The 55766-nt window shown below is 73.2% G+C and carries 51 protein-coding genes (1 of these 51 running past the window's edge); 28 read left to right on the top strand and 23 right to left on the bottom strand.

The window, feature by feature from the left end; genetic code table 11:
- Positions 1-190: 190 nt before the first annotated feature.
- Positions 191-952 carry an SDR family oxidoreductase gene (locus AC07A6_RS29185; protein ID WP_362467956.1) on the bottom strand — a complete coding sequence of 254 codons (762 nt, stop codon included), beginning with the start codon at positions 950-952 and terminating at the stop codon, positions 191-193.
- A gap of 86 nt (positions 953-1038) precedes the next feature.
- Between AC07A6_RS29185 and AC07A6_RS29190 the strand changes: the two genes are divergently transcribed.
- Together AC07A6_RS29190 and AC07A6_RS29195 are read left to right on the top strand one after the other, a co-directional pair.
- Entirely contained in the window at positions 1039-1632 is a 594-nt protein-coding gene (locus AC07A6_RS29190; RefSeq protein ID WP_362467958.1) for a TetR/AcrR family transcriptional regulator, read from the top strand.
- Positions 1633-2068: 436 nt separating this feature from the next.
- Positions 2069-3538: a sensor histidine kinase gene (locus tag AC07A6_RS29195; RefSeq protein ID WP_362467960.1), complete on the top strand. Its 1470-nt coding sequence runs from the start codon at positions 2069-2071 to the stop codon at positions 3536-3538.
- A gap of 161 nt (positions 3539-3699) precedes the next feature.
- On the opposite strand, the gene AC07A6_RS29200 is transcribed toward AC07A6_RS29195, so the two are convergent.
- Together AC07A6_RS29200 and AC07A6_RS29205 are read right to left on the bottom strand one after the other, a co-directional pair.
- Positions 3700-3957, bottom strand: a complete 258-nt coding sequence (locus tag AC07A6_RS29200) for a WhiB family transcriptional regulator (RefSeq protein WP_004937597.1) — start codon at positions 3955-3957, stop codon at positions 3700-3702.
- Positions 3958-4277: 320 nt separating this feature from the next.
- Entirely contained in the window at positions 4278-5243 is a 966-nt protein-coding gene (locus AC07A6_RS29205) for a diacylglycerol/lipid kinase family protein (protein WP_362467963.1), read from the bottom strand.
- A gap of 84 nt (positions 5244-5327) precedes the next feature.
- On the opposite strand from AC07A6_RS29205, the gene AC07A6_RS29210 reads away from it, so the two are divergent.
- On the top strand, positions 5328-5771 hold the full coding sequence (locus AC07A6_RS29210) for a hypothetical protein (protein WP_362467965.1): 444 nt from the start codon (positions 5328-5330) through the stop codon (positions 5769-5771).
- 54 nt (positions 5772-5825) lie between these two features.
- Here AC07A6_RS29210 and AC07A6_RS29215 read toward each other — a convergent pair whose 3' ends face one another.
- The 3 genes from AC07A6_RS29215 to AC07A6_RS29225 all read right to left on the bottom strand — a co-directional run bounded on the left by AC07A6_RS29215 (position 5826) and on the right by AC07A6_RS29225 (position 7751).
- A complete protein-coding gene (locus AC07A6_RS29215) occupies positions 5826-6803 on the bottom strand; it encodes an RNA polymerase sigma factor SigF (protein WP_386274246.1) in 978 nt (325 codons plus the stop codon).
- 17 nt (positions 6804-6820) lie between these two features.
- A complete protein-coding gene (locus AC07A6_RS29220) occupies positions 6821-7234 on the bottom strand; it encodes an ATP-binding protein (protein ID WP_007266463.1) in 414 nt (137 codons plus the stop codon).
- A gap of 256 nt (positions 7235-7490) precedes the next feature.
- The gene (locus AC07A6_RS29225) at positions 7491-7751 is read right to left on the bottom strand and encodes a UBP-type zinc finger domain-containing protein (protein ID WP_478779137.1); all 261 of its coding nucleotides are present in this window, start codon (positions 7749-7751) and stop codon (positions 7491-7493) included.
- A gap of 65 nt (positions 7752-7816) precedes the next feature.
- On the opposite strand from AC07A6_RS29225, the gene AC07A6_RS29230 reads away from it, so the two are divergent.
- On the top strand, positions 7817-9400 hold the full coding sequence (locus tag AC07A6_RS29230; RefSeq protein WP_362467970.1) for a Na+/H+ antiporter: 1584 nt from the start codon (positions 7817-7819) through the stop codon (positions 9398-9400).
- 159 nt (positions 9401-9559) lie between these two features.
- Here the strand turns inward: AC07A6_RS29230 and AC07A6_RS29235 are convergent, their stop codons facing one another.
- The 4 genes from AC07A6_RS29235 to AC07A6_RS29250 form a co-directional block, all read right to left on the bottom strand.
- Positions 9560-10453, bottom strand: a complete 894-nt coding sequence (locus AC07A6_RS29235) for a 1-aminocyclopropane-1-carboxylate deaminase/D-cysteine desulfhydrase (RefSeq protein WP_478779138.1) — start codon at positions 10451-10453, stop codon at positions 9560-9562.
- A 70-nt stretch (positions 10454-10523) separates the two neighbouring features.
- Positions 10524-11114 (bottom strand): N-acetylmuramoyl-L-alanine amidase, encoded by a 591-nt coding sequence (locus AC07A6_RS29240; protein WP_362467974.1) that lies wholly within the window; start codon positions 11112-11114, stop codon positions 10524-10526.
- Between the two features lie 110 nt (positions 11115-11224).
- The gene (locus tag AC07A6_RS29245; protein WP_478779139.1) at positions 11225-12424 is read right to left on the bottom strand and encodes a globin domain-containing protein; all 1200 of its coding nucleotides are present in this window, start codon (positions 12422-12424) and stop codon (positions 11225-11227) included.
- 100 nt (positions 12425-12524) lie between these two features.
- The gene (locus AC07A6_RS29250) at positions 12525-12974 is read right to left on the bottom strand and encodes an RrF2 family transcriptional regulator (RefSeq protein ID WP_362467978.1); all 450 of its coding nucleotides are present in this window, start codon (positions 12972-12974) and stop codon (positions 12525-12527) included.
- Between the two features lie 225 nt (positions 12975-13199).
- Here AC07A6_RS29250 and AC07A6_RS29255 point away from each other — a divergent pair, with 225 nt between their 5' ends.
- The 5 genes from AC07A6_RS29255 (at position 13200) to AC07A6_RS29275 (ending at position 17332) form a co-directional block, all read left to right on the top strand.
- The gene (locus AC07A6_RS29255) at positions 13200-14609 is read left to right on the top strand and encodes a family 2B encapsulin nanocompartment shell protein (protein ID WP_478779140.1); all 1410 of its coding nucleotides are present in this window, start codon (positions 13200-13202) and stop codon (positions 14607-14609) included.
- Positions 14597-15661, top strand: coding sequence for a family 2 encapsulin nanocompartment cargo protein polyprenyl transferase (locus AC07A6_RS29260; RefSeq protein WP_478779162.1), 1065 nt, complete (start codon positions 14597-14599; stop codon positions 15659-15661). The genes AC07A6_RS29255 and AC07A6_RS29260 overlap by 13 nt, the downstream gene beginning before the upstream one ends.
- 152 nt (positions 15662-15813) lie before the next feature.
- The gene (locus tag AC07A6_RS29265; RefSeq protein ID WP_478779141.1) at positions 15814-16407 is read left to right on the top strand and encodes a GNAT family N-acetyltransferase; all 594 of its coding nucleotides are present in this window, start codon (positions 15814-15816) and stop codon (positions 16405-16407) included.
- Between the two features lie 100 nt (positions 16408-16507).
- Positions 16508-17092, top strand: a complete 585-nt coding sequence (locus AC07A6_RS29270; RefSeq protein ID WP_478779142.1) for a dihydrofolate reductase family protein — start codon at positions 16508-16510, stop codon at positions 17090-17092.
- A gap of 42 nt (positions 17093-17134) precedes the next feature.
- Positions 17135-17332: a hypothetical protein gene (locus AC07A6_RS29275; RefSeq protein ID WP_362467986.1), complete on the top strand. Its 198-nt coding sequence runs from the start codon at positions 17135-17137 to the stop codon at positions 17330-17332.
- 3 nt (positions 17333-17335) lie between these two features.
- Here AC07A6_RS29275 and snpA read toward each other — a convergent pair whose 3' ends face one another.
- Positions 17336-18001, bottom strand: coding sequence for a snapalysin (gene snpA / locus AC07A6_RS29280; RefSeq protein ID WP_362467988.1), 666 nt, complete (start codon positions 17999-18001; stop codon positions 17336-17338).
- A gap of 224 nt (positions 18002-18225) precedes the next feature.
- On the opposite strand from snpA, the gene AC07A6_RS29285 reads away from it, so the two are divergent.
- From AC07A6_RS29285 to AC07A6_RS29295, 3 genes are all read left to right on the top strand, one after another.
- On the top strand, positions 18226-19158 hold the full coding sequence (locus AC07A6_RS29285) for a LysR family transcriptional regulator (RefSeq protein ID WP_362467990.1): 933 nt from the start codon (positions 18226-18228) through the stop codon (positions 19156-19158).
- 656 nt (positions 19159-19814) lie between these two features.
- Entirely contained in the window at positions 19815-20732 is a 918-nt protein-coding gene (locus AC07A6_RS29290; protein ID WP_362467992.1) for a DUF4097 family beta strand repeat-containing protein, read from the top strand.
- Position 20733: 1 nt separating this feature from the next.
- Entirely contained in the window at positions 20734-21618 is an 885-nt protein-coding gene (locus AC07A6_RS29295; protein WP_362467994.1) for a PadR family transcriptional regulator, read from the top strand.
- Here the strand turns inward: AC07A6_RS29295 and AC07A6_RS29300 are convergent.
- The 4 genes from AC07A6_RS29300 to AC07A6_RS29315 form a co-directional block, all read right to left on the bottom strand.
- On the bottom strand, positions 21615-22175 hold the full coding sequence (locus tag AC07A6_RS29300) for a Clp protease N-terminal domain-containing protein (protein ID WP_478779143.1): 561 nt from the start codon (positions 22173-22175) through the stop codon (positions 21615-21617). The two genes, AC07A6_RS29295 and AC07A6_RS29300, sit on opposite strands and share 4 nt — an antisense overlap.
- Positions 22175-22384 carry an RNA polymerase sigma factor sigma-70 region 4 domain-containing protein gene (locus AC07A6_RS29305; protein WP_362467998.1) on the bottom strand — a complete coding sequence of 70 codons (210 nt, stop codon included), beginning with the start codon at positions 22382-22384 and terminating at the stop codon, positions 22175-22177. The genes AC07A6_RS29300 and AC07A6_RS29305 overlap by 1 nt, the downstream gene beginning before the upstream one ends.
- A gap of 52 nt (positions 22385-22436) precedes the next feature.
- Positions 22437-23399, bottom strand: a complete 963-nt coding sequence (locus tag AC07A6_RS29310; protein ID WP_478779144.1) for a zinc-binding dehydrogenase — start codon at positions 23397-23399, stop codon at positions 22437-22439.
- Positions 23400-23789: 390 nt separating this feature from the next.
- On the bottom strand, positions 23790-24992 hold the full coding sequence (locus AC07A6_RS29315) for an NAD(P)-dependent malic enzyme (protein ID WP_386273776.1): 1203 nt from the start codon (positions 24990-24992) through the stop codon (positions 23790-23792).
- A gap of 525 nt (positions 24993-25517) precedes the next feature.
- Here AC07A6_RS29315 and AC07A6_RS29320 point away from each other — a divergent pair.
- Genes AC07A6_RS29320 through AC07A6_RS29330 form a run of 3 tightly spaced genes read left to right on the top strand, consistent with a single transcriptional unit; the run spans position 25518 to position 28209 of the window.
- Complete coding sequence (locus AC07A6_RS29320) at positions 25518-26468, top strand: ABC transporter substrate-binding protein (RefSeq protein WP_362468002.1); 951 nt, start codon at positions 25518-25520, stop codon at positions 26466-26468.
- 29 nt (positions 26469-26497) lie between these two features.
- Complete coding sequence (locus AC07A6_RS29325) at positions 26498-27445, top strand: amino acid ABC transporter permease (RefSeq protein ID WP_386273774.1); 948 nt, start codon at positions 26498-26500, stop codon at positions 27443-27445.
- 11 nt (positions 27446-27456) lie between these two features.
- A complete protein-coding gene (locus tag AC07A6_RS29330) occupies positions 27457-28209 on the top strand; it encodes an amino acid ABC transporter ATP-binding protein (RefSeq protein ID WP_362468031.1) in 753 nt (250 codons plus the stop codon).
- Between the two features lie 65 nt (positions 28210-28274).
- On the opposite strand, the gene AC07A6_RS29335 is transcribed toward AC07A6_RS29330, so the two are convergent.
- Entirely contained in the window at positions 28275-29048 is a 774-nt protein-coding gene (locus tag AC07A6_RS29335) for a methyltransferase domain-containing protein (protein WP_478779145.1), read from the bottom strand.
- A gap of 90 nt (positions 29049-29138) precedes the next feature.
- Here AC07A6_RS29335 and AC07A6_RS29340 point away from each other — a divergent pair, with 90 nt between their 5' ends.
- Positions 29139-29768 carry a CGNR zinc finger domain-containing protein gene (locus tag AC07A6_RS29340; protein ID WP_478779146.1) on the top strand — a complete coding sequence of 210 codons (630 nt, stop codon included), beginning with the start codon at positions 29139-29141 and terminating at the stop codon, positions 29766-29768.
- Here the strand turns inward: AC07A6_RS29340 and sodX are convergent.
- Positions 29672-30091: a nickel-type superoxide dismutase maturation protease gene (gene sodX / locus AC07A6_RS29345; RefSeq protein ID WP_362468010.1), complete on the bottom strand. Its 420-nt coding sequence runs from the start codon at positions 30089-30091 to the stop codon at positions 29672-29674. The genes AC07A6_RS29340 and sodX overlap by 97 nt on opposite strands.
- 174 nt (positions 30092-30265) lie before the next feature.
- Here sodX and sodN point away from each other — a divergent pair, with 174 nt between their 5' ends.
- The gene (sodN, locus tag AC07A6_RS29350; protein WP_007266490.1) at positions 30266-30661 is read left to right on the top strand and encodes a superoxide dismutase, Ni; all 396 of its coding nucleotides are present in this window, start codon (positions 30266-30268) and stop codon (positions 30659-30661) included.
- Between the two features lie 84 nt (positions 30662-30745).
- On the opposite strand, the gene AC07A6_RS29355 is transcribed toward sodN, so the two are convergent.
- A complete protein-coding gene (locus AC07A6_RS29355) occupies positions 30746-30931 on the bottom strand; it encodes a DUF6104 family protein (RefSeq protein WP_007266501.1) in 186 nt (61 codons plus the stop codon).
- A 142-nt stretch (positions 30932-31073) separates the two neighbouring features.
- On the opposite strand from AC07A6_RS29355, the gene AC07A6_RS29360 reads away from it, so the two are divergent.
- From AC07A6_RS29360 to fxsT, 7 genes are all read left to right on the top strand, one after another.
- Positions 31074-33149, top strand: coding sequence for a VMAP-C domain-containing protein (locus AC07A6_RS29360; protein WP_478779147.1), 2076 nt, complete (start codon positions 31074-31076; stop codon positions 33147-33149).
- Between the two features lie 251 nt (positions 33150-33400).
- The gene (locus tag AC07A6_RS29365; protein WP_362468015.1) at positions 33401-34420 is read left to right on the top strand and encodes an AAA family ATPase; all 1020 of its coding nucleotides are present in this window, start codon (positions 33401-33403) and stop codon (positions 34418-34420) included.
- A 6-nt stretch (positions 34421-34426) separates the two neighbouring features.
- The gene (locus AC07A6_RS29370; RefSeq protein WP_478779148.1) at positions 34427-37744 is read left to right on the top strand and encodes an SAV_2336 N-terminal domain-related protein; all 3318 of its coding nucleotides are present in this window, start codon (positions 34427-34429) and stop codon (positions 37742-37744) included.
- 66 nt (positions 37745-37810) lie between these two features.
- Positions 37811-38020, top strand: coding sequence for an FxSxx-COOH cyclophane-containing RiPP peptide (gene fxsA / locus AC07A6_RS29375; RefSeq protein WP_478779149.1), 210 nt, complete (start codon positions 37811-37813; stop codon positions 38018-38020).
- A 102-nt stretch (positions 38021-38122) separates the two neighbouring features.
- Positions 38123-39391: an FxsB family cyclophane-forming radical SAM/SPASM peptide maturase gene (locus AC07A6_RS29380; RefSeq protein ID WP_386273767.1), complete on the top strand. Its 1269-nt coding sequence runs from the start codon at positions 38123-38125 to the stop codon at positions 39389-39391.
- Positions 39388-40707 carry an HEXXH motif domain-containing protein gene (locus AC07A6_RS29385; protein WP_478779150.1) on the top strand — a complete coding sequence of 440 codons (1320 nt, stop codon included), beginning with the start codon at positions 39388-39390 and terminating at the stop codon, positions 40705-40707. Before AC07A6_RS29380 ends, AC07A6_RS29385 begins: the two co-directional genes overlap by 4 nt.
- An 88-nt stretch (positions 40708-40795) precedes the next feature.
- On the top strand, positions 40796-43801 hold the full coding sequence (gene fxsT, locus AC07A6_RS29390) for an FxSxx-COOH system tetratricopeptide repeat protein (RefSeq protein WP_478779151.1): 3006 nt from the start codon (positions 40796-40798) through the stop codon (positions 43799-43801).
- 152 nt (positions 43802-43953) lie between these two features.
- On the opposite strand, the gene AC07A6_RS29395 is transcribed toward fxsT, so the two are convergent.
- From AC07A6_RS29395 to AC07A6_RS29410, 4 genes are all read right to left on the bottom strand, one after another.
- Positions 43954-47832: a multifunctional oxoglutarate decarboxylase/oxoglutarate dehydrogenase thiamine pyrophosphate-binding subunit/dihydrolipoyllysine-residue succinyltransferase subunit gene (locus AC07A6_RS29395; RefSeq protein ID WP_478779152.1), complete on the bottom strand. Its 3879-nt coding sequence runs from the start codon at positions 47830-47832 to the stop codon at positions 43954-43956.
- A gap of 258 nt (positions 47833-48090) precedes the next feature.
- Positions 48091-49182, bottom strand: coding sequence for a HAMP domain-containing sensor histidine kinase (locus AC07A6_RS29400; RefSeq protein WP_362471624.1), 1092 nt, complete (start codon positions 49180-49182; stop codon positions 48091-48093).
- Positions 49179-49919, bottom strand: coding sequence for a response regulator transcription factor (locus AC07A6_RS29405; protein ID WP_125816401.1), 741 nt, complete (start codon positions 49917-49919; stop codon positions 49179-49181). The genes AC07A6_RS29400 and AC07A6_RS29405 overlap by 4 nt, the downstream gene beginning before the upstream one ends.
- 106 nt (positions 49920-50025) lie before the next feature.
- Entirely contained in the window at positions 50026-50349 is a 324-nt protein-coding gene (locus tag AC07A6_RS29410; RefSeq protein WP_478779153.1) for a hypothetical protein, read from the bottom strand.
- A 291-nt stretch (positions 50350-50640) separates the two neighbouring features.
- On the opposite strand from AC07A6_RS29410, the gene AC07A6_RS29415 reads away from it, so the two are divergent.
- The 3 genes from AC07A6_RS29415 (at position 50641) to AC07A6_RS29425 (ending at position 53978) form a co-directional block, all read left to right on the top strand.
- The gene (locus tag AC07A6_RS29415; RefSeq protein WP_478779154.1) at positions 50641-52038 is read left to right on the top strand and encodes a glycosyltransferase family 39 protein; all 1398 of its coding nucleotides are present in this window, start codon (positions 50641-50643) and stop codon (positions 52036-52038) included.
- Positions 52039-52308: 270 nt separating this feature from the next.
- Complete coding sequence (locus AC07A6_RS29420; protein WP_478779155.1) at positions 52309-53145, top strand: sulfurtransferase; 837 nt, start codon at positions 52309-52311, stop codon at positions 53143-53145.
- 83 nt (positions 53146-53228) lie between these two features.
- Positions 53229-53978: a DUF4097 family beta strand repeat-containing protein gene (locus tag AC07A6_RS29425; RefSeq protein WP_478779156.1), complete on the top strand. Its 750-nt coding sequence runs from the start codon at positions 53229-53231 to the stop codon at positions 53976-53978.
- On the opposite strand, the gene AC07A6_RS29430 is transcribed toward AC07A6_RS29425, so the two are convergent.
- Positions 53975-54376 (bottom strand): RidA family protein, encoded by a 402-nt coding sequence (locus tag AC07A6_RS29430; protein ID WP_362471608.1) that lies wholly within the window; start codon positions 54374-54376, stop codon positions 53975-53977. The two genes, AC07A6_RS29425 and AC07A6_RS29430, sit on opposite strands and share 4 nt — an antisense overlap.
- Before the next feature lie 125 nt (positions 54377-54501).
- Between AC07A6_RS29430 and lon the strand changes: the two genes are divergently transcribed.
- A protein-coding gene (gene lon, locus AC07A6_RS29435) for an endopeptidase La (RefSeq protein WP_478779157.1) crosses the window boundary here: on the top strand, positions 54502-55766 show its 5' portion. Its footprint extends 1132 nt past the window's final position; only the first 1265 of its 2397 coding nucleotides appear in the window; its start codon is at positions 54502-54504; its stop codon lies beyond the right edge, outside the window.

Here is a 55766-nt window from a genome sequence, read left to right on the forward strand (position 1 = left end):
GCCGCGCGGGCTGGATTTCGCGCAGCGAAATTCCAGCCCCGCCGGCGTTTGAGGCGCGGGGGTCTGGGGGCGGAGCCCCCAGGGGGTCCGGGGCGGAGCCCCGGGTGGGGGCACCTCCCAGCGGTAGCTGGGGGAGGGCGAAGGGTGGGGCGGGGTGTGGCCCGCGCAGCGGCACCCCCCGCCCGGAGGGTTACAGCAGGGCCAGCTGCAGGCCGCCCGTGGCGGAGAGGTGCTGGCCGGTGAGCCAGCGGGAGTCCGGGGAGGCCAGGAAGGCCACCACGTCCGCGACCTCCTCCGGCGTGCCCACCCGGTTGAACACCGACCGGGACGCGGCATGCGCCCGGGCCGCCGGATCGGCCAGCCAGGCCGCGTTCAGGTCGGTCTCGGTGATGCCGGGGCCCACCGAGTTCACCGTGATCCCGCGCGGCGCGAGCGCGGCGGCCAGGGACACCGTCAGCGCGTTCACCGCGCCCTTGGTCATGATCGTGGCCAGGATCGCCGGGAGGGCGATGTCCGGGGTGCCGGTCACGTTCACGATCCGGCCCCCGTCCGCCAGCCGCTCCAGCCCGTGCTTGATCACGAAGAACGGAGCCCGGGCGCCGAGCGCCTGGACCCGCTCGTAGGTCTCCTCGTCCGTCTCCCCGATGCCCGCGAAGGCCGCCGCCCCGGCGTTGTTCACCAGGACGTCCACCTGCCCGGTGTGCGCGGGGTGGGCCTCGTACGCGGCCCAGAGCGCCTGTGCGTCGCCCGGCACCCCGAGCTCCGCCCCGATGGCGAAGGCCCGGCCCCCGGCCGCCTCGATCGCCGCGACGGTCTCCTTCGCGGCCGCCTCGTTGTGCCCGTAGTGCACCGCGACCAGCGCCCCGTCCCGCGCGAGCCGTTCGGCGACGGCCCTCCCGATGCCCCGGCTGCCGCCCGTGACCAGTGCCGTCTTCCCCTTGAGCACGCCCATGACGCGCCCCCCTCCATGATTCGCTAGCGGTCGCTACAGAAAGGGACCGTACCAGATTCCGTAGCGTCCGCTATAGAATGGAGCCCATGGTGACAGGACAGCGCGGCCGGCCCCGCTCCTTCGACCGGGCCGCCGCCCTCGACAAGGCGATGCTCACCTTCTGGGAGCAGGGGTACGAGACCACGTCCATCGCGGACCTGACCCGCAACCTGGGCATCGGCGCGCCCAGCCTCTACGCCGCCTTCGGCGACAAGCGCAAGCTCTTCGACGAGGTCGTGGTGGTCTACGGCAGCCGGTACGGGGACTTCGCGAGCGTGGCGCTCGCCGAGGAGCCCACCGCCGCCGCGGCCATCGGCCGCATCCTGCGGGAGGCCGCCGAGATCTACACCGACCCCGCCCACCCGCCGGGCTGCATGGTGATCAGCGCGGCCGCCAACACCACCTCGGAGGAGGTGGCCGAGGCCCTGCGCGAGCGCCGCAACGCCAACCTGGAGCTGTTCGAGAGCCGCATCAAGGCCGACATCGCGAGCGGCGAGCTGCCGGCCGGCACGGACGCGCGGGCGCTGGCCCGCTTCGCCGGGGCGGTGCTCCAGGGAATGTCGCAGCAGTCGCGCGACGGGGCGAGCCGGGAGGAGCTGGAGGCCGTCGCGGAGCGGGCGCTGCTGGCCTGGCCGCGATAGGCGAAGCGGAATCCGCGCGGGGAAAGCCGCCGCGGGGAAGCCGGGGGAAGTCGGCGGAGAAGCCGGTGGGAATCCGCACCAGAGGTGATTTCCTCTGGGCCACGGTGCAGGGCGGGACCCTCAACCCACCCGGCACCGTAGCCCGGAGTACTCACGGCCGTAGGGTGTGCGGTGCCCGGCGGCCGTTTGGGAGGTGAACCCGCGCGGTCAGGGCAGAACGCGCGGCCACCTCGATCCGTCCTCCTGTGCGGGGAGGGCGGAAGCATGAAACCCAATTGTGGACTAGACCAATCTGTCCTGTCCATCCAAGTGCGGGGACTACTGACCCGTCACTTCCTCCAACAGTACGCGGAGTCTGCCCTTCCTGGATACTCCTGAGTATTCGTGGTGGGGAAAGTCATCCTCGTACCCGGGGTACGCTCGCAAGGTGCCCTCCATGAACGACCTCGTACGCCAGCACACCGCTCTCGGTGAAACCGACCTGGAGTGGTTGCACCTGCTGGTCTCGGAGTGGCAGCTGCTCTCCGACCTCTCCTTCGCCGACCTCGTGCTCTGGGTCCCCACCCTCGACGGCACCCGCTACGTCTCCGTGGCGCAGATGCGGCCGAACACCGGCCCCACCTCCTACCAGGACGACATGGTCGGCCACCTGGTCCCGCGCGGCCGCCGCCCGCTGCTCGACGCCGCCCTCGACGAGGGCCGCATCGTGCGCGAGGGCGACCCGGAGTGGCGGGAGGAGGTGCCGGTCCGCGTCGAGTCGATCCCCGTCCGCCGCGAGGGGCGCGTCCTCGGCGTGATCGCCCGGAACACCAACCTGCTCACTGTGCGTACACCCAGCCGGCTGGAGCTGACCTACCTCCAGTCCGCCTCCGACCTCGCCCAGATGATCGCCGCGGGCGCCTTCCCCTTCCCGGGGCAGCAGGTCGACATGGACGCCTCCCCGCGCGTCGGCGACGGCCTGATCCGCCTCGACGCCGACGGCGTGGTGACGTACGCGTCCCCGAACGCGCTCTCCGCCTACCACCGCCTCGGCCTCGCCGCCGATCTGGTCGGCCAGCACCTCGGCACCACCACCGCCGAACTCGCCCCCTCCCGGGGCCCGGTGGACGAGGCCCTCGTCAAGCTCGCCAGCGGCTGGGCGCCGCGCGAGACCGAGGTCGAGGGCAACGGCGGCGTCATCCAGCTGCGCGCCATCCCGCTCAAGCCCAAGGGGACCCGCATCGGCTCCCTCGTCCTGTGCCGCGACGTCACCGAACTGCGCCGTCGCGAACGTGAACTGATCACCAAGGACGCCACCATCCGGGAGATCCACCACCGGGTGAAGAACAACCTCCAGACCGTGGCCGCCCTCTTGCGGCTGCAGGGCCGCCGAATGGATTCGCCCCAGGCGCGCGAGGCGCTCAACGAGGCGGTGCGCCGCGTCGGTTCGATCGCGATCGTGCACGAGACCCTGTCCCAGAACCTCGACGAGCGGGTCGAGTTCGACGAGATCGCCGACCGGGTGATCGCGATGGTCGCCGAGATCTCGCCGGGCCGGGTGGAGTGCCGGCGCCTCGGCCGGTTCGGGATCCTGGACGCGGAGGTCGCCACTCCGCTGTCGATGGTGCTGACCGAGATCCTCCAGAACGCCCTGGAGCACGCCTTCACGCACGGGGAGGGCGGCACCGTGGAGGTGTCGGCCAGCCGCTCCGGCAGCGGCCGCAACGACTCCCGGCTGCTGATCACCGTCGTCGACGACGGCTGCGGCCTGCCCGAGGGCTTCGACCCCCAGCGGGCCGGCAACCTCGGGCTGCAGATCGTACGGACCCTCGTGGAGGGCGAGCTCGGCGGCACCTTCGACATGGTCCGGGCGGAGCCGCGCGGCACCCGGGTCGTCCTCGACGTACCCGCCAGCCCGCAGAAGTAGGACGAACGGCCCGTCACCGAGAGTGACGGGTCGTTCGGTCGTACCGCGCCGGCAAAGCACTGAGCCCCGGACCGGGGGTTCCCGGTCCGGGGCTCAAGAGCACGTTGCTGAGCGCTTGTATGGGGTGCTACGCGCTGCGGCTCGAGGCTCGAAAGTCGATGTCAGGCGGTGGCGTTACGCGCCCGATTGCGAGCGGCGCGGCGCTTCATGGCGCGGCGCTCGTCCTCGCTGAGACCGCCCCAGACGCCGGAGTCCTGGCCGGACTCGAGCGCCCACTGCAGGCACTGCTCCATGACGGGGCAACGGCGGCAGACGGCCTTGGCTTCCTCGATCTGCAGCAGCGCAGGACCGGTGTTGCCGATGGGGAAGAAGAGTTCCGGGTCTTCCTCGCGGCAAACGGCGTTGTGACGCCAGTCCATGGCTGCTCCATCTCCTTGTATTGCGGGCAGGTTGCTTGTGAATGTGAACGCTTTCACGAATCCCCCCGTGAGGGAAGGGCCGACGCCCAGTTGCCTGGTGCGGTCCGAAGATTCGTGGTGGGGTTCTGGCGGTCTGTGTGGGTGCCGGGTTCTGCGGGCTGTCCCGATCGCCATGTAGAGATTCGCAAACCTCGGACGGGGATACAACCCCTTCCGGAAAGTTTTTTTGGATTCGTCGGTGTCTACTAGGTCACAGCCCTAGTTCCTGGGGGTGGACTGGCGTGTAAACGTTCGACTGAAAGGACTTTGGGCCCTTCCACTCACACAATCACACGCAGTGCACGGCGTACGCCTGTGAACCGAACGCTGGTGCGCAGTCCGAGGTGATCTCCGTCCATCTGGAATGGGAGCGGAACCTTCGAATGCAAGGTGAAGTCGGTCAGATCGTGCAGAGACACCGCATGCTTGCCGTGCGGGCCGCGCTCAGGAGTCGAGGTCAGGAGCTGTGTCGCGTACCTGGCCACGGCCGGAGTTGACAAACGGTCGAGCGCCAATACGTCAAGTGCGGTATCGAACGACGCCTCCGGAGACGCGTAAAGGGGCTTGTTCCCCAGATACGTCCAGGGCGAGGTGTTGCAGACTATCGACAGCACCAGGTCCGTCACCGGATCCGCGCCGGGCTGCTCCAGCGTGATCGTGCCGTGCCGCCGGTTGGGCTCTTCCCAGAACTGGCGCATCAGCTGCCGCACGTACAGCGCGTGGGTCGAACGCTTGCCGCGCTCGCGCTGCTGCTCGACCCGTCCCACCACGCCCGCGTCGAAACCGAAGCCGGCGCAGAACGTGAACCAGCGCTCCGGCACCGATTCGTCCTCGGTCCCCGGGACGCCGGACGCCAGCCCCAGCCCGACCGTCCGCCGGCGCTTCTCCCGCAGCGCGTCCAGCAGGGCGCCCGTCGCCTCGACCGAGTCGTTCGGCAGCCCGAGCGCGCGGGCGAACACGTTCGTGGAACCGCCCGGGACCACGGCCAGCCCCGGCAGCCGCTCCGGATCGGGGCCCTCGTGCAGCAGTCCGTTGACCACCTCGTTGACGGTGCCGTCGCCGCCGAGCGCCACCACCAGGTCGACGCCCTCCCGCGCGGCCCGGCGCCCGAGGTCGCGCGCGTGCCCCCGGTACTCGGTGGTCACCGCCTCCAGCTTCATCTCGCTGGCCAGGGCGTGGGTCAGGACGTCGCGCGTGCGCGCACTGGTGGTCGTCGCTGCAGGGTTGGCCACGAGAAGAGCACGCATGGTCGCCAGAGTACCCACCCCTCCATATGCGGCCCATACCGGCCGTACCGTCCGGGCCCCGCGGCGCGCGGCTAGGCTGCTGGGGTGAGCAAGAAGCCGACCCCCCAAGCCCCCGCCGCCCCCGAGCCCGCAGCGCTGCCGGGCCGGCTGACCGCCGCCGCCGCGCTGACCGCGCTGGAGGGCCTGGCCCTGGCCGGGCTCGGCGTCTACATGCTGTTCGTCGGCATCGCAGGCGACCCCGACTCCCCGCAGCAGGCCGAGACCGGCGGGATCACCCTGCTCGCCCTGGCCGCGCTCCCGCTGATCGCGGCGCGCGGGCTGCGCCTGGGCCGCCGCTGGAGCCGCGGTCCGGCGCTGATCACCCAGCTGATGGCGCTGCCGGTGGCCTGGACCCTGTGGACCACCGGCGGGGCGATGACCGCCGCCGCCGTGGCCCTGGCCCTGGCGGCGGTGGCCGTCGCCGCGCTGCTGGTGAACCCGACGGCGACCGAGGCCCTGGGCATCGGCCCGGGCGACCAGGCCCGGTAGCCGGGGGCCCGGCCGCGGCCGGGCCCTCCTCCGCTCCTCCTGCCGCTGCCCGGCCTACTCCTCGACGAGGAGCTTCTCCCGGAGCTGGGCCAGGGTGCGGGCCAGCAGCCGGGACACGTGCATCTGCGAGATCCCGACCTCCTGCGCGATCTGCGACTGGGTCATGTTCCCGAAGAAGCGCAGCAGCAGGATCCGCTTCTCCCGCGGCGGCAGTCCCTCCAGCAGCGGTTTGAGGGACTCCCGGTACTCGACGCCCTCCAGCGCCTCGTCCTCCGAGCCGAGGGTGTCCGCGACCGCCGGCGACTCGTCGTCGGTGTCGGGCACGTCCAGGGAGAGCGTGCTGTAGGCATTGGCCGACTCCAGCCCCTCCAGCACCTCCTCCTCGGAGATCCCCAGCCGCTCGGCCAGCTCGTGCACCGTCGGGGACCGGCCGTGCTGCTGGGACAGCTCCGCCGTGGCCGTGGTCAGCGAGAGCCTCAGCTCCTGCAGCCGCCGGGGCACGCGTACCGCCCAGCCCTTGTCGCGGAAGTGCCGCTTGATCTCGCCCACCACGGTGGGTGTGGCGTACGTGGAGAACTCGACCCCGCGGTCGGGGTCGAACCGGTCCACCGACTTGATCAGGCCGATGGTGGCGACCTGGGTCAGGTCGTCGAGCGGCTCGCCGCGGTTGCGGAACCGCCGCGCCAGGTGCTCGACCAGCGGCAGGTGCATCCGCACCAGCCGGTTGCGCAGCTCCGCCCGCTCGGGTGATCCCTCGGGCAGCCCGCGCAGCTCGAAGAACAGGGCCCGCGCGCCGCTGCGGTCCCGCGGATCCGGCACCGCCAGGGGCGCCTCCGGCACCTCCGGGGCCGCTGCCTCCGGGGGCTGTGGTTGGTCGTGCTGGTTCTCGCTCATAGGGCCCGCCCGTCGCTCCGCCGAGTCCAAAAAGCCGTCTTCCGCATCCGCGTCAGCCGGGTGCGGCCGGGCGTGCTGCTGCTCCGGGATGCCGCCGTCGACCTCGTGCCTCACCCGGGGCCGATCCCCGCCCCGCACCGGGATCTCCCCGCCGCTCACGCCGGGCCTGGCCCCGCGCCGCGCTGTTTGTAGAGGCTGATGCTCACTGTTTTGTTGTCCTCGACCGTCGCCTCGACCTTGCCGGCCAGGGCCGACAGGACCGTCCACGCGAACGTGTCGCGCTCCGGCGCCCGCCCGTCCGTGGTCGGGGCGGAGACGGTCACTTCCAGCGAATCGTCGATCAGCCGGAAGACGCAGCTGAGGACGGAGCCCGGCACGGCCTGCTGGAGCAGGATCGCGCAGGCCTCGTCCACCGCGATGCGGAGGTCCTCGATCTCGTCGAGGGTGAAGTCCAAACGTGCCGCGAGACCGGCCGTGGCCGTTCGCAGCACCGACAGGTAGGCACCCGCAGCCGGCAGCCGGACTTCCACGAAGTCCTGGGTCCCGGGCTCGCCTGCGATCTGGGACACCCTCACCTCCAAGGTGGTACGAGCTCTGTTCGCCGGTGACGCTATCGCGATCCGGGCGATCGTGTCGCGGCACCCCTCTTGGCGCCCGCTTGGAGCGACCGGGCCGACCCCGCCACGTGCGGTGACTGATGGTAAGCCCATGAGTACGCACAGTGGCTAGGGGTCTGCGGGCCCAATTCGGGGGAACCGGCGGAGGGTTGACCTACCCCGCTGCCGCCGATCGAACCTTCGCCCCCGCACGGTCGAGGAACGGTCCTCAGACGATGGAGCCGTCGACGAAACACCAGCGCCAGGTTTCGCCCGGTTCGAAGCTCCGCATCACCGGGTGGCCGCTCTCCTGGTGGTGGGCGGTGGCGTGCCGGTGCGGGGAGGAGTCGCAGCACCCCACGAACCCGCAGCCGAGGCACATCCGCAGCTGTACCGGATGACTGCCGAGGGCTTCGCATTCAGGGCAGGTCAACGCATGCGGGACCGGTTCGGGGCGCGGCAGTTCGGCAACGTGGGTGCACTCGCTCATGATGGCCAGGTTACGGCCGGGGTGCGGGCGCGACGACGGTGACGACGGATGGGGATGGATCTTCGATGGAGGTATTGCCGCTGGTGGCGCTGATCGCCGGGAGCGCCGCCGTGGCGGGCGTCGCCCGGCGCACGCCCGTACCGGCTCCGCTGCTGCTGGTCGCCGCGGGCCTGATCGCCGCCTACGTGCCGGGGGTGCCCTCGTACGCCCTCGACCCGCACATCGTGCTGCCGCTGCTGCTCCCGCCGCTGCTGCACACGGCGGCGGTGGACAGCTCGTACCTGGACCTGCGGGCCAACGTGCGGCCGATCGCGCTGCTGTCGGTGGGCTACGTGCTCTTCGCGACGCTCGCCGTCGGTTACGCCGCCTACCTGCTGGTGCCGGGGCTGACGCTGCCCGTGGCGCTGGTGCTGGGGGCGGTCGTCGCGCCGCCGGACGCGGTCGCGGCGACGGCCATCGCGCGGCGGCTGGGGCTGCCGAACCGGATGACGACGATCCTGCAGGGCGAGTCCCTGGTGAACGACGCCACCGCCATCACCGCCTACAAGGTGGCCCTGGCCGCGGCGGTCGGCGTGGGCGCGGGCTGGGCGGGCGGGGTCGCGGAGTTCCTGCTGGCGTCGGTGGGCGGGGTCGGGGTGGGCCTGCTGCTGATGGTCCCCATCCACTGGCTGCGCAAGCGGCTGCGGGAGCCGCTGCTGCAGAACACCCTGTCGCTGCTCATCCCGTTCGTGGCGTACGCGGCGGCGGAGCGGGTGCACGCCTCGGGGGTGCTGGCCGTGGTGGTCGTCGGGCTGTACCTCGGCCACCGCAACTGGCAGGTCGACTTCGCGACGCGGCTCCAGGAGGAGGCCGTGTGGAAGGTGGTCGCCTTCGTGCTGGAGTCGGTGGTCTTCGCGCTGATCGGGCTCCAGCTGCCGGTGGTCCTGAAGGGGCTGGGGGAGTACGAGGGGGTGGTCGCGGCCTGGTACGCCGTCGCGGTGTTCCTCGCGGTGGTGGCGGCGCGGTTCGTGTGGGTGTTCCCGGCGACCTTCGTGCCGCGGTGGGTGTCCGAGCGGATCCGGCACCGGGAGCCGGAGACGGACTGGAAGTCCCCGGTGATCGTGGGATGGGCCGGGATGCGCGGTGTCGTCTCGCTGGCGATCGCGTTCTCGGTGCCGATGGAGGTGCCGCACCGCAACCTGATCCTGTTCCTCACCTTCACGACCGTCATCGGCACGCTGGTCGTCCAGGGTCTGACCCTGCCGCCCCTGATCAGGGTGCTGAAGCTGCCGCCGCGGGACGTGCAGGCGGAGACCCTCGCGGAGGCGCAGGCGCAGAGCGAGGCCTCGCGGGCGGCGGAGGAGCGGCTGACGGAGCTGCTGGAGCGGCCGGAGAACAGCACCATGCCGCCGCCGCTGGCGGACCGGCTGCGGACGGTCCTGGAACGGCGCCGCAACGCGGTGTGGGAGCGGCTGGGCGAGGTCAACCCGGTGACGGGGGAGTCGGCGGACGACGTCTACCGGCGGCTGGCCCGGGAGATGATCGAGGCCGAACGGGAGGTCTTCGTCTCCCTCCGCGACCGCCGCCGCATCGACGACGAGATGCTGCGCGCGCTGCTGCGCCGCCTGGACCTGGAGGAGGCCGCGGCCTACCGCGAGGAGTCGGGCTGACCCCTGCCCTGGCCGGCCCCGGTCGGCCTGATCCAGCCTCGCCCGGGGGTACCTCCCAGCGGTAACTGGGGGAGTTCGAGGCGCGGGTCCGGGCGGCGCCCGGGGAACGGGCGAAGGGAGGGTAGGGGGCTTGCCCCGCGCAGCGGTCCGCGGGCGGGTCTACGGCCGGCCCGTGATGACGGCAGTCACGGTCGTGCCCCGGGGGAAGGAGCCGGACGCCGTCAGGGCGTGCAGGGCCCAGAGGAGCTTGGCGACGTAGATCCGCTCCACCGGGAGCCCGTGCCGGGACTCGAAGTCGGCGGCGAAGGCGTCGAGGGCGGGCGGGACGCGGGCGTAGCCGCCGTGGTCGAAGCCCTCCGCCAGGGTCCAGTCGCCGGCCGGGCCGCCGAAGGCCGCCGTCTGGAGGGAACGTATCTCCGCGCCCAGGAAGCCCCCGGCCAGGACCGGTACGCCCAGCGCCCGCTGGCCGGGGGCGAGTCCGGCCGCGAGTCCGGCCAGGGTGCCGCCCGTACCGCAGGCCACCGCCACCACGTCGGACGCCCCGCGCAGCTCGCGGCCGAGTTCCGCGCAGCCGGTGAGGGCGAGGGCGTTGCTGCCGCCCTCGGGGACCAGGTACGCGCCCGCGGCGCCGGCGGCGGCCAGCAGGCGGTCCCGGGTGTCGTAGTCGGCCTTGCGGCGGTACTCGGAGCGGGTGGCGAAGTGCAGCCGCATGCCGTCGGCGGCGCAGCGGGCCAGGGAGTCGTTGAGGGGGCGCCCGGCCAGCTCGTCGCCCCGGACGATGCCGACCGTCTCCAGGCCGAGCAGCCGGCCGGCGGCCGCGGTGGCCCGGAGGTGGTTGGAGTAGGCGCCGCCGAAGGTGGCGAGCCGGCCGTGGCCCGCTTCCAGTGCTGCCCGGAGGTTCGGCGCGAGCTTGCGCCACTTGTTGCCGGGCAGCTCCGGGTGGACCAGGTCGTCCCGCTTGAGCAGGAGCCGTACCCCGTGCGCGGCGAAGCGTTCGTCGGCCGCCTCGACGAGGGGGGACGGCGGGCGGGGGCGCAGTTCGGGGTGGGTCACCCGCCCATTGTCGGGGCAGGAGCGGGGTGGGGCCGGGACGGTGTCCCGGGCGGGGCCGGTCGGGCTGCGGTCACTTGAGGCGGTCGGCCACGCGGTCGCGCAGCCAGTCCATGGTGAATCCCCTGGGGTCGATCTTGCCGGGCTGCCATTCGCGGTGGCCGATGACCGAGCGGGCGCCCCAGCCGTGGACCCGGCAGACGGCGGCGGCCGCGCGGGCGATGGCGTCGAGCTGGGCGGGGGGCCAGGGGTCCTCGCCGTCGCCGAGGTTCTCGCACTCGAAGCCGTAGAAGTACCGGTTGCCGTCGGTGTCGGCGTGGTGGTCCGGCGGCAGCCGCTTCTCGGCGATCACGGCCGCCAGGACGTCGGAGTCGCCGGCGCCTGCGTGGTTGGTGCGGCCGTAGCCGACGAGGTGGACCCGGCCGTCCTTGGCGATGACGCCGTGGCAGAGGGGGCCGGGCAGGGCGGAGTCGCCGTCGCGGCAGAGCTCCACGGTGTACGCGGTGCCGTGCGTGACGGTGTGGTGGATCATCACCCCGTGCACCGGCCCCCAGGGGCCCTTGTGGTTGCGGTTGCGGGTGCGCCAGGCACCGACCTCGACGACGGTCAGGCCTTCGGCGCGCAGCGCCTGGATGAAGCGGTCAGCGGACATGGGTGCGGACATGGCCGCCTCCTTTCACCGTGTGTGTTCGTCCGGTTACTTAACGGTGTAGTGGAGGCGGCCCTTCCGGGGCTAGGGCGTCTTTCGGCCAGTCGGCGCGCCGGGGCCGGCCGTCACGCCGAGGCCAGCCACAGGTCCGGGCCGAAGACCTCGTAGTGGATCTCGGAGGCCGGGACGCCCTTGGCGATCAGCTGGGCGCGCACCGACCGCATGAAGGGGAGCGGCCCGCACAGGTACGCCTTGGTGCCGGGGGCGACCGGGACCGTGGTGAGGTCGACGAGGCCGGTGGAGTCGCCGGCCTCGGCCCCGGCCTCGTACCAGAAGCGGGCCGTGGCGTCGGCGAGCTTGTGGGTCAGGGCGCGGTGGTCCGCGCGCAGGGCGTGGTCGGCGGGGCTGCGGTCGGCGTGCACCACGGCGACCCGGCCGGTGTGCCCGGTTTCGGCCAGGTGCTCCAGCATCGACAGCATCGGGGTGCAGCCGATGCCCGCCGAGGCGAGCAGTACGGGCGAGTCCGGGTCCTGGAGCACCAGGTCCCCGTACGGGGCGGAGACGCGCAGGGTGTCACCGGTGCGGACCCGGGCGTGGAGGTGGTGGGAGACCTCGCCGTCGGGGCCGCCGCCCGCGGCCGGGCCGTGAACCCGCTTGACGGTGATCGCGCGGACGGGGGAGCCGGGGGAGCCGGAGAGGCTGTACTGGCGGATCTGGCGGGCGCCGTCGGGGAGTTCGACCTGGACCGAGACGTACTGGCCGGGCTTGGCGCCGGGGGCGGGGGCGCCGTCGGCGGGGACCAGGTGGAAGGTGGCGCAGTCGGCCGTCTCCTCGACCCGCGCGGCCACCGTCCACTCCCGCCACACGTCTCCGGCGAGGACCTGCTGCTCGGCGTAGAGCCGCTCCTCGATGGCGATCAGCGCGTTCGCCATCAGCCAGTAGACCTCGTCCCAGGCCTCGGCGACCTCGGGCGTGACGGCCTCGCCGAGAACCTCGGCTATGGCCTCGAAGAGGTGCCGGCGGACGACCGGGTACTGCTCGCGGGTGACGCCGAGGGAGGCGTGCTTGTGGGCGATGCGGTTCAGCATCACGTCGGGACGGGTGTCCGGGTGGTCCACGAGGTGGGTCGCGAAGGCGGCGATCGAGCCGGCGAGGGCCTGCTTCTGGAGGCCGGCGTTCTGGTTGCCACGGTTGAACAGGTCCCGGAGCAGGGCCGGATGGGCCGCGAAGAGCTTCGCGTAGAACAGCTCCGTGATGTCCGTGATGGCGGCCCCGACGGCGGGCAGGGTGGCGCGTACGGTCGCGGTCGACTTCTCCGACAGCATGGCGGCTCCTCGCTTAATTGGTATTGCAGATTCGTATTAAAGGGCTCGGGGCGGCCCGCCGCCATACGGAGATCCGTTCGAAGGCGGGCCGGGGGGTGTGTCAATCGGCCACTCGGCCGCCGGCGCTCGAAATGCCCAGCAGCAGGGGCCCCGTGGGGGCCGCCACCAGCTCGTTCACCGTGAGCGGGTCCAGTGCGGCGAAGAACGCCTCCTGGGCCCTGCGCAGTGCGCCGCGCAGGACGCAGGCCCCGCGCAGCGGGCACGGGGTGGCGCCGTCGCAGTCCACGACGTCGCCCGCGCCCTCCAGCTCGCGCACCACCCCGCCCACCGACGCGGTGCGCCCGGCGGCGGTGAGCGCGAGCCCGCCGCCGCGGCCGCGCCGGGCCTCGACCAGTCCGAGATGCTGCAGCCTGGCGACCACCTTGGCGGTGTGGGTGTACGGGACCTCCATGGTCGCCGCCACCTCGCGGGTGGTGGGGAGGTCCGTGTCCTCGACGGCCAGGCGCATGAGCACGCGCAGCGCCAGGTCCGTGAATCGCGTCAGCCGCATGACCCCAGCGTAGAAAACTGGCATCGCAGATACAAATTAAGAGCGGCCGGGCGTGCGAGATGGCCGAAACGGGTGAGGTCCCGGGGAGGAAATGTGAAGCAGTTGAACCTTTGAGCATGCCCCGGCCCGGCGGTGCCAGTCCCACCCGTTTGTGTAGTGGTCCGGCCACGCAGCGCGCTGGAAGGCTTCCGTCCCGCACACCACGCAGTGATCGGAAGGAAATACATGTCGGTCCAGGCAGGTTCCGAAGCCGAATCCCGGACACCGCAGAGCAGTCTCGGGACCGCGGCCGCGCGGAACTTGGCAACCACGACCAAGTCCGCGCCGCAGATGCAGGAGATCACCTCCCGGTGGCTGCTCAGGACCCTCCCGTGGGTCCCGGTCCAGGGTGGCGTCTACCGGGTCAACCGCCGGCTCAGCCACACCGTCGGCAACGGCGTCGTCGAGTTCGTCAAGACCGGCTCCCGGGTCCAGGTCATCCCGGCCGAGCTGGGCGAGCTGCCGCTGCTGCGCGACTACGAGGACACGGAGGTCCTCACCGAACTCGCCGGCCGCTGCCGCCAGGTCGACTTCGAGGCCGGACAGGAGCTCACCTCCTTCGGCAGCCCCTCCGACCAGGTCTTCCTGCTCGCCCACGGCCGCGTCGAACAGATCGGCCCCAGCCCCTACGGCGAGGACGCCGTCCTGCGGACCGTCGCCGACGGCGCCTACTTCGGCGAGGCCTCCCTCACCGACGGGGCGGCCATCTGGGAGTACACCGCCCGCGCGGCCACCCCCGGCACCGCCCTCGTGCTGTCCCGCCAGGACTTCCTGCTCCTCGCCGACCGGGCCGACTCGCTGCGGGCGCACGTGGACCGCGTACGCACCCGGCCGGAGCGGCGCACCAACCCCTACGGCGAGGCCGCGATCGAGCTCTCCGCCGGCCACGTCGGCGAGGCCGCCCTCCCGCGCGCCTTCGCCGACTACGAACCCCGCCCGCGCGAGTACGAACTCTCCCTTGCACAAACGGTCCTGCGCGTCCACACCCGCGTCGCCGACCTTTACAACCACCCGATGAACCAGACCGAGCAGCAGCTGCGGCTCACGGTCGAGGCGCTGCGCGAGCGCCAGGAGCACGAGATGCTCAACAACCCGGAGTTCGGCCTGCTCCACAACGCCGACTACGACCAGCGCATCCAGCCCCACGACGGCGCGCCCACCCCGGACGACTTCGACGCCCTGCTCGCCATGCGGCGCGACTCCAAGCTGTTCCTCGCGCACCCCGAGGCCATCGCCGCCTTCGGCCGCGAGTGCAACAGGCGCGGGCTCTACCCGGAGACGGCCGACGTCGCCGGAACCCGGGTGACGGCCTGGCGGGGCGTGCCGATCTTCCCGTCCACCAAGATCCCGATCACCGCGGCCCGTACGACCTCCATCCTGTGCATGCGCACCGGTGAGGAGGAGCAGGGCGTCATCGGCCTCCACCAGCCCGGCATCCCCGACGAGATCGAGCCGAGCACGTCCGTGCGCTTCATGGGGATCGACGACCAGGCGATCATCTCCTACCTGGTCACCGCCTACTTCTCCGCCGCCGTCCTGGTGCCGGACGCGCTCGGCGTCCTGGAGAACGTCGAGATCGGCCGCTGGGACCGGTGACCGCCGACACCGCCGGCACCGTCGTCACGGGCGAGGGGCAGGAAGCGACGGCCCTGCTGGAAGCAGCGAGAGAAACGGTCGACCCGGAACTGCGCCGGGCCGTCGAGGGCCTGCCCGCGGCGATGCGCCGGGTGGCGATGTACCACTTCGGCTGGGAACGCGAGGACGGCGCCCCCGCCGCGGGAGGAGCGGGCAAGGCCATCAGGCCCGCGCTCGTGCTCGCCTCGGCGCAGGCCCTGGGTGCGCCCGCGGAGGCCGTCCGGGGCGCCGTACGGGCTGCGGCGGCCGTGGAGCTCGCGCACAACTTCACGCTGCTGCACGACGACATCATCGACCGGGACGTCCGCCGCCGCGGGCGGCCCACCGCCTGGACCGTCTTCGGGACCCCGCACGCGATCCTCGCGGGCGACGCCATGATGGCGCTCGCGCTGCGGCTGCTCGCCGAGGACCCGCACCCGGCCTCGGCACGGGCCTCGGCCCGGCTCGCGGCCTGCGTGGTCGAGCTGTGCGAGGGGCAGCAGGCGGACTGCGCCTTCGAGGAGCGCGCGCACGTCTCGCTGGACGAGTGCCTGACCATGGCGGCGGCCAAGACCGGGGCCCTCCTGGGCTGCGCGTGCGCGCTGGGCGCGCTGTACGCGGGGGCCGGGCCGGAGGAGGTCGAGGCCATGGACGCCTTCGGGCGGGAGGCGGGGCTGGCCTTCCAGCTGATCGACGACCTGATCGGCATCTGGGGCGATCCCGGGCACACCGGCAAGCCCGCCGGGGCCGACCTGATCGCCCGCAAGAAGTCCCTCCCGGTCGTGGCCGCACTGACCTCGGGCACGGAGGCCGGGGAGGAACTGGCGCTCCTGTACGCGGGCCCGCTGAAGGAGGACGAGGTGTCCCGCGCCGCCCGGGCGGTGGAGCGGGCCGGCGGCCGCGACTGGGCGCAGGCCCATGCCGCCGACCGGATGGGCCGGGCGGTGCAGGAGCTGTCCCGGGCGGTGCCCGACCTCGCGGCGGCGGGCGGGCTGCTGGCGCTCGCGGAGTTCGTGACGCGGCGCACCAGGTAACGGCCGGCCGGCTCGGTCCGGTGCCGCGGAGCGGTCTGTTCCGGCGCTGCGGGGCGCCGGAACAGGCCTTTTCGCGGGTGGGCGGCAGCGGGCGCACGGGGCAACTCTAGGATCACTCGCGGTAGTTGACCTGTGAGTGAAGGGTGTGACCCGTGGTGCTGGAGATACGTCAGGCGGATCAGTCGGACCGGGACGCGGTCGCGCGCCTGCTGGACGAGGCCTTCCGCGAGGACCCCGTGAGCAGCTGGGTCTTCCCGGACCCGGAGCACCGGGCCGCCGTGCACGGCAGGTTCCTCGGGGTCTTCGTGGACGTCGCGCTGGCCGAGGGCCGGATCGACTACGCGGCGGACGGCTCGGCGGCGGCGCTGTGGCTGCGGATCCCGGCGGGGGAGCCGGAGGGCGAGGACGAGATCCCGGCGAAGATGCGGGCGGTCGCCGACCCGGACAACGAGCGGTGCGAGCTGGTCGGCCGGCTCACCGGGGAGGTGCACCCCACCTCCGAGGAGCACGAGTACCTGCTGATGATCGCGGTCGCGCCCGGCCGGCAGGGCGAGGGGCTGGGCACCGAGCTGATGCGGCCGGTGCTGGAGCGCTGCGACCGGGAGGGGACCCCGGCCTACCTGGAGGCGAGCAGCGAGCGCAGCAAGGGGTTGTACGAGCGGCTGGGGTGGGAGTTCACCGGTGAGGCGGTGCGCCTGCCGGACGGGCCGCTGATGTGGCCGATGTGGCGCAAGCCGAGGGGCTGAACGCGCACCCCCGGAAACGGGGGTTGGCAAAGTACTTCAAGTGAAGTACTTTCATTGACGTGCCCCGGAGCGGCGGCACCCCCGAACGGAAGAGAATCGCTTGCGCAAGCTCACGTACTTCATCGCCACCACCGTCGACGGCTTCATCGGAGCCCCGGACGGCGATGCCGATTTCATCTACAGCTACGTCGACCCGGAGTTCATCGGCCTCCTGACGGCCGAGTACCCGGAGACGATCTCCGCCGCCGGACGCAAGCAGCTCGGCATCGAGGACGCCGCGCCCAAGCGCTTCGACGCGGTGATCATGGGCCGCAACACCTACGAGCCCGGCCTCAAGGCAGGCCTGACCAGCCCCTACGGCCACATGCGCGAGCAGTACGTCGTCTCCCGCAGCCTCACCACCGCGCCGGACCCCGGGGTCCGGCTCATCAGCGGCGACCTCGCCGCCCGCGTGCGGGAGATGAAGGCGCAGGACGGGCTCGGCATCTGGCTGTGCGGCGGAGCCGACCTCGCGGCCCAGCTGGCGGACGAGATCGACGAGTACATCGTCAAGACCTACCCCGTCGTCGTCGGGACCGGCATGCCGATGTCCCGCGCCGGGTTCGGCGTGCGCCCCCTGGAGCTGACCGGGTGCACCGCCCTCGGCGGCGGCCAGGTCGTCACCTCGTACGACGTCAAGCGCTGACCGGCCGCGCCACAACGCACGAAACCGGCCTACCGTGGAGGTATGGCCGGTGAACAGCAGCAGCACGAGCGCGGGACGGTCGCCCCGCGGGCCGGACACGAGCAGCGGACGTGTCCGGCCTGCGGGCGTGCCGTGGAGACGGTGCTCCGACGGCGCAAGTCCCTGGGGATCTTCGTCCCCGAGTGGAGTCCGGGTCCCTGCCGGAACCCGGACTGCGCCCTCTACGTACCTGTGGGGTAGCCCCTAGTTCTTGGCGTCCAGGCCCGAGGCGACCAGGCCGTTGGCCCACAGCTGGTTGACGCGCGTCCGCTCGGCGCTGTTCGGGGTGGCGTTCGTGCACGAGGTGCCCGGGCCGCCGCCCGACATCAGCTCGCTGCACGGACCCGAGTAGTGGTCCGGCAGGCCCAGCACGTGACCGGTCTCGTGCGCCGTCACGCGGGTGGAGTTGTACTGCTGGTTCTGCCGGTAGTCCAGGAAGATGTAACCCCGGCCGTGGCCGTCCGTGCTCGCGTACGAGCCGCGGGAGTCGTTGCCCTCGCGGTACGAGAAGTTCCCGCCCGAGGACACCTCCTGGAGCTTCACGTTGGTGACCGAGCTGTTCCAGATGCGGGTGGAGCTGGCTATCTGGGTACGGAAGCTCGGCGCGTTGCGGGTGTTGTAGGTGACGGTGACGGCCAGCGCGCCCGGGTTCGCGGCCCGCTGCTCGGCGACCGAACGCTTCACGGCCTCGAAGAAGGCCCGGGTGGCGGCCTCGTTCTCCGACGAACGCTCGTACGCGGCGTAGCTCGCCGGGCTGCCGGCGGGGCCGGCGGTCGCGGCCCCGGCCGTGGGGACGACACCGCCGATGGCGGCGGCGACACCGAGGCCGACGGCGGCGGCGGACAGCATGTTCCTGCGGGAGTGGCGCATGTGGGGGGCTCCTACTCGGCTGGTGCAGTGGGGGGTGGATGGGTCATCCGGTACCGGAGTCTGCGGGAGCCGATGGGGCCTGGGGATGATGTCAGAGCCCGATAGCGCGGAGCTATCGGGCGGGTTTCGGCAAGGTTCACCTTGGTCAACTGGCGTGAGAATGGCGGGATTCGGGGGGCTATCGGCGGCTGGTGCGGTACGCGGGGCCCGCCTACCCTCGGGTCATGGAGCTCGAGGTGAGGCACCTGCGCGCACTGTGCGCCATCGAGGACGCCGGCAGTCTGCACAAGGCCGCCCGGCAACTCGGCGTGAGCCAGCCCTCCCTGACGACGCAACTGCGCCGGATCGAACGGGCCCTGGACGGCGAGCTGTTCCTGCGCGAGCGGACCGGTTGCCGGCCCACCCCCTTCGGGCGCACGGTGCTGGGACGGGCGCGGCCGCTGCTCGCGGACATGGCCGCACTGGTCGCCGAGGCGCGCGCGGCGGCGAACGGACCCCGGCTGCGCATCGGTTCGACCGCGAGCCGGGCCCTGCCGGGCTGGCTGCGGCGGCTGCACCGGCGCGCTCCGGAGACGGAGACCTCGCTGGTGGTCGACGTCTCGGCGAACGCGCTGCTGCGGATGGCGGCAGGCGGGCAGCTGGACGTGGCGTTCGTGCACGAGGTGGAGGGCAGCCCGCTGCGGGTGCCGGACGGGCTGGAACTGCGGGTGCTGATGGAACGTGAGCCGCAGTTCGTGTCCATGTGCCGGGACCATCCCGCCGCGCGGTCGCCGGTGGTGGCGTTAGAGGACCTGGCCGGGGACCGCTGGACGGTGGACCCCTCGGTCGACGGTGAGTGGGACGGCCTGCGACGGGTCTTCGCGGGCGCGGGCGTCGACCCGCCGGTCCTGCACGCCGACTACCACACGGCGGCCTCGCTGATCGTCTCCGGCGAGGCGGTGGCGCCGTGCCAGCCGACGTCCGGGCCGCGGGACGACATGGCCATCCGGCCGCTGTCGGGGGACCCGCTGGCGGTGCGGCTGCTTCTCGCGACGCGGCCGGGGGAGCACGCCGAGGTCTTCGACGACCTCCGCGACGCCTACCGCGAAGCCGCCCTCCGCACCCCGCCGTACCGAGCCTGGCTCCGCCGCAGCGGAAGCCCGTTGCTGGCGGCGTAACCCCTGCCCTTGCCCTGGCCGGGCGGTTTGAGGTGCGGGGCGTTGCCCCTGCCCCGGCCGGGCCGGACCCAGGCGCCCCTGGCCGGGCGCGTCCGCCGCCTGCGGGCCGTGTGCCGCTGCGCGGGGCCTGCCCCTCCCCGCCCTTCACCCGTTCTCGCCTCAGACGCCGGCGCGGCTGGAAGGAGCCCGGGGCTCCGCCCCGGACCGCGCATGGCGGGGGCCGGTGATCGGGTGCGCGTCACTGCACGGCGCTACCGCGCCCGCGCCTCAAGCGCCGGCGGGGCTGAAGTGCGCTGCGCGCACTCCGACCCCGGCCGGCAAGTTTCAGCCTCGCCGGCGTTTGAGGCGCGGGGGTCTGGGGGCGGAGCCCCCAGGAAGGGGTCCGGGCGCAGCCCGGGGAACGGTGGAAGTGGGGGTCCCCCCGGACGGAGTCTGGGGGAGGGTAGGGGACCCAGCCCCGCGCAGCGGCACCCGCCGCCACCCCGGCCCGGCCCGCCGGCCCGGCCGCGACGGCCGGACGGCGCCCGGCGGAATGCCGGGGAGGCCCACCGGGGCGGCGTGCGCGGCAAGGCGGCTTGACTTCGGGGTGCCGCGATATATCGTGTCTACAGAAGACGCGATATGTTGCGTGCGTCAGCCTGAAGAAGGAGCAGCACATGCCAGAGCAGATGACGTGGTCCGTCGCCGCACCGCAGAAGCTCACCTTCGAGCAGCCGGTCCACGACCTCCGCGTACGCGTCGTCGGCGGCACCGTCAACGTGGTCGCCTCCGAGGAGGGCCCGGCCCGGCTGGAGGTCGCCGAGGTCGACGGGCCGCCGCTGCACGTGGTCCAGGACGGCGGCACCCTCACGCTGTCCTACGAGGACCTCCCCTGGAACGGCTCCCAGGGCTTCCGGAAGTGGATCGAGGGCAAGCCGTGGAAGGCCTGGACCGGCTCCTCCCCGGACGGCCGCAAGGCCTGGGAGCGCAGCGTCACCGTGACGCTGACCGTCCCCGCCGGCACCCGCGTCCAGCTGGCCACCGTCAGCGCCGCCGCCTTCGTGTCCGGCATCTCCGGCGGCACCGAGGTCAACGGGGTCTCGGGCGACGCGACGCTGGTCGGGCTCTCCGGGCGGGTGGAGGCGCGGACGGTGTCCGGCGGTGTCGAGGCGCAGTCCGTCGCCGGTGAGTTCGGCTTCCACTCGGTCTCCGGCGGCCTGACGGTGGTCGACGGCGCGGCCGGCAGCGTACGGGCCGACTCGGTCAGCGGCGACATGCTCATCGACCTCGTCCCCGACCCGGACGCCGCCAAGCCGGTGGACGTCTTCCTCAACTCCGTGTCCGGCGAGGTGGCCATCCGCCTCCCGCACCCCGCCGACGCCAAGGTCGAGGCCAACACCGCCACCGGCAGCGTCTCCAACGGCTTCGCGGACCTCCGGGTCACCGGCCAGTTCGGCGCCAAGCGGATCACCGGCACCCTCGGCGCCGGCACCGGCACCCTGCGCGCCACCACCGTCTCCGGGGCGATCGCCCTGCTGAGCCGCCCGCAGGAAGCCGCGGCCGCTCCCCTCCAGCTCGACAAGAAGGTGCTCTGACATGCCGCCCGTCTTCGCCCACGGCCGCCTCCGCCTCTACCTCCTCAAGCTGCTGGACGAGGCGCCCCGCCACGGGTACGAGGTGATCCGGCTGCTGGAGGAGCGATTCCAGGGGCTGTACGCGCCCTCGGCGGGCACCGTGTACCCGCGGCTGGCCAAGCTGGAGGCCGAGGGGCTGGTCACGTACGCCACCGAGGGCGGGCGCAAGGTGTACTCCATCACCGAGGCGGGCCGCGCCGAGCTGGCGGACCGGGTCGGGGAGCTGGCGGACCTGGAGGTGGAGATCCGGGACTCCGTCTCCGAGCTGGCCGCCGAGATCCGGGACGACGTGCGCGGCGCCGCCGGCGACCTGCGCCGCGAGATGCGGGCCGCGGCCTCCGCGACGGCGACGCAGGTCGAGGACGAGAACTGGAAGGTGGCCAAGGAGGAGTTCCGCAAGGCGAAGCAGGAGTGGAAGGAGCAGGCCCGCCGGGCGAAGGACGAGAGCCGCCGGGCCCGCGAGGAGGCCCAGCAGGCCCGCCGCCAGGCGAAGGAGGCCCAGGAGCGGGCCCGCGAGGAGGTGCAGCGGATCGCCGCGCAGCTCCAGGAGCAGTTCGCCAAGTCCGGCGGGGTCCTGGGCAGCCTGGCCGGGGCCTGGCTGGGGAACGGCCACACCGCCCCCGCCCCCGAGTGGTCGGCGGCTCCCGGACCCGCGGGCTCGGGCTGGGCCGAGGACCTGACGCCGACCGCGGAACCGGCGCGGGACCTGGACCGGCTGCTGGACCGCTTCCGAGACGACGTCCGCGACGCGGCCCGCGACCACGGCGTGACCCCGGCGCAGCTCGCCGAGGCCCGCGCCCACCTGGCGGCCGCCGCAGCCCGCATCGCGGCGGGCCTGAAGGCCTAGGCGGCGAGGCCGGTCTCCACCGTGGAGTAGGTGACTCCGTGGTCCGCGAGGACCTCGGAGACCGGGCCGGGGCGGGAGATCAGGGCCAGGAGCAGGTGGAGGGCGCCGATGTGGCGGTCCTTGCGGCCCAGGGCGACGCGCAGGGACTGCTCCAGGGTCTTCTTCGCGCCCTGGGTGAAGCGGATGTGCCGGTTCTCGGGTTCGGGGCGGCCGAGGACCTCGCGGAGCGAGGCCGCGACGCCCCGCCTGCGGGGTGCGGGGGCCGCGAGGGCGCCCGCGCCGTGGGTCTCCTCGATCCGGGAGACGATCTCCGAGAGGTCGATGCCGAGGCCCGCGAGCGCCTCCTCGTCCGCCCTGGACATCCCGCCCCGGCGGCGGGCCTCCGCGAGGCCGGCGGCGACGGCGGTGCCGTCCACGCCCAGCGGGCGCAGCGCGCCGCCGTCCAGCAGGGAGAGGAGCAGGTGCTCCTCGGTGACCGCCCCGGCTCCGGCCGCCCTGGCCTGGGCCACGGCACCCGTCACCGCGTCCCGCGCGTCCCGGGTGAAGCGTTCGAACATCACAGCCTCCCGTGCTTCTTGTGTACGGCCTGCCGGCTGACGCCCAGTTCGGACGCGATCTCCTGCCAGGACCAGCCCTGCGCGCGGGCGCTGCGCACCTGTACGGCCTCCAGCTGCTCCAGCAGCCTGCGGAGGGCGGCCACGGCACGCAGGCCCACGCGCGGGTCCCGGTCGCCGGCGCGTGCGGCGAGGTCGGTCGCTTCGGTCATGTCTGTCAATGTAGGTTGACGCGGGAGGGTCGTCAACCCTGATTGACAGGACTCAGGTCGTGAGGACGATCTTGCCGAAGAGGTCTCCCGATTCGAGCTTCTCGAAGCCCTCGCGGGCGCGGTCCAGCGGCAGGACCTGGTCGATGACCGGGCGGATGCCGGTGGCCGCGCAGAAGGACAGCAGGTCCTCCAGCTCGTCCTTGGTGCCCATGGTCGAGCCGACCACCTTCAGCTCCAGGAAGAAGATCCGGTGCAGCTCGCCCGCCGGCGGGGTGCCGCCGCTGGTCGCGCCCGAGATCACCAGGGTGCCGCCGGGGCGCAGGCTCTTGACCGAGTGCGACCAGGTGGCGGCGCCCACCGTCTCGATCACCGCGTCCACCCGGTGGGGGAGCCGCGCACCCGGCTCGTACGCCTCCACCGCGCCCAGCTCCACGGCCCGCTTGCGCTTGGCCTCGTCGCGGCTGGTGGCGAAGACGCGCAGGCCGGCGGCCTTGCCCAGGACGATCGCGGCGGTGGCGACCCCGCCGCCCGCGCCCTGGACGAGCACGGAGTCCCCGGGGCGGACCCCGGCGTTGGTGAAGAGCATGCGGTACGCGGTCAGCCAGGCCGTGGGGAGGCAGGCGGCCTCCTTGAAGGACAGCTCGGCGGGCTTGCGCAGCACGTTCCAGGCGGGGACGGTCACCTGCTCGGCGAAGGTGCCCTGGTAGCGCTCGGTGAGGATCGAGCGGGGCTCGTCGGGGCCGACCCCGTGGCCGCTCTGGCCGATCACGGAGTGCAGGACGACCTCGTTGCCGTCCTGGTCGGTCCCGGCGGCGTCACAGCCGAGGATCATGGGCAGTTTGTCCTCGCCGAGGCCGACCCCGCGCAGCGACCACAGGTCGTGGTGGTTGAGGGAGGCGGCCTTGACGTTGACGGTCACCCAGCCGGGGCGGGCCCCGGGAGCCGGGCGCTCGCCCAGCTCAAGGCCGTTCAGCGGCTGGTCTCGGTCGATTCGGGCGGCATAGGCAGCGAACATGGCGCCAGACGCTACCGGTCGGTAGGCCGTCCTGGCCAGGGGTGAGCGCTCGCGCACCGTCCGGAGCGGAAGTGCTGGTTCTATGCTCAACTACCAGGCGTACCAGGCGGTTTGTGCCTTGCATAGGACTAACCGGAACGTCAAGAAGACTCCTGGAGAGGGGTAGGATTCAAGCCATGCGGCGCGCTCGTCATGAGCCTGTCACTCCCGTCGCATTCTCGCTTTGCGTTCCCGCGTTCTCTCGCGCGCCCGGCAACGAGGGCGGAACGACCCCTCCCGGTTCGGGGGCGGGGAGGGTGCGTTCCTGCGGCGGACGACGCGCACGCGAAGAGGCCCGGCCGGATAGATCCGGCCGGGCCCCACTCGTGGCACTGTGACTCAGCGTGGCGCTCAGGCCAGGCGGGCCACCCCGTCGGCCTTCGCGGCGGCGGCGACCGCGGCCGTGACGGCCTCGGCGACGCGCTCGTCGAACGGCGAGGGGATCACGTAGTCGGCGGCGAGCTCGTCACCCACGACGCCGGCGATGGCGTCGGCGGCGGCGATCTTCATGCCCTCGGTGATCCGGGTCGCGCGGACCTTCAGGGCACCGGCGAAGATGCCCGGGAACGCCAGCACGTTGTTGATCTGGTTCGGGAAGTCCGAACGGCCGGTCGCCACGACGGCCGCGTACTTGTGCGCGACGTCGGGGTGGACCTCCGGGTTCGGGTTGGCCATGGCGAAGACGAAGGAGTTCTCCGCCATCGTGGCCACGGCCTCCTCGCCCACGGTGCCGCCGGAGACGCCGATGAAGACGTCCGCGCCCGCGAGGGCCTCCTCCAGCGTGCCGTTCAGGCCCGTCTTGTTGGTCAGGCCCGCGATCTCCGCCTTGACGTCCGTCAGGTCGGAGCGCTCCGAGGAGACCACGCCCTTGCGGTCGGTGACGCAGACGTCGCCGATGCCCGCGTCGACCAGGATCTTGGCGATGGCGATGCCCGCCGCACCGGCGCCCGCGATCACGGCGCGCAGGTCGCCGAGGGTGCGGCCGGTGAGCTTCGCCGCGTTGCGCAGGGCGGCCAGCGTCACGATGGCCGTGCCATGCTGGTCGTCGTGGAAGATCGGGATGTCCAGCGCCTCCTGGAGGCGGCGCTCGATCTCGAAGCAGCGGGGGGCGGAGATGTCCTCCAGGTTCACCCCGCCGAAGGACGGCGCCAGACGGATGACCGTCTCGACGATCTCGTCCGTGTCCTTGGTGGCGAGCGCGATCGGAACCGCGTCCACGCCGCCGAACTGCTTGAAAAGAATCGCCTTGCCCTCCATCACGGGGAGGGAGGCCTCGGGACCGATGTCACCGAGTCCGAGCACGGCCGTACCGTCGGTGACGACGGCGACCACGTTCGACTTCCAGGTGTACTCGTTCACGAGCTCCGGCTGCTCGGCGATGGCGGTGCACACCTTCGCCACGCCGGGGGTGTACGCCAGGGACAGGTCGTCCTTGTCGTTCACCGGCACCGTGGCCTGAATGGCCATCTTGCCGCCCCGGTGCAGCGCGAACACCGCATCGGGGTTGTTGTCCGTCGCACTGTCGCTGCGAGGGTTGACGATCTCCGCTGCCACTTCGTGTGACCCCTTAAGTCCTTGAATCGTTGAGGGTGGCCACTCCTGGTTAAGGGGTGGGCGGGCACCGCGTTCGTACTCCGCATCGACGGTTGGACCGCCTCCGCGGAGGGGAGGTTCGTACGCGCGGGCGCGCCGCACGCGCGCCCTGAGCCCCGGATGAGGGGTGTAAGGATCTGTTCTACCCGAAGAACACTCGCCCAGACGAGTCGATTCCGGACTGATCGTAGGGTCCTTGCCCCGGTTTTGGCTAAAAGTCCAAATCTCTCTGTCCAGCAAGCGAGACGCACCGTAAATAGTGAGGTGAAAACGGCAGGTCACGGGGGTTTGTGCGGCTCCGATGGGCCTTGCCCGCAGTCCTGTTGGGTAGTCGGGGGCGCCCGTTATCTGATTTTGACCTCGCGGGCACCCTGAATGCGTCAGTCCGAATGGCAAGATGCCGTAATCACACAAGGTCGCGGCACTCGATGGTGCGTGCCCGTCCTTCTCTCGGATGCTTTTCCACCCCTGTCGGAGGAACCGCTCATGACCGCAAGCACCACCCGTCGTACGACCGCCGCCCGGTCCCGGATCGCCGCGGTCGGCGCGATCGCGGTCGCCGGCGCCCTGATCCTCACCGGATGTGGCGACCAGACCGAGGGCAACGGCTCCTCGAACTCGGGCAAGACCGACAACAGCGCCCCGCTGTTCTCGAAGCTCCCGAAGAAGATCCAGGACGCGGGTGTCATCAAGGTCGGCTCCGACACGGCCTACGCGCCGATGGAGTTCGTCGACGGCGGCAAGATCGTCGGCGTCGACCCCGACATCGCCGAGGCCCTCGGCAAGCAGCTCGGCGTGAAGTTCCAGTTCACCTCCGGCACCTTCGACGGCCTGATCACCTCCCTGGAGACCGGCCGCCAGGACATCGCGATGTCCTCGATCACGGACAACAAGAAGCGCCAGGAAGGCCTCGACGACAAGGGCGCCAAGATCGGCAAGGGCGTCGACTTCGTCGACTACTTCTCCTCCGGCGTCTCGCTCCTCGTCAAGAAGGGCAACCCGCAGGGCATCAAGTCCCTCGACGACCTCTGCGGCAAGACCGTCGCCGTCCAGCGCGGCACCACGTACGAGGACACCTTCAAGGCCCAGGCCGAGAAGTGCGGCGACAAGAAGCTCACCATCGAGGCGTTCGACACCGACGCCGAGGCCCAGACCCGCGTCAAGGCCGGCGGCGCCGTCGCCGACCTGAACGACTTCCCGGTCACCGCCTACACGGCGAAGACCTCCGGCGGCGGCAACGACTTCGAGGTCGGCGGCCAGCAGGCCGACGTCGGCCTCTTCGGCATCGCGGTCTCCAAGGAGAACACGCAGCTGCGCGACGCCCTCAAGGAAGCCCTCGACGCCATCATCAAGGACGGCTCCTACGCCAAGGTCCTGGAGAAGTGGAACGTGAAGGACAGCGCCGTGCAGTCCGCCACGATCAACGCCGGCAAGTGATCCGAGAGCTCCACTGAAGGGCAGTCATTGTGACTGACAAGATCGACAAGGGTCCGGCCGCCACTCCGGCCGGGCCCGGCGCCTCGGGCAACCCCTACGAGGCGATCAAGGCCATCCCCGTACGGCACTACGGCCGCTGGATCAGCGCCGTAGCCGTCGCCCTCATCCTGACGTGGCTGGTCTACGCCTTCTCCCAGGGCAAGATCATCTGGGGCACGGTCGGCGACAAGCTGTTCGACCCCGCGGTCCTCAGCGGCCTCGGCAACACCATCATCATCAGCATCTCGGCCATGGCGCTCGGCCTGGCGCTCGGCATCCTCTTCGCCGTGATGCGGCTGTCGAAGAACCCGGTCACGAGCTTCGTCTCCTGGCTCTACATCTGGTTCTTCCGCGGCACCCCGGTCTACGTGCAGCTGCTGGTCTGGTTCAGCCTCCCGCTGATCTTCCAGTACATCAACCTGGGCCCGATCTACAAGAACGAGACCGTCGACGTCATGACGCCGTTCATGGTCGCCCTCCTGGGCCTCGGCCTGAACGAGGGCGCCTACATGGCGGAGATCGTCCGTGCGGGCATCCAGTCCGTCGACGAGGGCCAGACCGAGGCCTCGCACGCGCTCGGCATGACCCAGACGCAGACCATGCGCCGCGTCGTGCTGCCGCAGGCGATGCGCGTGATCATCCCGCCGACCGGCAACGAGTTCATCAACATGCTGAAGACCTCCTCCCTGGTCTCGGCGGTGCAGTACACCGAACTCCTGCGTGCCAGCTCCAACATCGGCAGCACCGCCGGCGCGGTCATCGAGATGTACTTCGTGGCCTCCATCTGGTACCTCGCGCTGACCAGCGTCTTCAGCGTCGGCCAGTACTACCTGGAGCGCCGCTACGCCCGCGGCTCGCTGCGCAGCCTGCCGCCCACCCCGTTCGAGCGGCTCAAGGCCAACCTGAACATGTTCCGCCGTACGGAGGTGGCGAAGTGACCGCCCAGCCTATGGTCAAGGCCGAAGGCGTCCACAAGTCGTACGGCGCCGCCCACATCCTGCGCGGCATCGACCTTGAGGTCGCCCCCCGCGAGGTCTTCTGCCTGGTCGGCCCGTCCGGCTCCGGCAAGTCCACCTTCCTGCGCTGCATCAACCACCTGGAGCGCATCAACGCCGGCCGCCTCTCGGTCGACGGCCAGCTGGTGGGCTACAAGCAGAAGGGCGACAAGCTCTACGAGCTGAAGGACAGCGAGGTCGCGGCCCAGCGCCGGGACATCGGCATGGTCTTCCAGCGCTTCAACCTCTTCCCGCACATGACGGCCATAGAGAACGTCATGGAAGCCCCGGTCATGGTCAAGGGCGAGAGCAAGGCCGTGGCGCGCGAGCGCGCGGTCAAGCTCCTGGACCGTGTCGGCCTCGGCACCAAGGGCGGGAACTACCCGTCCCAGCTCTCCGGCGGCCAGCAGCAGCGCGTGGCGATCGCCCGCGCGCTGGCCATGGAGCCGAAGCTGATGCTCTTCGACGAGCCCACCTCGGCCCTGGACCCGGAGCTGGTCGGCGACGTCCTCGACGTCATGCGGGACCTGGCCGAGTCGGGCATGACCATGATCGTGGTGACCCACGAGATGGGCTTCGCCCGCGAGGTCGGCGACAACCTCGTCTTCATGGACGGCGGCGTCGTGGTCGAGTCCGGCAACCCGCGCGACGTGCTGGGCAACCCGCAGCACGACCGCACGAAGGCGTTCCTCTCCAAGGTCCTGTAGCCGCGACACGCAGGCCGAGGGGCGGTACGGACATCCGTACCGCCCCTTCGCGCTGCCGCCGGAAGTTACTGCTTCAGACCTAGGACCAGCGCGTCCGAGGGGGAGCGCCAGACCGTACGGGCCTCCGCGAAGCCCGCCTCCCGCAGGGTGCGGGCGTGCCAGAACTCGTCGGGGGTGTCCCCGTCGGCGTGCTCCCCGTAGATCTCGAACCTGGCCTTCGTGGGCCCGGCCAGCACCGGGTCGGCCGCTGCCAGCGCCCACCAGTCCCGCCAGTCCAGGACCCCGGCGGCCTTCGCCCGGTCCATCCCGGCGTGCCGCTGCGCCCGGTCGGCGGCGTTGATCAGCGGGGTGGAGGCGTCGGGCATGTGGTCGGCGTTCAAGAAGACGCCGCCCGGGCGGACCAGGGGCGCGATCCGGCCGTAAAGGACCGCCAGCTCCTCGCTGTGCAGCCAGTGCAGGGCGGTCGCGGTCAGCACGGCGTCGTACGAGTCGTACGGGAGGGCCGCGCGCCAGTCGGGGTCCTTGAGGTCGGCCGTGACGAAGGAGACCCGGTTGTCGCCGGCGAAGTGGCCCCGGGCGATCGTCAGCAGCGCGGGGTCGAGATCCAGCCCCGTACTCGTTGCCTCCGGGAACCGCCGCAGCAGCCGGTCCGTGATACTTCCCGTACCGCACGCGAGGTCCAGCACCCGGGGGGAGGGGCCCGTGAAGGCCTCGACCATGTCCAGCATCACCCGGAACCGTTCCTCGCGGTCGGGCATGTACCACTCCTGCTGGCGGTCCCAGCTCTCCTGCCAGGCCCGCCAGTCCGTACCGAACGAGCCAGTCACAGCGTCCGCCATCCCGAACCCCTCCACACGTAATACCCTCGAAGCCAAAGCAGCCGTTACTTGGCTGATGCAGACACTAATCCGCAGCCGTAAGGACTACAAGTGGAACTGGCCCATTACTCGGACTTCGCCGTGCGCCTGGTCAACACCGAGGAGCCGGCCCGCAGCAAGGACGCCCTCACCTCCGTGGACGACGTCCGCGCCCTCTTCGGCGCCAGCGTCCAGATGGCCCGCCGGGTCACCGACACCGACGTCACCCGCTTCCGCAACGTCCGCGGCCGGCTCCGCGCCGTCTTCGAGGCCGCCGACGGCGGCGACCACGCCCTCGCCGTCGACCTCCTCAACTCCCTCCTCATGGAGTTCCCCGTCAGCCCCCAGGTCACCGGCCACGACGCCGTCCGCGACGACGGCAGCCCCGACTGGCACCTCCACCTCGCCGAGCACCCCTCCAACGCCTCCGCCGGCTACGCCGCCATGGCCGCCATGGGCCTCGCCTTCGCCGTCACCGAACACGGCCCCGACCGCCTCGGCCTGTGCCAGGCGCCGCCCTGCCGCAACGCCTACCTCGACACCTCCACCAACCGCTCCCGGCGCTACTGCTCCGACCGCTGCGCCACCCGCGCCAACGTCGCCGCCTACCGCGCCCGCAAGCGGCTGGAGGCCGAGGCGTCCGCACGCAGCGGCCGCACCGCCGACCAGGCCCAGGACAGCCGCGCCCTCAGCGAACGCTGACCCGCCGGGCGCGGCCGCAGCCGCAGGAACGCCACCGCCAGCACCAGCTCCTCGGGGACCGCGCCGTAGTCGGTGCTGTCCCCGGTCTCGTTGAACGGGTTGTCCCCGAGCATCCACCAGCCGCCCGGCCGGCGCTCCGCAGCCCGCTTCACCACCAGCAGGTCCTGCTGCAGCGGATGCCGGAACACCACCACGTCACCCGGCCGGACCAACGCCCCGTACCGGACCGCCAGCCGGTCCCCGTGCACCAGCGTCGGCACCATCGACGGCCCCGTCACCTCGGTGATCCCCACGCGCACCCGCGCCTGCCTGCTCCGCACCATCTCCGGCCTCCTCATCGCTCCCCGCATGCTGCCGCACGGCCCCGTACGTTCGCTCACCCCCGCCCGGCCGGGGCTGGACTTTTGTCCTAAGCCCATGGGGGCGCCCGCGATTTCCGGATTCTCAGCGAGTAATCTCCACCCTTGAGAAGACGATCACGAGGAGGACCCACTCCAATGCTTTCCCGCTTCTTCGCCCCCAAGGTGAAGGTCTCCGCCCACTGCGACCTGCCCTGCGGCGTGTACGACCCGGCCCAGGCCCGCATCGAGGCCGAGTCCGTCAAGGCCGTCCAGGAGAAGTACCAGGCCAACGAGGACGCGGACTTCCGCGCGCGCGCCATCACCATCAAGGAGCAGCGCGCCGAGCTCGCGAAGCACCACGTCTCGGTGCTGTGGAGCGACTACTTCAAGCCCCCGCACTTCGAGAAGTACCCCCAGCTGCACACCCTGGTCAACGACACCCTGAAGGCTCTCTCGGCCGCCAAGGCGTCGAACGACCCGGCGACCGGCGCGAAGGCCCTGGAGCTCATCGCCGAGATCGACCGCATCTTCTGGGAGACGAAGGCCGCCTGATCCGGCCCCGCCCCGGCGGTACACGACCGAGGGGCCCGACCGCACGCGGTCGGGCCCCTCAGTCGTGCGTACGCGCTGCTCGGACTACTCGTCGTCCTCGTCCTCGTCGTCCAGCCGCGCCAGCCAGGTCGCCAGCCGTTCCACCGGGACCTCGAAGTCCGGGTTCAGGTCGACGAACGTGCGGAGCTGCTCGGCGAGCCACTCGAAGGTGACCTCCTCCTCGCCGCGCCGCTTCTCCAGCTCCTCGATGCCGCGATCGGTGAAGTACAAGTCGGGCTCCGTGCCGTGTGGTGGTGATGGGGGTGTTTCCCGCCAGGATAATCCGCTTACCCCCGAGACCCTCCCGCCCGCCCGTCACCCGGCGCTACCTTGGACGCCCTTCACGGGGCCAGCGGGGGACGGGGGACCACAGATGCCGGACGGGCGCACGGCCGGATCCGCGCGCGCCTTCGAGCTCCTCGAACCCCTCGTCCGGGCCGCCACCGTACGCGTCCACGCGCCCCCGGACGGGTATGAGACCCCCGGGACGGGGCCGACGTGGGGGAGCGGGTTCTTCATCGCCCCGGGCTGGGTCCTGACGTGCGCGCACGTGGTCGGCGAAGGGGGTGCTGCCGTGCGGCTGGCCGGGCGTGAGGTCGGCATCACCTTCTTCTCCGGCGGCACCGGGGGTACCGGGAGCTCCGGCGGCGAGGCAACCGGGACCGTCACCGGCCGGGTGGAATGCGTCCTGCCCGAACGGCTCGACGACCGGCGGCCCGGCCGCCGCGCCCTGTGGGACCTGCCCGACCTGGCACTCGTCCGCGTCCTCGCCCCCGTCACCCACGCCTGCGTCTGGCTCACCGACCGGGCCAGACCCCGGCTCGACGACGCCGCCTACTTCGGCTGCACCGAGGAACTCGGCTTCCGCGAGATCACCGGCCGCACCACCCGGCTCCGCGGCATCGCCGCCGGCGGCGCCGCGATCCGCCTCGGCGACGACGACGAGATCGAAGCCGGCATGTCCGGCGGACCCGTCGTCGACCTCGCCCGCGGAGAGGTCGTCGGCGTCGTCAAGGCCCGCCGCAGCGGAGCCGGCGGCGGCCTCGCCGTGTCCGTGGCCCAGCTGCGCACCCTGCCCATGGCCCCCACCGGCCAGACCGGCCTCTACCGCAGGGTCATGCAGGCCCACGACCTGTACCACTACGACCGGCACCTGAGCGACCTCGACAGCCGCAGGACCTGGACCGACGTGCACGACGAACTGCCCGCCGGCGACGGCGACCCCTACGGCGGCCGCGGCCGCCTCACCCCCGGCGAACGCACCACCCTGTGCGGACTCCTCGCCGAACTCCCGCCGCCCGGCTCCTCGGAAGCCGTACGGGAGCTCGCCGAGCAGGCCCGGGGCGAGGAACCCGACACCACCCTGCCCGCCCCGCTCAGCTGGCGCGACGGCCTCGGCCTGCTCCACGACCCGCCCGGTGCGGGCGGCGAGGCCGCCGCCATGCTCCGCTACGCGACCGCCGTGAGCGTCGCCGACCACCGCGAGCCGCCCGCGCCCGGCGCCGACGAGGAACTGTGGGACTGGGTACGGGCCACCGCCGAGCGGCTGTGGCGCCCCCTGCGCCGGGAACTGGGCGAACGGCACGAACGCGGCCTCGCCGAGCGGGACCGCCGCCGCCGCGCCGCCGCCGGCCGGGAGGCGCACGGCCCCGCCCGCCGCCGCACCGGGCTGCCGCCGGGGCCCTCCGTACTGCTGGAGGCCTGGGCGCACGGCTGGGAGGAGGTCTACGACTGGCGGGTGTCCGTCCTGGCCGGCCCCGCCCGCCCCGGCCGGGTCACCCCCGTCGCCGCCGGCGTACGCGCCACCCTGGCCGCCCTGCCCGACGCCCTGCGCGCCCCGCTCGCCGAAGGGTTCCGCCGGTGCGATACGCACGAGGCGGCCGCGCTCCTCGAAGTCGCCGTCGCACCCGAGCTGTTCGGGCTCGCCGTCGACGAGTGGACCGTGCAGGGCGGGACGCCGGTCGGGGTGCAGCGGCCGGTGGTGTTCCGCTCCGGCGGCGGGGCCGTCCCGTCGGGCCGGTGGGCTCGGGTGCAGGCGGGGCCGCTCCTGGACCAGCGGGCCGACTGCCTGCGCGGCCGGCCCCGCAGCCCCTCGCCGGGCTGGCTGGCCGGGCTGCTCGACAACACCGTCCCCGTGCTCTGCCGGGCACCGGACGCCGAACCGACCCTGGGCGCGCTGCACTCCGTACGCGAGGCCGGCTACGGGGTGGTGGTCTGCCGCAGGCCCCCGGCCGACCCGGGGGCCTCCTGCGCCCCCTTCCACCGGGGGCTGCGGGAGGAACTGGCCGAGGCCGGCCGGGGCGCGGTGCTGCCGCAGCGCCTCCAGGCCCTGCGGCAACGGGCGTACGGGGCGGACCCCGACGCCTACTGGGCGGCCGGGCTGGCCCTCGTCTGGGACGACCCGGCCCGCGCACTGCCCGAGGACGAACCACTGCGGGGGGACCTGTGACCCGGGCCCCTGGCCCGGCCCCTCCGGTCCCGTCGGCCGGCAGTTCGGGACCGGGACCAGGCGGCGGCGGCCCGGGAGCGGTAGCCGGAGCGGGGCCGGACCCGGAGCCGGGGCGGGCGGCCGGGCCGGGCCGGGCCGGAAACCGGACCCGGAGTGGGGCCGGGACCCGGAGCGGGTGGCCGGGCCGGGACCCGGGGCCGGGGGCCGGGAGCGGGGTACGGGACGTGCGGGACGTGCGGGAGGGAGCGGGCGTGAACGAGGAATGGCTCATCTACCGGGGTGTGGGCGAACCCCACGACGGGATCGAGGCCCTGCCCGAACCGCCGCCCTGGCGGGACTTCGACGGCGGCCCCGCCGTCGAACCCGGCGGCCCCGCCGCCGCCCCCGACGGGAACGTGGCCCGCCGCCTCGGCGCCCACCGGCAGGCCGCCGAACTGCACCGGCCCGAACCGGAGGAACTGGAGGCCGTCAACGCCGCCCTCTACCTGCGCCGGCCCCTCCTCGTCACCGGCTACCCCGGCACCGGCAAGTCCACCCTCGCGCACGCCGTCGCCCACGAGCTGAAACTCGGCCGGGTGCTGCGCTGGCCCGTCGTGTCGCGGACCGTCCTCCAGGAGGGCCTCTACCGCTACGACGCCCTCGCCCGGCTCCAGGACGTCCAGATCGCCGCCGGAGCCCGCGCCGCCGGAGCCACCGGCACGCCGCCCGGCATCGGCAAGTACATCCGGCTCGGCCCCCTCGGCACCGCCCTGCTCCCCACCGAACGCCCCCGGGTCCTGCTCGTCGACGAACTCGACAAGAGCGACATCGACCTGCCCAACGACCTGCTGAACGTCCTGGAGGAAGGCGAGTTCACCCTCCCCGAACTCGAACGCGTCGCCGACTCCGAACCCGAGGTGCAGGTCCTCACCGACGACGGGGCCAAGGTCACCGTCCGTGACGGCCGCGTCCGCTGCCGCGCCTTCCCCTTCATCATCCTCACCAGCAACGGCGAACGGGACTTCCCCGCCGCACTGCTGCGCCGCTGCATCCAGCTCAAGCTCGGCCAGCCCGGCGAGAAACGCCTCGCCACCATGGTCCGCGCCCACCTGGGCGAGGAGGCCGCCCAGCTCGGCGCCGACCTGATCCGCGAGTTCCTCACCCGCTCCCGCACCGAACTGGTCGCCGCCGACCAGCTGCTCAACGCCATCTACCTCACCCACTACGCCGCCCCGCCCAGCCGGGACGACCTCGCCGACCTGCTCATCCAGCGCCTCGACCGCCCGAGGTGAGCCGCGGTGCCCCAGGAACCCGCCCACCCCGACGGGGCCGCGGCCGCGGACATCCGCGCCCTCGCCGGACTGCTGCGCGCCGCCGGCCTCGACCCCTCCGCCGAGGAACTCGCCGACGCGCTCTGGCTGGCCGCACGGGCCGGCAGCACGGCCGCCCGGCCCGCCGGCGCCGCCCCCGGACCCGGCCCCGACACCCCCGGGGACCCGGCCGGCCCGCCCGGACCCGCCGGCACCGCCGGACCCCCGGACCCGGCACCGGAGGAACCGGACCCCGAGGACCCGGTCAGCCTCTACCCCGCCGGGGAACCCCAGGCCCCCGACACCGGGGCCGCCGCCGAGATCCCCGTCGCCGGCGGGGTCCCCGTACGCGTGCCCGGGGCGGCGGCCCTGCCCCGGATCCTGGAGATCCAGCGGGCCCTGCGCGCCCTCCAGCGGCACCGGCCCCCCGGCCGCCCCACCCGCACCGTCCTCGACGAAGCCGGCACCGCCGAGGCCAGCGCCCGCGCCCTCGGACTGGTCATCCCCGTGTTCCGGCCGGAGACCCGCCGCGAGGCGACCGTACGGCTCGTCATGGACGCCTCACCCTCCATGGCGGTCTGGCGGGAGATGTTCGAGGAACTCCGCTCCGTGTGCGAACGCCTCGGCGCCTTCCGCGACGTCCAGGCCCACCACCTCCACCGGCTCCCCGACGGCACCGCCGCCGTCGGCCGCGGCCCCGTACCCGGCCCGGGACTGCGCTCCGGCGACCAGCTCCGCGACCCCACCGGCCGGGCCCTGACCATCGTCGTCTCCGACTGCGCCGGGCCGCTGTGGCGCGAGGGCCGGGCCCAGCGGCTGCTGCACCGCTGGGCCGAGTGCGCGCCCTGCGCCGTCGTACAGCCCCTCCCGCAACGGCTGTGGGCCCGCAGCTGGCTGCCGACCGAGCGCGGCCTGCTGGAACGGGCCGGCGGCGGCGGGGGAGCGGGCGGCGGGCCCGGACTGCGGTTCCGGCCCGACCGGCCACCCCGGCCCGGCCGCCCCACCGGCGGCCTCACCGTGCCCGTGCTGCCGCCCAACGCCACCGCCCTCGGCGCGTGGGCCCGGCTCGTCGCCGGACTCGGCACCGGACCCGTTCCCGCCGAGGTCGGCCGCGTCCTCGCCCACCACCCCGCCGCCCCCGTACCGCTGCCCCCCACCGCCCGCCCGCCCCGCGAACTCGTGCGCCGGTTCCGCTCCTCCGCCGCGCCCGGCGCCGTCCAGCTCGCCGTGTACCTCGCGGCGGCGCCCCTCACCCTGCCCGTCATGCGGCTCGTCCAGCGCACCATGCTGCCCGACTCGGAACCCTCCGACCTGGCGGAGGTCCTGCTCAGCGGCCTGCTGCGGCGCAGCGGCGAACCGGCCGCGCAGTGGTACGAGTTCGTACCCGGCGTGCAGGAGGTGCTGCTCGGGCCGCTGGGCCGGGACGAGGCCGCGCTGGTGCTCAAGCACTGCTCCGAGTACGTACTCGCCCACTTCGGCCGCGGCGTGCGCAACTTCCCCGCACTGGCCGTAGCCCAGCTCACCGGAGAGCCCGCGGATGCAGCGGACACCGCGCCGGCCCCCGGACCGGACGCCGGGTGGGACGGCGGCAGGGTGCCGCCCGGGCAGCTACCGCAGGCCTTCGCGCAGGTCTCCGCCAAGGTCGTACGCCGCTACCTGCCGGGCCCGCCCGAGGACCCCGCGGAACCCCCCGCACCGCCCGTCCCGGTCCCCGTCGCCGACCCGCCGCCCGGCCGCGGCTGGGCCGTCCGCGCCGCCCGGGAACGCCTCGCGCCGGGCACGCCCGACGCCGACGCCCGGCCCCTGTACGAGTCCGCCGCACTGCTGCGCCGGGCCGTGGCCGCCCCGCCCGGCCCGGACGACCCCCCGGAAGAGGCCGAGACCGAACTCGCCGGGGTACTGCTGCGGCTGTGGGCCGTCCAGCGCGACCCCGAACACCTCGACGAGGCCGAACGGGCCGCCACCGGCCTGCGCACCCCCGCCGGCCGGGCCGCCCTGGGCCGGGTGCTGTACGAGCGGGCCGTGGCGGCGGGCGCGGCGCCCGAGCTGCTGGCCGCCGCCGACCGGGAGTTCGCCGCCGCTGCCGCCTCCGCCGCCTCTGCCGCCGACCCCGCCCTGCACCGGGACTGCGCCGTACTGCGGGCCCGGACCCTGCTCCGGCTGGGCGCCCTGCGCGACGACGCGGGGCCCCTGCACGAGGCCCGGGCCGCCCTGGAGCCGGTCGCCGCCGGGGAGGGGCCCCCGGACCCCGAACTCCTCCTGACCCTGGGCCGCGTCCTGGTCGCCCTCCTCCCGCGCACCCCCGACCCGGCGGAACGCACCGCCCTGGCCGAGCGGGCCGCCGACACCCTGACCACGGCCCTGACGACCCTCCTCGCCCCCGCCGCAGCCCCCGCCCCGACCCCCGACCCCGACCCGGACGCCCCGCAGCCCGCCCCCGCCCCCGGACTCGCCGCACGGGTCCGCGTCGAACTGGGCGCGGCGCTGCGGTACCTGCCCGCACGGCTGGAGGAGGCCGCCGCCCGGCTGGCCGCAGCCCTGGAGGACCCGGCCGGGGACTCCGGGCTGCGGCTCGCCGCCCTGCTGGGCCTGGCCCGCGTCCACCGGGCCCGGTACGCGCGCGACGCCGACCCGGCGGCCCTGGAGGACGCGGCCGAGGCGTACGGCCGGGCCCGGCGGCTGATCCCCCGGGACGGCGAGGCCTTCGGGGAACTGCTGCCCGAGTGGGGCGACGTACTCCTGGACCGCGCCCGCGCCGCCGGCGGACGCGGCTTCGCGTCCACCGCCGTACGGGTGCTGCGCGAAAGCCGCGCCGCCGTCCCCCAGTCCGACCCCGGGGCCGCCCGCCGGCTGCGCCGGCTGGCCGCCGGGCTGCGGCTGAGGCACGCCCACGAAGGGGACCTGGTCGACCTGCGGGAAGCCGAGTACCTGCTGGAACTGGCCGTCCGCCAGGCCCACGGCCCCCTGGAACGGGCCCGCGCCTGGCGGGAGCACGGCGACGTCCAGCAGGAGATCCACGCCCACACCCGCACCGCCGACCGCCTCGACCGCGCCGCCGACTCCTACCGCCGGGCCTGGCGCGCCGCACTGGAGGCCGACCGCGAAGACGGCGCAGGCGCGGCACTGCCGCTCGCCGCCCGGGTCCAGGAGCTGCGCGGGGAGGTCCTGGAACGCCTCGCCCGCCCCCGCGCCGCCCTGGACGCCTACCGCGCCGCCCTCGACCTCCGCCAGCGACTGGGCGAAGGGGACGGCGCACCGGCCCGGGCCGTCCGGGCCCGCGTACACGCCCTGGAGGCGGGCACCTGAACCGTTTCCCCCCACCGGGCGCAGGGAAAGGGCAGTGGACCACACACGACAAGGGACGGGCAGCCCATGGGGACCGGACGTAAGGAAGCGGCAGCAGCACCACCGGCCCGTCCGTGCCCCGGGCCGCGGCCCGGGCTCCCGGACCTCACCGGCATCGACCTGGCCGCACTGCGCGGGATCGACCACCCCGTGCTCTCCGAGATCATCGACGGCCTCGTCGACCGGGTCACCCACCCGGCCGAGATCCTCAACGCGTTCGACTCCGGCGTCGCCTGACGGCCGCCCCCCCCCACCGCGCCGGAGTTGACCACTTTCCGCCGTTAGCCGGGCCCCCGCGGAGGGCAGGGATGGACCGTCCGCAGGGGAGAGGTACAGGCGATGAGCCAAGCGATCACGAGCGGTCCCGTGCCGCCCGTGCACCGGACCCTCGCAGGTCACGCCCGCCACGCCCGCTGGCCCTACGCCCGGCTCGACGTCCCGGGCCTGCGCGCCGCCGGCCACCGCCCGCAGCCCGTACGGCAGTTCGTCCTCAAGACCCACAGCCGCTGCAACCTCGCCTGCACCTACTGCTACGTCTACGAGATGGCCGACCGCAGCTGGCGCACCCGCCCCGCCACCATGGCCCCCGCCACCGCCCTGCGCGCCGCCGAGCGGATCGCCGAGCACGCCGCCGCCCACCAACTGCCCCGCGTGGACCTCGTCCTGCACGGCGGCGAACCCCTCCTCGCCGCGCCCGCCGCCCTCACCGCCCCCGTCGAGGCCGTACGGGCCGCTGTCGCCCGGCACACCCCCCGCACCCGCGTCACGGCCGCCGTGCAGACCAACGGCACCCTCCTCACCGCCGGCCGGATCGCCGCCCTCGCCGCCGCCGGGATCCGGGTCGGCGTCAGCCTCGACGGCGGCCTGCCCGCCCACAACCGGCGCCGCGTCGACCACACCGGCCGACCCGGCTTCCACGCCGCCGCGCGCGGACTGCGCCTCCTCGCCCGCCACCCCGACAGCTACGCCGGCGTGCTGTGCGTGGTGGACATCGCCCAGGACCCCGTCGAGACGTACGAGTCCCTGCTCGCCTTCGCCCCGCCCAGCATCGGCCTGCTGCTGCCCCTGGCCAACTGGAGCACCCCGCCGCCCGGCCGGACCGGGCACGGGACCCCGTACGGCGACTGGCTCCTCGCCGTCTTCGAACGCTGGTGGCACGACGGCGCGCGGCGCACCAGGATCCGGATCTTCGAAGAGGTCATCGCCCTGCTCCTCGGCCTGCCCGCCGCCACCGAGACCCTGGGCCTGGCACCCGTCACCACCGCCGTCGTCGAGACCGACGGCAGCATCGAACAGGCCGACTCGCTGAAGTCCGCCTACGAAGGGGCCGCCGCGACCGGCATGACCCTGGACCACCACAGTTTCGACGACCTCCTCGACCACCCCGGCTTCGCCGCCCGCCAGCTCGGCCGCGACGCCCTCGCCGCCGGCTGCCGCACCTGCGAACTCGTCGAAGTCTGCGGCGGCGGACACTACCCGCACCGCTACCGGGCCGGCGACGGCTTCCGCCAGCCGTCCGTGTACTGCGCCGACCTCCAGGCCGTCATCCGGCACGTCGCCCACGCCCTGCACCGGGCCGCCACCACCGCCGGACGGGCCGCCTCATGACCCACGGCACCGGCACCGGCACCGGCCTCCCCGCCCAGCGGACCGCCCCCGCCCCCGGCACGGCCCGGCAGGACCTCACCCGGTTCGCCGTCAGCTCCCACACCCTGCGCGCCCTCGCCTCCACCGAACCCTCCGAAGAGGGCACCCGCCTCGTCCAGGACGTACGCCGCTCCAAGCGGCTGCTCCTGCTGCGCGCCGTACTCGACGCCGCCCCCGGCGCCGAGACCGCCGAGCACTGGGCCCTGCTGGAGGAAGCCGAACGCCAGGACCCCGCAGCCGTGCACGACGTCCTGCACTACCCCGCCACCGGAGTCTGGGCCGAGGAGACCCTGCGCCGCCTCCACGCCCCCCAGGGACCCCCGCCCGACCTCGGCCACCTCGGAGCACTCGCCGCCGCCGCCGCACTGCGCGCCGGAATCGGCTTCAAGACCACCCTGCGCCCCGTCAACGGCCGCCTCGTCCTGCCCACCCTCGGCCTGCTCCGCCCCCACGGCCCCGGCCGCACCGCCCTCACCGAACGCTCCTGGGACACCGCCGACGCCCTCCCCCTGCACACCCTGCCCGGCGCCGCCACGACCTCCCTCGACGACCTCGACCCCTACCGGGTCCCGCCCCCCGGCACCGCCACCGGCCCGGCCGCCGTCCGCCCCGCCCGCCGGCTCACCCCCAAGGGGCACAAGCGCTGGGACATCCAGTGGTCCGGCGCGCACACCCTGCTGGGCCGCTACGACTCCGCCCGCGCCGAGGAGATCGGCCTGCTGCTGCGCTCCGTGGTCCCCCTCGCCGGCGGCTCCCGCTCCAGCGGCGCCACCCTGCCCGCCGCCGCCGGCTCCGTCCTGGCCCGCGCCCAGGCCCCGCCCGCCCTCGCCGCGACCCTGGTCCACGAGGTGCAGCACGGCAAACTCGCCGCCCTCGCCGACGTCCTCACCCTGCACACCGCCGACCGCACCCCCCGCCACTGGGCCCCCTGGCGCGCCGACCCGCGCCCCCTGGAAGGCCTCCTGCACGGCACGTACGCCCACCTCGCCCTCGCCGGGTACTGGCAGCACGCCGCCCTCTACGGAGCCCGCGGCGCCTGGGCCCAGCACGCCCGGATCCGCGCCCAGGTCGCCGCCGTCCTGCCCGCCCTGCGCGCCCACCCCGCACTCACCGTCACCGGACGGGAGTTCGTCGACGGCATGGCCACCGCCGAACGCGCCATGGACGCCACCCCGCCCCCCGGCGACCAGCACGCCGGAGCCCGCCGCACCCTGGAACGCGAACGCCGCGCCTGGTGCGAGGCACACCCCGAACTCGCCCCGTTCGTACGGGTATGACGCCCCGTCCCCTGCGGTACCTTTCAAGCCAGCCCCTCCGCACCGCCCCGCACCCCGTCCAACGAACGGACCCCAGGGAGACGGCCGCATGACCGGTACCGCCATGCGTCACGACCGCGACGGAGCCGCCCCCGCGCAGCGCTTCGTCATCAGCTTCGCGGGCTTCAACCGCCCCTGGGCGGTATGGATCGCCCACCGCCTGGAAGAACACGGACACCGCGTCGTCCTCCAGCGCTGGGACCCGCAGAGCAGCCCCGGCGGACTCACCGAGGCCCTCGACGACCTGGCCCGCGCGGGCGGCCGGATCCTCGTCGTCCTCAGCGAGCGCTACTTCTCCGCCGGCACCCACACCGACGAGGAGTGGAACACCGCCCTGCGCACCGTCACCGCCTCCCACCCCGACCGGTTCGCCGCCGTCTGCCTCACCGACGCCCCCCTGCCCAGCGCCGTCGCCGCCCTGGGGAAGACCGACCTGTGGGGCCTGGACGCCTACGAGGCCGAATACCGCGTACTGCGCCGGCTGGAGCTGCCCACCGACCGCATCGGCACCGAGAGCGGCCGCCGGGGCCCCCGCTTCCCCAACGACCCGCCCGAGATCTGGGGCCGCGTCCCGCGCCGCAACCCCCGCTTCACCGGCCGCAACGACGTCATCGGCCGCCTCCGCGACGCCCTCACCGAGGCCCCGCCCGGCGCCTCCACCGTCACCCTCCTCGGCCTCTCCGGCGTCGGCAAGACCCAGGTCGCCACCGAGTACGCCTACCGCTTCGCCTCCGAGTACGACGTCGTCTGGTGGGTTCCCGCCGAGGACCGGCCCACCCTGCGCGAACGCCTCGCCGACCTCGCCCCCGCCCTCGGCCTGCCCCGCGGCGCCGGCAGCTACGGCGAGCAGATCCGGGCCGTACTGGAGGCCCTGCGGCGCGGATCCCCCTACCACCGCTGGCTGATGGTCTTCGACGGCTGCGACAACCCCGACGACCTCACCGACCTGCTGCCCTCCGGCGCCGGCGACGTCATCATCACCTCCCGCAACCGCGAATGGGCCGCCCGGCACACCAGCCTCGTCGAAGTCCCCCTCTACGCCCGCCCCGAATCCGTCACCTTCATCCGCCGCCGCGCCCGCCGCCTCACCGGCGACGAGGCCGACCAGCTCGCCGAAGCCCTGGAGGACTACCCCCTCGCCCTCGACCAGACCGCCGGCTGGCTCGCCGACTCACCCCTCGGCGTCGGCGAGTACCTCACCCTCCTCCAGCACCGCCTCGACTCCCACGAGGCCGTCACCCTCTCCGACGACTACCCGCTGCCCTTCCCGACCGCCCTGGCGATACTCCTCAACAACGTCCGCGAGAACTTCCCCGACGCCCTCGCCCTGCTGCGGCTCTTCGTCTTCTTCGCCCCCGGCCGCGTCCCGCTGCGCCTGCTGCGCGAATTCCCCGCCGACGGCGTCCCCGAACACCTCGCGGGAATCCTCAACGACCAGATCCGCTGGAACGCCGCCCTCAACAAGCTCGTCCAGTTCTCCGTCGTCCGCCTGGAGTACTCCGACCTCTCCGTCGAGGAGGGCGGCGGCCTGGAGACCGTCCAGCTCCACCGCATGGTCCACAACATCGTCCGCGAGAACCTCGCCGAGGACGAGTCCGACCAGCTCTCCCGCGCCGTCCGCCAGGTCCTCGCCGCCGCCGACCCCGGCCGCCCCACCGACTCCCGGCTCTGGCCCCGCTACGCCGAACTCGTCCCCCACCTCGACCACGCCGGAGTCCTCACCAGCAGCAACCCCCGCATCCAGAACTTCCTGCTGCACTGCCTGCGCTACCTGATCCTCGCCGGCGAGTACCGCACCTGCCTGCGCCTGTCCGAACAGACCGACGCCGTCTGGCGGGCCATGCTCGGCGACGACCACGACCAGGTCCGCGAACTCAGCTACCACTACGGCGGCGCCCTGCGCATGCTCGGCCACTTCCGGCGGGCCGAGACCCTCGCCCGCTCCGTAGCCGACCGGCTCCTCGCCGAACGCGGCGACCGCGACCTCGAAACCCTCCGCGCCACCAGCACCTACGCCGGAGTCCTCCTCAGCACCGCCAAGTTCGACGAGGCCCGCGCACTCCTGGAACACGCCTTCGCCACCTACCGGGAACTCCTCGGCGAGGACGACTCCACCACCCTCGGCGCCCAGAACAACGTCGCCGTCGCCCTCCGCCTCCTCGGCCGCTACCAGGAGGCCTACGACACCGACCTCGACACCCTGCGCCGCCGCGAACGCGTCCTGCGCGTCCGGCACATCGCCACCCTCTCCTCCGGCATCGGCTGCGCCATGGGCCTGCGCCTCATGGGCCGCTACCGCGAGGCCCTAGCCCGCCAGGAACAGGGCCTCAAACTCCACGTCCAGGTCCTCGGCGCCAACCACCCCCAGACCCTGCGCGCCGAACACAACCTCGGCCAGTGCCTGCGCCGCACCGGCGACATCCCCGGCGCCGGCTCCCGGCTGCGCAGCGTCCTGGAACGCTCCACCCGCGTGTTCGGCGCCGAGTTCCCCTGGACCCTGATGGTCGCCTCCGACTACGCCACCTACCTGCGCGAGTACGGGGACATCGAGGAAGCCCGCCGGATCTCCGAGGAGGTCGTACGGGGCTACCAGTCCCAGCTCGGCCTCGCCCACCCCTACAGCATCGGCACCGTCGGCAACCTCGCCCTCGTGCTGCGCGCCCAGGGCGAACGGACCGAGGCCCTGAACCTCGCGGAACAGGCCCTGGTCGGCATGCGCGGCGCCCTCGGCGACCGCCACCCCTGGACCCTGGGCTGCGCCCTCAACGCCACCGGCCACCGCAACATCACCGGCCGCCTGGACGCCGCGCTGGACCTCAGCCGGGACACCCTCCGGGCCGCCGAACAGGTCCTGGGCCCGGACCACCCCATGGCCCTGAGCGCCCAGATCGCCCTGGCCGCCGACCTCCGCGCGGTCCGCGAGGACGCGGAGGCCTCGAAACACGAGGACGCCGGCCTCAAGGCCCTCACCCGCACCCTCGGCCCCCAACACGTCCACACCGTCTCGGCCCGCCAGCAGACGAGGCCCTACTGGGATTTCGAGCCACAGCCCTAACCAGTCCCGCCTGGGGGCACCTCCCAGCGGTAGCTGGGGGAGTTTGAGGCGCGGGGTCCGGGGCGGAGCCCCGGCAGCGGCGGGAAAGCCGGAAGGCCCGGCCCCCCAGGTGGGGGGCCGGGCCTTCCGTCATGTGCAGGTCGCGTCAGCGACTAGGCCTCGAAGACCTCGTTCATCAGCAGCTGCTGCTCCGCCTGGTGACGCTTGGCGGAACCCACCGCCGGCGACGAACCGTGCGGACGCGAGACGCGCCGCAGGCGCTCGCCCGCCGGGATGTCCGCGCCGACCGCCAGGTCGAGGTGGTCGATCAGGTTCAGCGCGATGAACGGCCACGCACCCTGGTTCGCCGGCTCCTCCTGCGCCCAGATGTACTTCGCCGCGTTCGGGAACTTGGCGATCTCCGCCTGGAGCTCCGCACCCGGCAGCGGGTACAGGCGCTCGATGCGGATGATCGCGGTGTCCGTGATGCCGCGCTTCTCCCGCTCGGCCTCCAGGTCGTAGTAGACCTTGCCCGCGCAGAAGACGACCTTGCGGACCGCGTTCGGGTCCACCGTGGTGTCGCCGATGACCGGACGGAACGAACCGTTCGTGAACTCCTCCGCCTTCGACGCCGCGGCCTTCAGACGCAGCATCGACTTCGGGGTGAAGACGACCAGCGGCTTGTGGTGCGGGTTGTGGACCTGCCAGCGCAGCAGGTGGAAGTAGTTCGACGGCAGGGTCGGCATCGCGACCGTCATGTTGTTCTGCGCGCACAGCTGGAGGAAGCGCTCCGGGCGGGCGGACGAGTGGTCCGGGCCCTGGCCCTCGTAGCCGTGCGGCAGCAGCAGCGTGACGCCGGAGGTCTGGCCCCACTTCTGCTCGGCCGAGGAGATGAACTCGTCGACGACGGTCTGCGCGCCGTTGACGAAGTCACCGAACTGGGCCTCCCAGAGGACCAGCGCGTCCGGACGGGCCAGCGAGTAGCCGTACTCGAAGCCCATGGCCGCGTACTCGGAGAGCAGCGAGTCGTAGACGTTGTAGCGGGCCTGGTCGTCCGACAGGTACAGCAGCGGGGTGTAGTCCTCGCCGGTCTCCCGGTCGATGAGGACCGCGTGGCGCTGGCCGAACGTGCCGCGGCGGGAGTCCTGGCCGGACAGGCGGACCGGGGTGCCCTCCATCAGCAGCGAACCGAAGGCCAGGGTCTCGCCCATGCCCCAGTCGATGGTGCCGTCGTCGATCATCGCCGCGCGGCGCTGCAGCTGCGGCAGCAGACGCGGGTGGACGGTGACGCCCTCGGGGATGTTGACCTGGGACTCGGCGATCCGCTTGACGACGTCCTGGGAGATCGCCGTGTTCACGGCGACCGGGAACTCGGCCGCGGCCTGCGCCGGGGCCGGCACGCTGACCGGCGGCTGCGTGGCGGCCTCGCGGACCTCCGCGAAGACCTTCTCCAGCTGGCCCTGGAAGTCCTGGAGCGCCTGCTCGGCCTCTTCCAGGGTGATGTCGCCGCGACCGATGAGGGACTCGGTGTACAGCTTGCGCACCGAGCGCTTCTTGTCGATCAGGTCGTACATCAGCGGCTGCGTGAACGCCGGGTTGTCGGACTCGTTGTGGCCGCGGCGGCGGTAGCAGATGAGGTCGATGACCACGTCCTTGTTGAACGCCTGGCGGAACTCGAAGGCGAGCCGCGCGACGCGGACCACGGCCTCCGGGTCGTCACCGTTCACGTGGAAGATCGGCGCCTCGATCATGCGGGCCACGTCGGTCGCGTACATCGAGGAACGCGAGGACTCCGGGGCGGCGGTGAAGCCGACCTGGTTGTTGATCACGACGTGGACGGTGCCGCCGGTGCGGTAGCCGCGCAGCTGCGACATGTTCAGCGTCTCGGCGACCACGCCCTGGCCGGCGAACGCGGCGTCGCCGTGCAGGGCCAGCGGCAGGACGGTGAAGTCCGTGCCGCCCTTGTTGATGACGTCCTGCTTGGCGCGGGCGACACCCTCCAGGACCGGGTCCACCGCCTCCAGGTGGGAGGGGTTGGCGACGAGCGAGACCTTGATCTGCTCGCCGTCCAGGCCGGTGAAGGTGCCCTCGGCGCCCAGGTGGTACTTGACGTCACCGGAGCCGTGCATGGACTTCGGGTCGAGGTTGCCCTCGAACTCGCGGAAGATCTGCGCGTACGACTTGCCGACGATGTTCGCCAGGACGTTCAGGCGGCCGCGGTGGGCCATGCCGATGACGACCTCTTCGAGGCGGGCCTCGGCGGCCGAGTCGATGACGGCGTCGAGCAGCGGGATGACGGACTCGCCGCCCTCCAGGGAGAAGCGCTTCTGGCCGACGTACTTCGTCTGCAGGAAGGTCTCGAAGGCCTCCGCCGCGTTCAGGCGGCGCAGGATGCGCAGCTGCTCCTCGCGCTCCGGCTTGGTGTGCGGGCGCTCGATGCGGTCCTGGATCCAGCGGCGCTGCTTCGGGTCCTGGATGTGCATGAACTCGACGCCGGTGGTGCGGCAGTACGAGTCGCGCAGGACGCCGAGGATGTCGCGGAGCTTCATCATCGACTTGCCGGAGAAGCCGCCGACCGCGAACTCGCGCTCCAGGTCCCACAGGGTGAGGCCGTGCTCGGTGATGTCCAGGTCGGGGTGCTTGCGCTGCTTGTACTCCAGCGGGTCGGTGTCGGCCATGACGTGGCCGCGGACCCGGTAGGAGTGGATCAGCTCGAAGACGCGGGCGGCCTTCGTGACGTCGTCGTCGTGCGAGGCGTCGATGTCGCGGTTCCAGCGGACCGGCTCGTACGGGATCCGCAGCGACTCGAAGACCTGGTCGTAGAAGCCGTCCTCGCCGAGGAGCAGGTTCGCGACGATGCGCAGGAACTCGCCGGAGGCCGCACCCTGGATGACCCGGTGGTCGTAGGTCGAGGTCAGGGTCATGACCTTGGAGATGCCCAGCTTGTTCAGGGTGTCCTGTGAGGTGCCCTGGAACTCGGCGGGGTAGTCCATGGAGCCGACGCCCATGATGACCGACTGTCCGGGCATCAGGCGGGGCACGGAGTGGACGGTGCCCAGGCCGCCGGGGTTGGTCAGCGAGACGGTGACGCCGGTGAAGTCGTCCATCGTCAGCTTGCCGACGCGGGCGCGGCGCACGATGTCCTCGTAGGCCTGCCAGAACTCGAAGAAGTTGAGGGTCTCGGCCTTCTTGATGCCGGCGACGACGAGCTGACGGTCGCCGTTGGGCTTCACGAGGTCGATCGCGAGGCCGAAGTTCACGTGCTCCGGCTTGACCAGGGTCGGCTTGCCGTCCTTCTCCGCGAAGGAGTGGTTCATCGACGGCATGGCCTTGATGGCCTGCACCATCGCGTAGCCGATGAGGTGGGTGAAGGAGATCTTCCCACCGCGGGCGCGCTTGAGGTGGTTGTTGATGACGATGCGGTTGTCGAACAGCAGCTTCACCGGGACGGCGCGGACGGACGTGGCCGTCGGGACGTCGAGGGAGGCGTTCATGTTCTTGGCCACGGCGGCGGCGGGGCCGCGGAGCGTCACCAGCTCGGGGCCGGCGGGGGCCTCGGTGGCGGGCGCGGCCTTCTGAGCCGGGGTGGTGGCAGCGGCCGGAGCCTGGGCCTGAGGGGCGGGCGCGGCCGGTGCGGCGGCCGGGGCCTGGGAGGTGACAGTCACAGCAGGGGCACCAGAGGGGGTGGCAGGAGCAGGGGCAGGAGCTGACACAGGTGTGGGCGCGGCTGCGGGCGCGGCCGACGCCGCCCCCGTGGCGGCGTCGACGGCCTGAGGAACCCCGGCGGTGGCGGTGGCGGCCTGTGCGGAGGCGCCGTCCGTCGTCGGGGTCTTGATGGGTTCGGCCGCCTTCACCGGGGCGGCAGCGCCCCCCGGCTTGTAGTCGGCGAAGAAGTCCCACCAGGCCCGGTCGACCGAACTCGGGTCCTGGAGGTACTGCTGATAGATCTCGTCGACGAGCCACTCATTCGCGCCGAAGCCTGAGGCGGGGTTCTTCCCGCCCTCTGCTGCGTCGGTCGTGGTGCTCGGGTTACTGGGGGACTGTGGCGACACGGCGGCAACCGCCCTCTTCCGCTTCACAAGGTATGGACAGCGGGGATAAAGGCTACGCCTCCCAGGGCGTGTGATGCAGGCCGGGCGGGACTTCCGTCGTGCAGGTCACACCGAACGGCGGGTTTCACCCATCGGAATGGCGGGAAACAAGCGTGGTTCGGGTAGGGGGCATCCAGGTTGCGACCCCCTAGGCCTCGCACCCCTGACGACCCCGGGCACGTGTGGCCGAGATCATGTCCTTCCCACTCGAACCCTACGTCAAGAAGGGACCTGTGAGCTGCCCGGAAGGGTGACAAGGATTCGGCAACCCCGTGACGATTCGGCCACGCCGATGTGGCCCCCGTGCAGCCCGACCGCCCAGCGGGCGATCGCCAGCCCCAGACCGGTGCCCCCGTCGCCGCCGGCGTCCCCGCCACCGCCGGAACCCCGGTTGAACCGCTCGAAGACCCGGTGCCGCTCCGCCTCCGGAATCCCCGGCCCCTCGTCCACGACCTCCAGCGCCAGGCTCCCCGGCGCCGCCCCGGCCCGCGCCCGCACCGTGACCCGGCCGTGCGCCGGACTGTGCTTCACCGCGTTGTCGATCAGGTTCGCCACCACCTGGTGCAGCCGCTCGGCGTCCGCGTACGCGGTCAGTTCCGGAGGGTGCACATCCAAGTGAAGATGCACGTCATTGCGGGTATGGCCACCCGAACCGGAAGACAGCCCCGGCCGCCCGGCGGCCGCCAGCCCCGACTCCTTCAGCACCCCCGACAGATACGGCCACACCTCGAACCGGCGCGCCTTCAGCGGCACCACACCGTTGTCCACCCGCGACAGGTCCAGCAGCGTGTCCACCAGCCGGCCCAGCCGCTCCGCCTGCTTCAGCATCGTCCGCATGGTCTCCGGATCGGCCTCCGAGACCCCGTCCACCACGTTCTCCAGCACCGCCCGCAACGCCGCGATCGGAGTCCGCAGCTCGTGCGAGACGTTCGCGACCAGCTCTCGACGGTGCCTGTCCTCGGCCTCCAGATCATCGGCCATCAGGTTGATCGTCGAGGCCAGATCACCCAGCTCGTCACGGCGCCCGGCACCGCGCACCCGGCGCGTGTAGTCCCCGTGCGAGATCGCCCGGGCCACCGTCGTCATCTCGTCCAGCGGCGCCGTCAGACCGTGCGCCACGAACTGGGTGATCAACATCGACGCGATCACCGAGAAGACCGTGATGAACCGCAGCTCCGTGGCCGTCCGCAGGGCCACCATCAGCAGCCCCGTCGTGATGAACACCGACACCACGACGAGCACGCCCAGCTTCGTCTTGATCGAGAACGGAGAATAGGGCCGCAGACCCGGCCCGCGCGGCGGGCCGCTCACGACTGCGCCGGGGTCTCCAGGGCGTACCCGACGCCATGGACCGTACGGATCCGGTCCGCCCCGATCTTCCGCCGCAGCGCTTTGATGTGGCTGTCGACCGTACGGGTCCCCGACGCGTCCGCCCAGTCCCACACCTCCGCCAGCAGCTGCTCCCGCGAGAGCACCGCACGAGGCGTCCCCGCCAGGCACACCAGCAGGTCGAACTCCGTCGGCGTCAGGTGCACGTCCTCCGCCTGCACCCGCACCCTGCGCTGCGCGTGGTCGATCTCCAGATCGCCCAGCCGCAGCGTCGCCCCGCGCGGAGCCGTCGCGGCCTGCGTCGCCCGCTCCACCCGGCGCAGCAGCACGTGGACCCGGGCCGCCAGCTCGCGCATCGAGAACGGCTTCGTCATGTAGTCGTCCGCCCCGACCCCGAGACCGACCAGCATGTCGGTCTCGTCGTCCCGGGCCGTGAGCATCAGCACCGGGACCGGCCGCTGCGCCTGGACCCGGCGGCAGACCTCCAGCCCGTCGAAGCCGGGCAGCATGACGTCCAGCACCAGCAGCTCGGGCTGCCAGCTCTCCGCGGCCGCGACCGCGGCCGGCCCGTCGTAGGCCGTCTGCACCTGGAAGCCCTCGGCCCGCAGCCGGGCCGCGATGGCGTCGGCGATGGTGCGGTCGTCCTCGACCACGAGCACGCGCCGCTGCGCACCTGGGGTGGCCGCGGCGACGCTGTGGGTGGTGTGTGTCTGTTCCATGTCCCGCCCCTGAAGATCCCGCGTGATGGGGTGCAGCGTAGAGGAGGCACCGGCCTGCGGCTATGCGGGGTTCGGACAGGAGCCGGGGTCATCCGGAATCAGAGATTCATCCCGTCGTGTCGAATCCGGGCAGCGCGTCCAGCACCTTCCGGAGCCCCGGAGCCAGCTCGGTCTGGTCCGCGGCGACCTCGAAACCGCCGTGCACGAAGGCGTACGTGAACCCGTCGTAGACCGGCGGATCGGCCGTCGCCACCCGGGGCAGGTGCGCGAAGTCGGCCTCCCGCAGCGCCGTGCGCAGGACCTCCAGCCGGGGCGGCTCCAGCTTCCCGGAGCGCATGTCGCGGGCCTTGCCGTCGAGGAGGCTCCAGGAGCCGTCGCCCTTGACGATCACCGTCCGCGTCTGGCCCGCGAAACCGCCGCTGCGGCTCACGCGGACGAGCGTCTCGCCGGCGGCCTGGGTTGCCGCGGGGGGTGCGGGGGATGCCGGGGGCGAGGGGGGTGCGGGGGTGGGCGTGGTGGGCGTGGGTGGGGGAGCGGGTGGGGGCGTGGGCGTGGGCGTCGCCGCCGTCGTCGGGGCAGCCGTCGCGTCCGGAGGGCCCCCGGACCCGCCGCCGCAGCCGGCCAGGACCAGCACCGCGCCCAGCAGCACCACCGTCGCGGCCCCAGCCGCCCGGATCGTTCGCACACCCACCTCCGCAGGTACTCCGACCGAACACCGAGTATGGAGTCACCGCCCCCCGACCGAAAGAACCCGGAGGCCGCCATCCGCCGCATCACCCCCTGGCGCGCCCTGCCCCCGCTGACCGCCGTGCTCCTCGGACTGTGGGGCCTGCCGCGCGGCGCGGGCGGCGGGAGCATGTGGCGCGACGAGTCCACCACCTGGCAGGTCGCGCACCGCCCCCTCGGCGGGCTGTGGGAACTGCTCGGGCAGGTCGACGCGGTGCACGGCCTCTACTACCTGCTGATGCACGGCGTCTTCGCCCTCTGGGACGGCGGCCCGTGGGCCCTGCGGCTGCCGTCCGTGGCCGGCACGGCCCTCGCCGCCGCCGGAGTGGCCGCCGTGACGCACCGGCTGGCGGGCGAACGGGCCGCGCTGATCGCCGGCACCGCGTACGCCGCATTGCCGCCGGTACAGGCGTACGCGCAGGAGGGGCGCTCGTACGCCCTGGTCGCGGCGGCCGTGGCCTGGGCGACGTACCTGATGCTGCGCGAGCGGTGGGCGGCCTACGCGGTGGTGCTCCTGCTGGGCTGCTGGCTGCACGAGTTCGCCGTACTGGCCCTGCCGGCGCACGCGTTCGCCGCCTGGCAGGCGCCGGGCTGGCGCCGGGCGGCGGGCGCCGTCCTCGCCGGGCTGCTCCCGCTGGCCCTGGTGAGCGCGCGGCAGGCGTCGGCGCAGCTGGGCTGGCTGGGACGGCCGTCGTGGCAGGACTGGGCGGCGTACGCGGTGCTGCTGGCCGCGGTGGCCCTGCTGGCGCGGGGGGCCGGGGACCGGGACCTCGTACGGGTGGCCGCGCCCCTGGCGCTGCTCCCGCCCGGGCTGCTGCTGACGGTCTCGCTCGCGCACCCCTGGTACGTCGACCGGTACGTCCTCTACGCGCTGGCCGGCCTCGCCGTGCTGGCCGGTGCGCGGGCGGGCGGCACGCGGGCGCGGTGGCTGCCGTGGCTGCTGGCCGGGGCGCTGCTGGTGCCCTTCGCGGGGTGGTCGGTGTGGCTGCGCACCCCGGAGGCGCGCAAGGACGACGCCCTCGCCGTCGCGGCGGCGGTGCGGGAGCGGGCCCGGCCGGGGGACGCGGTGCTGTTCATGCCGTCCCGGCGGCGGGAGTGGCTGCTGTCGTCACCCGGGACGTACGACCCCCTCCGGGACGTCGCCCTGTCCCGCACCCCGGCGCAGTCCCGCACCCTCCACGGCACCGAGCTGCCGCCGGACGCCGTCCGGGCGGCGGTCCTGGCCTCCCCGAGGGTGATAGCCCTGCTGGACCCGCCGGACCAGCCGCTGGACGCGTACCCGGCGGAGGCGGCGAAGCGCGAGGCCCTGGCGCAGGCGTTCGACCGCTGCTCGGTGACCCCGGTCCGCGGGGCCCGGGTGGCGGTGTACGCGTGGCGGGGGCGGTGCGGGTGAGGGGGTGGGGGCTGGTGCGGGGGCTCGTGGTGCGGGCCCGCTATCTCCCCCTCGACCCCGTGGGGTGGGGCGGTGGTTGCCCACCCGCCTCCCTGGGTGCGGGTGGGTGGGTGACTGGGTACGTGGCACCGTGCTGCGGGGTCGGGTGACCTCCGCGGGGTGTGCCCGGGGCGGTATCCGGCCCCCGCCCCCCCAACCCGGCCCGTTCCGGGGGTGGATGGGTCAGGATGGGGCGTGATCGTGTTCGATGCCGCGCCCGGAGGTGCCCGTATGCCCGTATCCGAGATACCCGGTCCGCTGGTCGGCAGTGACTGGCTCGCGGAACGCCTCGGCGGGGTCGTGGTGTTCGACGCCTCCGTCGGGGCGCACCGGGGGGCTCCCGTGCGGATTCCCGGGGCGCGGCCCTTCGACCTCGACGGCGCCCTCTCCGACCACGCGGCTGCGGTCCCGCACACCATGCCCTCCCCGGAGGACTTCGCCGAGGCCGTGCGCGGGCTCGGGGTGCACGACGCCGACACGGTGGTCGTGTACGACGGTGCCGGGATCTACTCCAGCGCCCGCGCCTGGTGGATGCTGCGCGCCATGGGCTTCGACCGGGTGGCCGTGCTGGACGGGGGCCTGCCCGCGTGGGTCGCCGCCGGGCTGGACGTCGAGGGTGAGGCGGCGGCGTACGAGGGGCCGCGCGGCTCCTTCACCGCACGGCCCAGGCCCGGGCTGCTGGTGGACGCCGGGGTCGTCGCCGAGGCGCTCGCCGACCCGGCCGCCGCGGTGTTCGACGCCCGGACCCGGGAGCGGTTCGCCGGGACCGCCCCCGAGCCCCGGCCGGGGTTGCGGGGCGGGCACATGCCGGGCGCGCTGAACCTGCCGTTCGGCGAGCTCCAGGGGCCGGACGGGCTGATGCGGCCGGCCCGGGAACTGCGCGAGGCGTTCGGGGCGTTGGCCGGGGAGCGGGAGCGGCTCTACTTCAGCTGCGGTTCGGGCGTCACGGCCTGCGTGCTCGCGCTGGGGGCGACCCTGGCGGGGTACGGGCGGACCGCGGTGTACGACGGGTCGTGGAGCGAGTGGGGCCTGCCCTCGGAGCTGCGGCCGGTGGTGACCGGGCCCTGAGGACGGGGGGTGGGGCCAGCACCACCCCGTTTTGGGATGCCCGCACCAGGGCGGTTCCGCGTGCCGTTGGACAGACTCGTCCCATGGCACCTCACACCACGTCAATCCGCCTTGCCGCCACCGCCGCCGGGGCCGCCCTCCTCCTCTGCGGCTGTGCGCTGACGGGCGCAGGCCCGGTGAAGACCCTCGACGCCGACGCCGCCGTCCCCGAGGCGGTCACGGCGGTGGAGCTGACCGGGACCCGCAGCGGCGACGTGGAGGTGGTCCCCGGCTCCGGCCCCGGGGTCACCGTGCGCCGGGTGGTCCACTACCGGGGGAGTGCGGAGCCCCGGCCCGGGCAGCGGGTGTCGGGCGGGGTGCTGACCTTCAGCGACGGCTGCGGGGACGGGGACTGCTGGATCGACTACCGCCTGGAGGTCCCGGCCGCGGTCCGGGTGAAGGTCGGGAGCAGCAGCGGGGACATCGAGGTGCGGGGCGTCGCCCGGGCCGAGCTGACCTCGGCGTCCGGGGACGTCCGGGCCGAGGGGATCTCGGGCGCGCTGAAGGTCCGTACCGCCTCGGGGCGGATCACCGCCACCGGTCTGGAGGGGGCCGAGGCCGAGTTCCGGGCGGCGTCCGGGGACGTCGACGCCGGCTTCGCGAAGGCCCCGGCCTCGGTGTCCGTCACCAGCAGCTCGGGCGACGTGACCCTGCGGGCGCCGCAGGCCCCGTACCGGGTGTCCGCCGACACCGACTCGGGCGACCGGGAGAACGCCCTGGGCGACGCCCCGGGGTCCCCGTCCCGGATCGCGGTGCGCACCACCTCGGGCGACATCCGCCTCCGTGCCCTCTAGGGGACCTGCGGGACCACCGCGTCGACCTCCACCTCCACCAGCCAGGCCGGGTCGATGAAGCGGGACACCTCGACGAAGGTCGTCACCGGGCGGACCGCGGCGAAGCGCTCGCCGTGGGCCCGCGCGGCCTCCTCCCAGGCGGTGATGTCGGTGAGCATGATCCGGGTCCGCACGACGTCGGAGAGCGAGGCGCCGGCCTCCTCCAGGGCGCGCTGCGCGATGTCCAGGCAGCGCACCGTCTGGGCGTGGACGTCGCCCGGGCCGACCGTGGAGCCGTCGTCCCCGATCGGGGCCGTGCCGGCGACGGCTACGTAGGGCCCCGTGCGCACCGCGCGGGAGAAGCCGATCCGGGGTTCCAGCGGGGAGCCCGAGCTGACGGTCCGTCGTGTGTCTGTCATGCCGTCATGGTGCTACGGGGGACCCGTCGGACGTGTTCGCCCCCGGCGAACGGGCGTTGGGGAACATTGCCGGACGCAGAAGCATTGAGTCGGCATAGCTCAACTTCACTGCCGGAGGGAAGATCATGGCTTCGACGTCCGTAACGCTCACCCTGCCTGTACTGCCGCTCGACGACGAGGTCGTGCTGCCCGGGATGGTCGTTCCCCTGGACCTGTCCGACGCCGAGGTGCGCGGAGCCGTCGAGGCCGCGCAGGCGGCGGCGGGCAGCGGGAAGCCCCGGGTGCTGCTCGTGCCCCGGGTCGACGGGAAATACGCCGGGATCGGTGTGCTGGGGACCGTCGAGCAGGTCGGGCGGCTCTCCGACGGGGATCCCGGGGCGCTGATCCGCGGGCGCGGCCGCGTCCGGATCGGCGCCGGGACCACCGGGCCCGGGGCGGCGCTCTGGGTCGAGGGGGAGACCGTCGACGAGAAGGTGCCCGACCCGCTGCCCGGGGCGGTCGCCGAGCTCGTCAAGGAGTACAAGGCCCTCGCCACGAGCTGGCTGAAGAAGCGCGGCGCCTGGCAGGTCGTGGACCGGGTGCAGCAGATCGAGGGGGTGTCGGCGCTGGCCGACAACTCCGGGTACTCGCCCTTCCTGAGCGTGGCCCAGAAGGTCGAACTGCTGGAGACGACCGACCCGGTCGCCCGCCTCCGCCTCGCCGTCAAGGCGCTCTCCGACCACCTCGCCGAACAGGACGTCGCCGAGTCCATCGCCAAGGACGTCCAGGACGGCGTGGAGAAGCAGCAGCGCGAGTTCCTGCTCCGCCGCCAGCTGGAGGCCGTCCGCAAGGAGCTGCGCGAGCTGGGCGGGGAGAAGGAGGGTGAGGAGTCCGACGACTACCGCGCCCGCGTCGAGGCCGCCGACCTGCCCGAGAAGGTCCGGGAGGCCGCGCTCAAGGAGGTCGACAAGCTGGAGCGGGCCAGCGACCAGAGCCCCGAGGGCTCCTGGATCCGCACCTGGCTGGACACCGTCCTGGAACTGCCCTGGACCGAGCGCACCGAGGACGCGTACGACATTCGCGGCGCCCGCGCCGTCCTCGATGCCGAGCACGCCGGGCTGAACGACGTGAAGGACCGCATCACCGAATACCTCGCCGTGCGCAAGCGGCGCGGCGAGCGCGGCATGGGCGTCGTCGGCGGACGGCGCGGAGGTGCCGTCCTCGCGCTGGTCGGGCCGCCCGGCGTCGGCAAGACCTCGCTCGGGGAGAGCGTCGCCCACGCCATGGGCCGGAAGTTCGTCCGGGTCGCCCTCGGCGGCGTGCGGGATGAGGCCGAGATCCGCGGGCACCGGCGGACGTACGTCGGCGCCCTGCCCGGCCGCATCGTCCGGGCGATCAAGGAGGCCGGGTC

It is taken from the genome of Streptomyces sp. NPDC044002 (genome assembly GCF_056434525.1).

What these genes read in the sequence shown, in the direction of transcription:
- AC07A6_RS29330 (WP_362468031.1), top strand. Translation starts at nt 27,457, where the DNA reads ATGGTCAAGGCCGAAGGCGTCCACAAGTCGTACGGCGCCGCCCACATC.
- AC07A6_RS29200 (WP_004937597.1), bottom strand. Translation starts at nt 3,957, where the DNA reads ATGGACTGGCGTCACAACGCCGTTTGCCGCGAGGAAGACCCGGAACTC.
- AC07A6_RS29255 (WP_478779140.1), top strand. Translation starts at nt 13,200, where the DNA reads ATGTCGGTCCAGGCAGGTTCCGAAGCCGAATCCCGGACACCGCAGAGC.
- AC07A6_RS29405 (WP_125816401.1), bottom strand. Translation starts at nt 49,919, where the DNA reads ATGGAACAGACACACACCACCCACAGCGTCGCCGCGGCCACCCCAGGT.
- AC07A6_RS29225 (WP_478779137.1), bottom strand. Translation starts at nt 7,751, where the DNA reads ATGAGCGAGTGCACCCACGTTGCCGAACTGCCGCGCCCCGAACCGGTC.
- AC07A6_RS29385 (WP_478779150.1), top strand. Translation starts at nt 39,388, where the DNA reads ATGACCCACGGCACCGGCACCGGCACCGGCCTCCCCGCCCAGCGGACC.
- sodX (WP_362468010.1), bottom strand. Translation starts at nt 30,091, where the DNA reads ATGGTGCGGAGCAGGCAGGCGCGGGTGCGCGTGGGGATCACCGAGGTG.
- AC07A6_RS29415 (WP_478779154.1), top strand. Translation starts at nt 50,641, where the DNA reads ATGGAGTCACCGCCCCCCGACCGAAAGAACCCGGAGGCCGCCATCCGC.
- AC07A6_RS29360 (WP_478779147.1), top strand. Translation starts at nt 31,074, where the DNA reads ATGCCGGACGGGCGCACGGCCGGATCCGCGCGCGCCTTCGAGCTCCTC.
- AC07A6_RS29185 (WP_362467956.1), bottom strand. Translation starts at nt 952, where the DNA reads ATGGGCGTGCTCAAGGGGAAGACGGCACTGGTCACGGGCGGCAGCCGG.
- AC07A6_RS29300 (WP_478779143.1), bottom strand. Translation starts at nt 22,175, where the DNA reads ATGTTCGAACGCTTCACCCGGGACGCGCGGGACGCGGTGACGGGTGCC.
- AC07A6_RS29205 (WP_362467963.1), bottom strand. Translation starts at nt 5,243, where the DNA reads ATGCGTGCTCTTCTCGTGGCCAACCCTGCAGCGACGACCACCAGTGCG.
- AC07A6_RS29380 (WP_386273767.1), top strand. Translation starts at nt 38,123, where the DNA reads ATGAGCCAAGCGATCACGAGCGGTCCCGTGCCGCCCGTGCACCGGACC.
- AC07A6_RS29335 (WP_478779145.1), bottom strand. Translation starts at nt 29,048, where the DNA reads ATGGCGGACGCTGTGACTGGCTCGTTCGGTACGGACTGGCGGGCCTGG.
- sodN (WP_007266490.1), top strand. Translation starts at nt 30,266, where the DNA reads ATGCTTTCCCGCTTCTTCGCCCCCAAGGTGAAGGTCTCCGCCCACTGC.
- fxsA (WP_478779149.1), top strand. Translation starts at nt 37,811, where the DNA reads ATGGGGACCGGACGTAAGGAAGCGGCAGCAGCACCACCGGCCCGTCCG.
- AC07A6_RS29245 (WP_478779139.1), bottom strand. Translation starts at nt 12,424, where the DNA reads ATGCTGTCGGAGAAGTCGACCGCGACCGTACGCGCCACCCTGCCCGCC.
- fxsT (WP_478779151.1), top strand. Translation starts at nt 40,796, where the DNA reads ATGACCGGTACCGCCATGCGTCACGACCGCGACGGAGCCGCCCCCGCG.
- AC07A6_RS29425 (WP_478779156.1), top strand. Translation starts at nt 53,229, where the DNA reads ATGGCACCTCACACCACGTCAATCCGCCTTGCCGCCACCGCCGCCGGG.
- AC07A6_RS29320 (WP_362468002.1), top strand. Translation starts at nt 25,518, where the DNA reads ATGACCGCAAGCACCACCCGTCGTACGACCGCCGCCCGGTCCCGGATC.
- AC07A6_RS29305 (WP_362467998.1), bottom strand. Translation starts at nt 22,384, where the DNA reads ATGACCGAAGCGACCGACCTCGCCGCACGCGCCGGCGACCGGGACCCG.
- AC07A6_RS29275 (WP_362467986.1), top strand. Translation starts at nt 17,135, where the DNA reads ATGGCCGGTGAACAGCAGCAGCACGAGCGCGGGACGGTCGCCCCGCGG.
- AC07A6_RS29195 (WP_362467960.1), top strand. Translation starts at nt 2,069, where the DNA reads ATGAACGACCTCGTACGCCAGCACACCGCTCTCGGTGAAACCGACCTG.
- AC07A6_RS29190 (WP_362467958.1), top strand. Translation starts at nt 1,039, where the DNA reads ATGGTGACAGGACAGCGCGGCCGGCCCCGCTCCTTCGACCGGGCCGCC.
- AC07A6_RS29250 (WP_362467978.1), bottom strand. Translation starts at nt 12,974, where the DNA reads ATGCGGCTGACGCGATTCACGGACCTGGCGCTGCGCGTGCTCATGCGC.
- AC07A6_RS29230 (WP_362467970.1), top strand. Translation starts at nt 7,817, where the DNA reads ATGGAGGTATTGCCGCTGGTGGCGCTGATCGCCGGGAGCGCCGCCGTG.
- AC07A6_RS29240 (WP_362467974.1), bottom strand. Translation starts at nt 11,114, where the DNA reads ATGTCCGCACCCATGTCCGCTGACCGCTTCATCCAGGCGCTGCGCGCC.
- AC07A6_RS29430 (WP_362471608.1), bottom strand. Translation starts at nt 54,376, where the DNA reads ATGACAGACACACGACGGACCGTCAGCTCGGGCTCCCCGCTGGAACCC.
- AC07A6_RS29290 (WP_362467992.1), top strand. Translation starts at nt 19,815, where the DNA reads ATGCCAGAGCAGATGACGTGGTCCGTCGCCGCACCGCAGAAGCTCACC.
- AC07A6_RS29420 (WP_478779155.1), top strand. Translation starts at nt 52,309, where the DNA reads ATGCCCGTATCCGAGATACCCGGTCCGCTGGTCGGCAGTGACTGGCTC.
- AC07A6_RS29285 (WP_362467990.1), top strand. Translation starts at nt 18,226, where the DNA reads ATGGAGCTCGAGGTGAGGCACCTGCGCGCACTGTGCGCCATCGAGGAC.
- snpA (WP_362467988.1), bottom strand. Translation starts at nt 18,001, where the DNA reads ATGCGCCACTCCCGCAGGAACATGCTGTCCGCCGCCGCCGTCGGCCTC.
- AC07A6_RS29295 (WP_362467994.1), top strand. Translation starts at nt 20,734, where the DNA reads ATGCCGCCCGTCTTCGCCCACGGCCGCCTCCGCCTCTACCTCCTCAAG.
- AC07A6_RS29310 (WP_478779144.1), bottom strand. Translation starts at nt 23,399, where the DNA reads ATGTTCGCTGCCTATGCCGCCCGAATCGACCGAGACCAGCCGCTGAAC.